We start from the raw sequence: 55,030 nt of genomic DNA, 5'->3' as shown, positions 1-55,030 counted from the left end.
GGTTACTCCGGCGGTGCGATCGCCACCGAGTGGGCCGCCGAATACGCCAAGACGTATGCGCCCGACGTCCACCAGCACCTGATCGGCGCGGCGATCGGCGGCGTGCTCGTCCACCCGGCGCACAACCTGCGCTACGTCGAGGGCAGTCAGATGTGGGCCGGTGTCATGGCGATGGCGCTCGTCGGCATCGCGCGCGCGTTCGGGATCGATTTCAGGCGGTATCTCAGCGACCGCGGCGTGCAGATCTACGACGACGTGCGGAACGCGTCGATCGTCGACGTCCTGGGCTTGCGCTACACGCGTCTGAAGTGGACGGACCTGGCCAAGCCCGAGTACCCGACGCCCGAGAGCATCCCGATCTATGCCGAGACGGTCAACCAGCTGATCATGGGCACCGGCGGCACGCCGAAGATCCCACTGTTCATCGGCCAGGGCGCCGGCGGCGAGCGCGAGGGCACGGCGGGTGACAAGCCGGGCATCGGGGCCGGCGACGGCGTGATGATCGCCGGCGACGTGCGCACGCTCGCCCGCGACTACTGCGCGGCGGGCGCGGCGGTGCACTACGAGGAGTACGACGCGCTCAGCCACATCTTGAGCCTCGCGCGCTGGCTGCCGAACTCGATCGCCTGGATCAAGCAGCGCTTCGCCAATGTGCAAGCGCCGCAGAACTGTTCGTCGATCCGGCCGGGCAACCCGATCTCGCCGCTTCCGGTTCCGTAGGAGGCCCGACCCGCCGAGTGCGGCGTCCGGCGAGCAGACACAAAATCGCACGCGGATGCCCTCTGGAATGCGATTTTGTGTCTGCTCGCGGATAGGGGGCAGCGGACCGGCCGTGGCAAATTGAGGGCTGTCGGCCTAGCTGCGGATGTGGAACGATTCCGCAAATGAAGGACGACGATCCCGAAAAGCGGATCCGCGAGCTGGAAAAAGAGCTGGCCGACGTCACGCGACCCCCGCAAACCACGCCGCCGTACACCGGCGGCGCGACGTATACGGAGAACCCGCCGCCGTACACGGGCGGGGCGAGCTACACCGGCGGCGCGACGTACACGGGCGGTCCGACCTACGGCTTCGGCACGCCGCCCCGGCGCAACAAGCCCTACCCGTGGTTCCTCGTCGTCATCCTGCTGGCGGTGGTGGTGCCGACCGTCATCAGCCTGGTGATGATGTTCGCGAGGTCGGGTTCGAGCACGTCGATCTCCCGGGGCAGCGGCGGCAAGACGACGTCCGCCGGTCCGACCTCGGTGCCGCAAGGCGGCGAGCTGCGGTTGAGCGGCACCGGCGAAACCAGGCAGGTCGCCTGCAACGACGGCAAGCTCATCCTGGCCGGCTACAACAGCAAGTACGTCGTCACCGGCCACTGCGCCAGCGTCACGGCCGGCGGCTACTACAACAACGTCACCGTCGACAGCGCCGACACCCTCGAGTCCACTGGCTACAGCAACACGATCGTCGACCACGCCTGCAACAACGGCCACCTGAAGCTGTCGAGCTACGGCATCGAATACAGCGTCACCGGCCACTGCGCCAGCCTGGCAATCTCCAGTTACAACAACAAGGTCACCGTCGACAGCGTCGACACCATCACCGTCTCCGGATACGGCAACAACATCACCTACCACTCCGGCGCCCCGAAGATCACGGACTCGGGATACGACAACAACATTCAGCAGGGCTGACAGTAACCTTGCACGATGGCCCGGAGTCCCCGTCTATCGGTCGAGGCGTGGCTGGAGGCCGGTTACGCCCTGCTCGCCGAGGACGGGGTGCGCGCGCTCAAGGTTGACCGCCTCTGCCAGCAGGCCGGCGTCACCCGCGGCAGCTTCTACTGGCACTTCGAGGACATGGACAGCTACCGGGCCCAGCTGGTCGAATCGTGGAACACGTTCCTGGACAAGGACCGCCAATCGCTGGCCGAACTCGGCGCGCTGCCGCCGCGGGAACGCCTGTCGGCCATGATGATCGCGTTGGTCAGCCCCCAGCACTGGATGCTCGAACGCGCGATGCGCGAATGGGCGCGCACCGACCCGGTCGCCGCCGCCAACATCCGCGCGGCCGACCGGCGCCTGCTGCGCACCGTCACCCAGGCGTACGCCGACTACGGTTTCAGCCCCGCCGACGCCAAGCTGCGCGCGGAGCTGACCTTCGCCGCCGGCATCGGGCTGCTGCACCTCGCCGGCTCGGCCGCCGAGGCGCAGCAGGCCGCGCAACACGAGCGATTCCTGGACCTGATGCTGGCCGACCCGACCTAGACCATCGCGATCGGGGAGATCTTCGCCCCAATCGCCAACGCGCCGGCCAACTCCCGGCCCATGTCGTAGTCGAACACGACGTGCCCCGCCGCGATGTCCACGTCGCGCTTGGCCCGCTGCAACGGGTTCGACAGGAACTGCGCGCTGGCCCCGGACGCCGCGAGCAGGTCGGCGATGATCGCCCGGCTTTCGTGCACGGTGTGCGCGGCGGCCAGCCGCGCGTCGGCCCGCACCGGCCGGCTCACCCGCTCGCCGGCGGCGACGATGCGCTCGATGCCGTCGGCGGTCTGGGCGATCAGCGCCCGCAGCGCGCGCAGCCGCACCCGCGCGTCCCCGAGCCGCATCTGCGCGGCGGGCTGATCCTTTTGCGCCACACCGCTATACGCCAGCACGCGCTCGCCCAGCCGCTCGGCGAACAGCTCGGTCACCCGTTCGGCGGCACCGAGCACCGGCATCGACGCCGTCAGCGCCAACGCGGGCACCAGCGGCCACCGATACGTCGGCGCGTCGTGAAACCGCGCCCCCGGCGCGGTCCCGCCGTAGATGTCGGCGACGGCGGCGATGCGGTGCTCAGGAACCAGGACGTCGGTCACGACGACGTCGTGGGAACCGGTCCCGCGCATGCCCGCGGTGTGCCAGGTGTCGACGACGTCGACCTGGTCGGCGGGCAGCACGAGCAGGGAAGGGTCGATGCGGTCCGGCCGCTCGACGAGCGCCCCGACGATCATCCAGTCGGCGTCCATCGCGCCGGTCGCCCACGACCACCGTCCGGTCAGGCGCACCCCGCCGTCGGTCGGCGTGCCGCGCCCGGTGGGGGCGAGGGGGGCGGGCGCCAGCACCGGCCCCGACGCGAACACCTCCTCCTGGGCCCGCGGGTCGAACAGCGACAGCAGCCAGTTGTGCAGCGCGTAGAACCCCAGGGTCCAGGCGCTGGAGGCGCAGCCGTGCGCCATCAGCCGAATCGGTTGCAGCAGTTCGGGGAACGGCGCCTGCAGGCCGCCGAAGCGGGTTGGGAGCAATAGCCGAAACAGGTCGGTTTGCCGGAACTCGCTGACCGTCGCCGCGGGCAGCCGGCGCAGCCGCTCGGCCCCATCGGCGCGCCCGGCCAGCCCCGCGACGAACTCATCGGTGACCCCGTGCACCCGGCGACCGTAGCATACTAAAAAGTATAGTTAGTAAGAGAGCGAATGCTCTGTTACTATGTCCGGGTGCCCCGCCCTCGCGTCTACGACCAGGACCAGATCCTGGATGCCGTGGAGCGGTTGGCGGTGCAATCCGGGCCCGCCGCCGTCACGATCCGCGCGATCGGTGACGCGGTCGGCGTGTCCAACGGCGCGCTCTATCACACGTTCGGCTCCCGCGCCGGCCTGGTCGGCCGGGCCTGGCTGCGCGCCGGGCACCGATTCCTCGGCGCGCAAAGCGAATTGATCGACGCCGCACCCGACGGCGACGCCGTCGCGGCGGTGGTGGCCGCGGCCGAGGCGCCGGCGGCGTTCGCCGAACAACATCCGCACTCATCGCAGCTGCTGCTGACGGTGCGCCGCGACGCGCTCCTGGGCTCCGAGACGCCGCCCGAGATCGCCGCCCAACTGCAAGACTTGGACCGGCTGCTGGTGGGGACCTTGATTCGGCTGGCCCGCGCGCTGTGGGACCGCAAGGACGCCGCGGCCGTCGACGTCATCACCACCTGCGTCGTCGATCTGCCGACCGCGATCCTGTTGCAGCGCAACCGAATCCACGATCAGAGTGCACGGGAACGCCTGAGAGCCGCCGTCCGCGCCGTGCTGGCAGTCGGCGCCCCTCCACCACGACGCAGAACCGCAGAAGGGAAGAAAACATGACACCGACACTGACCTGGGACGACAAGATCGCCGTCGTCAACCTCGGCGACGACGAAAACCGTTTCTCGCCAGAGTTTCTCGACGCCGTCAACGCGCACCTCGACGACGTCGAGAAATCCGGCGCGCAGGGCCTGGTCACCGTCGGCGGCGCCAAGTTCTACACCAACGGACTGGACCTGGACTGGCTGGGCGCCCACGCCGAGCAGGGGCAGGATTACGTCGCGCGGGTGCAGGCCCTGCTGGCGCGCGTCCTGACCTTCCCGGCGCCGACCGCCGCCGCGGTCACCGGGCACGCGTTCGGCGCCGGCGCCATGCTGGCCATGGCCCACGACGTGCGGGTGATGCGCGCCGACCGCGGCTACTTCTGCTTCCCCGAGGTCGACATCCGCATTCCCTTCAGCGACGGCATGGCCGCGCTGATCCAGGCCAAGCTCACCCCGCGCGCCGCGGTCGCGTCGATGACCACAGGGCGGCGGTTCGGCGGGGCGGACGCCGCCGAGTTCGGGATCGTCGACGCCACTGCGGGCGAGGGACAGGTGACCGCCGCGGCGACCGACCTCTTGCGCCCCTTGGCGGGCAAGGATCCCGGCACGCTCGGAGCGATCAAGCAGACCATGTTCCGCGCGGCGGCGCGGGCGTTGACGAACGTCTAGTCGGAGAAGCGCTCCCACGCCGACTGGCGTGTGATGCCCAGCGTCTGGCCGATCTTCGCCCAGGTGATCCCGCGGCGACGCAGCTCGCGCACCCACGAGCGCAGGTCGGCCTCGACCTGCTGGGCCACCACGGCCATGCGGGGGATGTGCTCGAGCATCTGCTCGTCGCTCCACGACTCCCAGATCGGCAATCGAAGTTCGATGGGCTTGTCGCGGTACTCGTCGATGGTGGCCTGGGACAGGTCGATGCACTCGTTGCAGATCTGCACGCCCGGGCCGGCGACCAGCTTGTCGACCTCGGTGTTGGACTTGCCGCAGAACGAACACCACACCTGCGCGGTCTTGACGGCGGGACTCATCCGAATCACGGTACGACGTCAGGGTAGCCCTGACAAGGGGTCCGGCGAGTCCTTGGCTTCGGCCGCGGCCAGGGGGTTGTCCCGATTCGTGGGAAAGATGACTCATTCAGGTAGCCCGCGTTGTTGGTTCGCGGCTCAAACTCGTTACATCGGCATCGACATGGCGGGCCGTGTGTTACACGCTGATGAATTTTGTCCGGCCTCAGGCGATTTCGCGCGGCGGGGTGAACCGAGTGCCGGCCGGGCCCGTGTGCGTGGTGTCGCAGTGCCCAATGACGTTTGGAGACTTGGTGATCAGAAGCGTTCGTCCCGTCGGCGCCATGGAACGGCTTTTCTACCGCTACAGCGAGCGCAATCCCGCTCACTTCCTGCTGGTGGCGGAGTTCGGCGAAGTGCTCACCGCCGACCGGTTGCGGCCGGCGCTCGCGGCGGCGCAGCGGCGACACCCGTTGTTGTCAGTGCACGTCGAGGACCGTCCCGGCAGCCGCCTTGGCTTCTATCGCGCGGCGACCGACGCACCCATCGAGTTGACGGTCCGCCGCGGCCAGGAGTGGGCGGCCGCCGCGGCCGAGGAGCTGAGCCGGCCGTTCGACCGTTCGCGCGCGCCGCTGATGCGGGCGTCGCTGCTGCAGGGTCCCGGAAGTAGCGCGCTGCTGCTGACGTTCGACCACACCATCGCCGATGGGATGTCTTCGGTGTTCGTACTCAACGACGTGCTCGCTGCGCTCAACGGCCGGGACTTGCCGAATCTGCTTGTGCCGCAAGCGCAGGAGCGCGTCGTCGATCGCACGCTCGGGACCGTCGAACCGTTCGACCCGTCCGAGCTGCCCGCCGATCCGCGGATGCGAACGCCGACCACCATCCGCCCCTTCGACGGCGCCCTGACCAACGTGCACGCACTGGCCATGACGGCCGCGGACACCGCCGGGTTGGTCGAGCGATGCCGCGCCGAACGCACCACGGTGCACGCGGCGATGGTGGTGGCGATGTGCCGGGTGCGCTCCACCGGGCGCGGCGAAGACTTCGTGCGGGTGCTCAACCCCATCAACTTCCGCGCGCTGGTCGGCGTCGAGGAGGACTGCGGGCTCTACATCCAGTCGACGTGGACGGGGTTGTCGCCGTGGGACGGCGCGCCGTTCTGGGAGCAGGCGCGGGCGACGACCGCGCACCTCGAGGCCGCCAGGTCGGGGCGCGGGATTCTCACCGCGTCGCTTGCCGTCCGGGAGGCGATGGCGGTCGACGCCGAAGTCGGCCACGCCGAGGAGCTGTTCAGCCGCACGTGCCCGTTCGACATGCTGATCAGCAACCTCGGCGTGCAGAACCTCGACGGCACGGGCCCGCTGCGTCCCACGGCGGTGTGGGGGCCGGTGGTGCAAAGCCAGACCGAGGGCGAATACGTCACGGGGATCGCCACCTACGAGGGCAGGCTGCGGATGGTGACCTGCGGCTACAGCGTGCCGGCGACGTTCCTGAAGAGCGTCGGCGCCGCGCTGGCGGCCGCGGTCGACGAGCCGTAAATGTCAGTGGGTCCTTTTACCGTGTGTGCATGAGCGGTTCGAGGGCGAACTCCGGTGGCGGGCTCGGCGCGTTGTTGGTGGTGGCGCTGATCATCTGGATCATCATCAAGCTGATCTGGTTGATCGCCGGGGCGGCGGCGGTGGTCGGCCTGTTCTTCCTGGTGCGGGCGATCGTGCGGGAGGGCCGCAGTCGCGCCGAGTTCCGGGCGGCCGATCGGGCCGCGGTGCGCTTCCGCGCCGATCAGCAGCACCGCTGGGTGCTGCGCGGCGACGACCGCGGCATCTACGGCGTCGAGGGCGCCCAGCTGATGCACTATCTCTATCCGGAGCGGGGTCGGGTGCGGCGATTGTTACCCTTGCGCGAGTGAGCGACCCCGGCCGGCTGCGATCCCTTTCACGGCGCGACGTGTTGAGATGCGCCGCCGTCGCGCCGGCCCTGCTCGGTGTCAGCGCGCTGGTCGACGCCCCAGCCGCGGGCGCCGGCATCGCGGGGATGGGGGTGTTCCTCGACCCGGGCCACAACGCGGTGAACGACGCCTCGACCAGCCGGCAGGTGCCCAACGGCCGCGGCGGCACCAAGCAGTGCAACACCTCGGGCACCGCGGCCGACGACGGCTACCCCGAGCACGCGTTCACTTGGGCGGTGGTCGGGCTGATCAGCGGTCAGCTCAACTCGATGGGCGTGCGCACCCAGCTGTCGAGGGACAACGACGGCTCCGCGGGCCCCTGCGTCGATGAACGCGCGGCGCTGGCCAACGCGATGCGCCCGGACGCGATTGTGAGCATCCACGCCGACGGCGGGCCGCCGTCCGGCTCGGGGTTCCACGTCAACTACTCCGCGCCGCCGCTGAACGACTCCCAGTCCGGCGCGTCGGTGCAGTTGGCGCGCACGATGCGGGATGCCTTGGTGCAGGCCGGTTTTCACCCAAGCACCTACATCGGCTCGGACGGCCTGTATGGGCGCGCCGACCTCGCGGGACTGAACCTCGCCGATTATCCGGCCGTCCTCGTCGAGTTGGGCAACATGAAGAACGCCGAGGAGGCCGCCCGGATGGAAAGCCCGGACGGGCGGGCCAGGTACGCCGCGGCCGTCACGCAGGGGATCGTCGCGTTCCTGAACGCCAAGGCCCCGGCGGGTTAGCGAGCGGCTCAGCTGCCGAACCCTCCGTGGGGTGCGTCGACGGTGGTCGCGCCGGTTCTGCCGTTGAGGCGGCCGGCCGCGAAGTCGGCTCCCTTGTCGACCATGCTGGCGTCGTCCGCGTAGGTGTTGTGCGCGGCGAAGTTCAGCCCGTCCGAGCAGACCGGGTCCTCGGTGGCGCACACCTTGATGGTCTTCGGCTGGTACAGCGGGCCGATGGCGACCGGCGGTTGACCGAGGAAGTTCATGGCCCGCACGTTCGGCAGGCCGAAGAGCACCACCGACGACACGTGGTCGGCCACCGATGGGTCCATCGGTTTCGGCACCGTGGCGGGATCGACGCCGTCGGGCACGGCGGCCGAGGTGACGAAGCCCATCACGGCCGCGCCCTGGGAGTAGCCGCCGAGCACCATCTTGGTGTTGGGGCAGGTCCTGGCCATGTCTTCGACATGGAAGCCGGCGTCTTTGATGCCGTCCACGCCGGTGTCCCACTGGTCGCTGGCGGGGTAGTTGACCGGATAGACGTCGAGCGACCGCCCGCCGACGCGCGAGCGCAGCGCGTCGACGAACGCCTGTCCGGTCGGGCCGACACCGGGTGGCTCACCGGTGCCGCGGGCGAACACCACCTGCACGGCCGGGCACCGCGCGGAGGCTTGGGGTAGGGCAGGCGCGAGGACGGAGGCGCTGAGGCCCGTCGCCGCGACTGCTGCGGCAACAAGGAAACGGGTGATGTGACGTGCAATCATGCGGCAAAAATCCCCACCCAAACGCGTCCCAAACCTGGGAAATTGCTGGCATTTGACGCATATTTCCTGGGGCGGGGGGCGCAGCGTTAGACCAGCTGGGCGACCGTCGTCACGACGATGAGCACCAGCACGGCCGTCCCGATGACGTGCACCGAGTGGCGAGGAGTGATCCGTGTGGGCATGGGCCACTGCTGCAGCGTGCGCTGGCGCTTCATCGCGATCGCGTAAGTGCCCAACGCCACGGCGGCGGCGAGCAACGCGGGGATGAACGCCGTCGGCCCGACGTGGCCATGCAGGTTTCTGATCATCAACAGCGCGCCGTTGGCCAGGAAGGCGAACGACGTTCGCGTCCACGCCAGCGTCGTCCTGTCCGCGGCCTGACCCGAAGGCGGCCGATCATCGCTCAACCGATGACCGCCTTGGCGATCACCAACCCGAGCGCCACCAGCCCGACCAGGCTGAGGCCCACCGCGAGGTAGGCCGGCGTGGGATGGCGGGGCAACGGATCGCCGCGCCGCATGGCGCGATCCGCCTGTTCCCAGCGCAACAGGCCCATCCCGCTGGTAAGCGTGGCCAGCACCGCGAGCCCGACGCCGAGCACGCGCCGCGCGCCGGGGACGGTCAGCTCCGGCACCAGCTGCACCAGGGCGACCGCCGCGGCGAGCAGCCCCAGCGCGGTGCGCTGCCAGGCCAGAAACGTGCGCTCGTTGGCGAGGGTGAATCGATAGTCGGGCTCGCGCTGTTCCGGTTCGGCCACGAAGTACCTCGCCTCGGCATGGAAGGTCAAGCGTTTCGACGCCGCAGATTTTAGCCTGCATGATGAGGCTTGTGGTCAAGGCGCTCTTGTTCGACGTGCAGGGCACGGCGACGGATTTTCATTCAACCGTGCGCGACGAGGCGGCGCGGATCAGCGCGGGGCGGCACCCGGACGCCGATTGGGGCGACCTCGTGCGGCGTTGGCGCGCAAGCTACTTCGCGGCATTGGGGGCCGCTCAGGGGAGCGGATGGGTTTCGGTGCACTCGGTGTATCGCCGCGCGCTCGACACCGTCCTGGACGACTGCGGCGTCGCGGGTTTCTCCGACGCCGACCGCGACGAGCTCACCCTGGCCTGGCAACGGCTGCGGCCGTGGCCCGACGCGGTGCCCGGGCTGACGCGGCTGAAGGGCATCTACACGCTGGCCACGCTGTCCAACGCCGACGTGTCCGCGGTGGTCAACCTCTCCAAGCGCGCGGGCCTGCCCTGGGACGCGGTGTTCGCCGCGGAGATGGCGGGGGTGTTCAAGCCAGATCCGGCGATCTATCGCCTGGCCGCGAGCTACCTCGGGCTGGATCCCGCCGAGATCATGATGGTGGCCAGCCACAAGTACGACATCCGCGCGGCGGGCCGGCTGGGCTTCGCGACCGCCTTCGTCGCGCGGCCGCTGGAATTCGGTGCCGACGGCGACGCCGACGTGGCCTACTCGGACGAGTTCGACATCAACGCGGCCGACTTCCTCGACCTCGCAACACAACTCGGGCGCTAGCGGCGCGCCGACCCGGTCAGTCGGACCCGCATCGCCGCGGTTTACGCGGAAGTCAGTGCGGGGTCGGGCTTTTCCGACGACATCGACAGGAAGCCGCGCGCGCAGCGGGCGGCCAGCAACCAGTTCGCCGGCTTCTTCATGTCCAGCCCGCCGAGCAGCTGCTTGATCATGGTCAGCGTGTCGAAGTAGATGCGTTCGCAGACAAGGGTTTCGGTGTCGTCGAACACGAAGTAGGCGGTCATCCGGACGCGGAACCGGCTGCCGGTCGGCGGGACTTTGCCGAGATACCCGCGGTGCGTGCCCATCAGCCAGAACTCGACGATCACCGCGTCGGCGCTGTGCCGCAGCGCGATGATCTCGTGGTCCTGGTCGGGGAACGCGGTCCGGGTGTAGACGTAGTAGCCGCGCACCGCCTCGTCGCCGTCGTGGACGACCATCTGCGGGATCAGCTCGTAGCGCGGATGCGGGAAGGTCGCCAGCACGTCGTCCCAGTCCTGGCGGACCTCGTCGTGGAAGTGGTCGAGCACGAGCTTCTCGCGGGCGGCGAGCACCTCGGGAGCGGGGAACGCGGGAATGGTCACGGGGTCAGCGTAGACCCGCGAGCTTGGGCACCTTCCCCGCGAGCAGACGCATAATCGCACAGGAGCAGGCGCAATCGTGCGATTTTGTGTCTGCTCGCGAGAAAAGGGGGCCTGTCGCGAAAAGGCGGGAGAACAGGTGAGCGGCTACCAGCGCTGGAGCGAGAAGGGGTAGGTGTTCACCCCGCCCGGCGACCCGCCGCAACCCGTCGCGAACGTCGACTCCACCTGACCGGCTAACGTCACCGCGTCCCACGAATACACGTCATGCGAGGGAAAGAACGCGACCACGCACCGCACGCCGTCGGGCACGTCGACGGCCAGCGTGTAGCGGCCGTCGGACAGATACGCATTGCCGTCGTACGGCGCGGCCTGCCCGTTGGGTTGCGGAACCGCCGACACGTGCACGCATCCCGGCGGGCCGTCGACGCACTGCCGCACCGACCACAGCCACTCGTGCCCAGGGTCGCGGTTGGTGTTCAGCTTGTAGTTGCCGAGCACCATGCCGGCGTGGGCGGTGGGCGCCAAAGTCACTGCGGCGACGGCCAACACGACGCCCACAACGAACCTTTTCAAAAGTCTCAGCTCCTGGGAGTCCACGCGACCGGCAGCCTCTTGATGCCGTGGATGAATTGCGACAGCAGCATCGAGGGCTCCTCGACCGCGACGATGTCGGGGATCTCGCGCCGCAGCTCGTCGAACACGACCCTGATCTCGCGGCGCGCCAGGTTGGCGCCCAGGCAGAAATGCGCGCCGCCACCACCGAAGCCCAGATGCGGATTGGGGTCGCGGGCCACGTCAAACATCCACGGGTTGGCGAACTTTGACTCGTCGCGGTTGGCCGAGTTGTACCACAGCGCGGCCTTGTCGCCGGCCGCCATCGTGACGCCGCTGAGCTCGACGTCCCGGGTCAGGGTGCGCCGCATGTAGACCACCGGGGAGGCCCACCGCACGATCTCCTCGACAGCGGTGGGGGCCAGTGCGTCGTAGTCGGCCCACCACTTCTCCCGCTCGTCGGGGTAGCGCGACAGCGCCAGCACCCCATGGCTGATCGCGTTGCGCGTCGTCTCGTTGCCCGCGACCACCAGCAGGATGAAGAACGACGCGATCTCCTGCGACGTCAGCCGCTCGCCGTCGACCTCGGCCTCGACCAGGCTCGACGTCAGGTCGTCGTGGTGGTTGACGCGGCGATCCTCGGCCAGCGCGGTGGCGTAGGCGCCGATGTCCATCGAAACCTGGGTGAACTCCGCGAAATCGGTTGACAGGTCCGGGTCGCCGAACCCGAGAATCACGTTGGTCCAATGGAATACGCGCTGATGGTCCTCCTCGGGGATCCCCATCATGTCGCAGATGATCTGCAACGGCAGCGGCCCGGCGAGCTCGCTGACCAAGTCGGCCTCGCCGTCGGGGTGGTTGGCGATCAGCGATGCCACCAGCCGGTGCGCCCGCTCGCGCACCGAGGCCTCGATGCGCGCCACCACCTTCGGGGTGAACGCCCGGCTGACGATCGAGCGCAGCCGCTGGTGTCGCGGATCGTCCATCACGATCATCGAACCGAAGTATTCGGCCAACTCCGGCATCTGGTCACCGATCGTGATGCCGCCTGCGGAACTGAAGACGTCCGGGTGACGGCTCGCGTAGTGCACGTCGTCCAGCTTGGTCAGCGCCCAATAGCCGTTGCCGGCCTCGAAGCCCTCGTACTCGACGGCGGGCCAGAACGACAGCGGCGCCTCGCGGCGCAACGTGGCGAACGCGCCGTCGCGGTAGTCGTCACCGCGGCCCCAGAACTCGAGCGACTCGAGATGGATGTCGGCGAGCGGCACCTCGGGCGGTGGCGCCCCGTTCACCCGGGTGGCGATCCCTGTCCTGAGCATCAGTGGGTGCACACGGTCCTGGCCGGCGCCCCCACCGTCGCCGTCGCATCGCTCACGACGTTGCCGTCCATCAGAATCTTGCAGTTGATCGGCCCCGGCCCTTGGGCGCTGACGACGAACACCTCGCCGCCGAAGGACGTGAACTGCGTCGACCAGGGCAGCTTCGCGTTCACCGCGCGCAGTTGTCCGCCGTTGGTTTGATACGAGATGTATTCCGCGACGCCGGGGCCGCTGACCTCGTAGCGGACTTGGGGGTTCTCGTTCGCGCCGGCCACGCCCGCGCCGCAGATGTTCGCGAACCCGATGCCGAAGGCGAACAACATCGCCGGCCCACTGAGATGACTCGTCATGGTTTCACATCGTGTCACCACCGACATTGCCTGGTCTATAGGGTGAAGCCGGGAACCGGGGGCTATCACGGAGGTGAATATGTCGGAAAGCGGCTCAAAGCGCGTGGTGGTCTGGGGTACCGGATTCGTCGGCAGGATGGTGATCGCGGAGATCGTCAAGCATCCACTGTTCGAGTTGGTCGGCGTCGGCGTCAGCAATCCCAACAAGGTCGGCCGCGACGTGGGCGACATCTGCGGGCTGCCCGAACCGGTGGGCATCGTCGCGACCGACGACGTCGACGCCCTGATCGCGCTCAAGCCCGACGCCCTCGTCCACTACGGCCCGACGGCGATGCACGCCAAGGACAACATCGCGCTGATCACCCGCTTCCTGCGGGCCGGCATCGACGTGTGCTCGACGGCCATGACGCCGTGGGTGTGGCCGACCATGCACCTCAACCCGCCCAACTGGATCCAGCCCATCACCGAGGCGTGCGAGCTCGGCGAATCGTCCTGCTTCACCACCGGCATCGACCCCGGCTTCGCCAACGACCTGTTCCCCATGACGCTGATGGGCCTGTGCTCGGAGGTGCGCCGGGTCCGCGCGTCGGAGCTGCTGGATTACACCAACTACGAGGGCGACTACGAGGTCGAGATGGGCATCGGCCGCGAGCCCGAATACAGCCCGCTGCTCGAGGACTCCAACATGCTGATCTTCGCGTGGGGCGCCACCGTCCCGATGATCGCCCACGCCGCCGGCATCATGCTCGACGAGATCACCACCACGTGGGACAAGTGGGTGACCCCGACCGAGCGCACGACGGCCAAGGGCGTCATCAAGGCCGGACATGTCGCCGCCGTCCGCTTCACCATCAACGGGGTCTACAAGGGGGAGACCCGCATTCAGCTCGAACACGTCAACCGCATCGGCCTCGACGCCGCGCCGGACTGGCCGTCGGGCCACGACAACGACGTCTACCGGGTCGACATCGAGGGGACGCCGAGCATCTTCCAGGAGACCGCGTTCCGGTTCACCGACGGCTCGGGGCGGGACGCGGCCACGGCGGGATGCCTGGCGACCGGGATGCGGGCCCTCAACGCGGTGCCGGCCGTCAACGACCTGCGGCCGGGCTGGGTCACCCCGCTCGACCTTCCGCTGATCGCCGGGGCGGGCGCCATCCGCTGACCCAACCCGACCCCCGGAGTCGCACAGCTCACGCATAGCTGACGCTACGAATGGCTATAGGAATCGGCGACACAATTGCGCAAAGGTGGAATATGCGCCGCTGACTACGGGGATGGGTAGATGGCCGACAGAGCGACACCGGCGCTGGGTTTGTCGATTGGTTCCACCAACCTGGCGGCGGTGACCGCCGATCTGGCGATCATCCGCAAGCCCGTCCTCACCCTGTATCGCCAACGCCCGCCCGAGGTCGGCGTGCCCTCGGAAAATCCCAAGCTCGACGAGCCGGGCCTGGTCGTCACCGGCTTCGTGGACCGGGTGGGAGACCCCGCGGGAATCGTGGCGGCCGACGGCTCGGTGCACCGCAGCGATGCGCTGCTCGCCGACGGGCTGCGCGCCCTGGCCTACGCCGCCAGCGGCGGGAGCCCGCTGCCCGACAACGTCGCGGTGACCTACCCGGCGCACTGGTCCGCCGAGTCGGTGGCCGCCCTGAGCGCCGCGCTGGCCGGGGTGTCGGAATGGTCGGACCATGCTCGGCAGCCGACGCTGATGCCGGACGCCAATGCGGCGCTGGCCGCGTTGCGGACCAGCCCGGGCATGCCTGGGCGCGGCACCGTCGCCGTCTGCGACTTCGGCGGCAGCGGCACCAGCATCACGCTGATGGACGCCGCCGCCGACGAGGCGCTCGCCCCGACGGTGCGGCATCACGACTTCAGCGGCGACATGATCGACCAGGCGTTGTTGAGCGCCGCGATGGCCAACCTGCCGAGCACGGGCGCGTTCGTGCCGGGCAGCGGGGCGGTCGGCTCGGTGAGCCGGCTGCGCGCCGGGTGCCGCGGCGCCAAGGAGCGGCTCTCCACCAACACGGTGGCCACCTTGTCCGACGTCCGGCTCACCCGCGACGAGCTGGACGACGCGATCCGCGGGCCGCTGAACAACCTGGTGGCCGTGCTCGATGAGGCCTTGCGGCGCAACGGCATTCGCGACCTCGTCGCGGTGGTCTCGGTGGGCGGCGGTGCGAACATCCCGGCGATCACCACGCGGCTTTCCGCACACCTGCGCGTCCCGGTCGTCACCACGCCGCGCCCGCAATTGGCGGCCGCCACCGGCGCCGCGCTGCGTGCGGCCCGGCGTCCCGACTTCAGCGGCGCGACTGCGCAGGCTCCGGCGGCGACGGCAACGGCGGCCGCCTTGGCGCCGGCGACGGCCGCCGGCTTGGCGCCGGCGGCGGTGTCCGGCGGGATGCCCGCCCGGGCCTGGGCGCAGGACGGCGCCGGCTCGGGCGCCATGCCCACCGCCGCACGCCCGTGGCCCAAAGCCGCGGGTTCGGGCCAGACGTCCGCCGGCCCGGCGCTGAAGGTCGAGCAACCGGAGCCCTCCGCGCCGGAAGCCAAGAAATCGGCCTTTCCCTGGCGCCGGCTGCCGATGATCCTCGTGTTAGGTGCCCTGGCGGTTCTGGTGCTGGCCGGCGTCGCCCTGGCGATCGGGTTGGGCTCAAATAACCAGCCGATGACCAATCCGGGCGGCGGCACGACTCCCGCCTCGCCGGCACCGCCGGCGAGCACTACGACACCGCCGCCACCGCCGTCGGCCCAGGAGCCACCGCCGCCGTCGAGCCCGGACACCAACCCGCCGCCCGCATCGGATACGCCGACCCCCGCCGCCCCGCCGGCGGTTCAGGACGCCCCGGCGGCTCCTCAGGAAGCCCCGGCGGCGCCGGCGCCACCGCGGGCCCTGCCGGCTATTCCGCGCATCCCCCGAATCCCCGAGCTCCCGCCGCTGCCCCCGATACCGGGGCTCAACGAGCCGATTCCCGGCTTCCCGGAGATCCCCCCGCTACTCAGCCAGATCGCCCTGCGCGCCCGCTGAATTGGGTTTCAGCTCAGCGCTTTTCGCCCTTGTTTTCCGCGGATGAGGCTTCCCGCAGTTCCTCGTTGAGGGCCTTGTCCTTCTCGATCTGCTCTTTGCGGGCCTCGTCGTCGCGGCCTTCGTCGGCCGTGGCCTGATCCTCGGAGCCGCGATCGTCGGGCTCCTGGTGTTGCGGGTTGCCGTCCTCGTCGAGCCAGTCGTTGACCGCCGTGCCGGACACCATGCCGCCCGAACCGGGTAGTACCACGGTGGCCTCGTCCTTGTAGGCCTTCATCATCTCGGCGGCCTGTTGCTTGTGTTCTTCGTTGATTTCAGGCTTTTCGGTTAACTTCTGGTCCTCTTCTTGGCCAGCCTCTTTGTCGTCCTGCACGCTCATGCACCTAACCCCCTTGGAGTCGCAGTTCCGACCACCCCGGGGGGTTACCCGCTGCTCCGCTGTGTCGAAACTCTCGTCAGTCCGCGCGGCGGTTCTTGACCAGCACGACCGAGGCGAGCGGAATCCGCATCGGCTCCGGTGCGCTTGACAAATGCCCCGCGACGGCGGCCTCCAACCGGTCGGCGAACTCGCCCGCCCGCGGGTCGGCGGCGGCACCGTCCAGGCCGCAGACCAGGGCGGGGAACAGCGCGGCCCGGGCGAATGCGGCCCACTGCGCACCGAAAGCGTTTGCGTCACCGTCAATTTGGTACCGGGCCCAGAATCGATCCTCGGCGTCGAACATCTCGAGGTGCTCGATCGTGAGCCCCTCGAACCGGCCGCTCGGGGAGAACGGTGCGCGAAAGTCCCGCTCGCTGCGGCCGGAGGTGGGAATGACCATGCGCCGCAGCTCCGCCTCGCTGAGCAGGCCGTCGCGCGCCTGTTCGGCCAGCGCCGCGACGATCGCGTCGAGCAGCGTCTTGAAGCCGGGCATGTCGTCCTCGTCGACACCGAGCGTCAGCACCACGAGCCGCCCCTCGGGGGCCAGCTCGCGCCCGCGGAACGCGACGAAATCGTGCCAATCGGTGGCGGCCTGCGCGGTGTAGGCGTCGCGGGCCGCGGCGTCGCTGCTGTAGGCGGCGTGCACGTGATCGTCGAGCTCGTGGGGGATCCGGCTCACCCACTGTGTCGCCCACGACGTCCAGCCGAGGTTGACGGTCTTCGACGGCACGATCTGGCCGTAGAAGGACCGGCCGACCGCGGATGCGAAACTCGTTGTGTCCGTTTGCAAGTAGCTGTCCGGGTCGTCGGCCAGGGTTTGGAACAGCGCGGTGAAGTCGTTGCCCGGAACGTCGGTGTGCGCCACCAGGATCGCGTGGTCGGACCGGGTGCGTCGGCGCAGCACCGCGATGGCCGCCGACAGCGGCTTCAGCGAGTTGTGCCCGTTGGCGGCGCCGTAGTCGGCGATGACGATCGGCTGCGGGGCCGCCGGGAGCGGCACCTGTTCCGCGGCCCGCTCGAACAACGCGATGGCCTGCGCCAGGCCGGCGGCCTGCAGCCGCGACGATTGGGTGTAGTTCGCGCTGTCGGTCGGCTCGGGCCGGACCACGATGCTCGATTCGGGCAGACGAGGTTCCGGCCGCATGCACCAACGATAGTCAGTCCGGCCGCGGGAAGCTCACTTTGGTGAGCTGCTCGGACAGCTCCCACAGCCGACGGCAGTCGTCCTCGTTGCGGGCGCGTGCGGGCACCCGGGCCGGCCGCACGCCGCCACCGGCGAGCTCCTGGAAACCGCGCGGCCCGTAGAACGCGCCGCCCTCGGCGTGCGGCGCGGCGGCCGCGTACAGCGCGGGCAGGATGCCCTCGTCGATCTCCTGCCACAAAAACGGGGTGAAACGCCACGACGCCTTGTAGAGCCGCTCCATCAGCGCGGGGTTTTCGCGGCCGTGCGAGGGCCCGGCGATCTGCAGGTTGGTCTTGGTCAGCCCCGGGTGCGCGGCGTTGGACGTGATGCCCCAACCGCCCGCGCGGCTGCGCCGGTCCAGTTCGAGGGCGAACATCAATACCGCCAGCTTGGACTGGCCGTAGGCCGACATGGCGGCGTAGGACTTCTCGAACTGCGGGTCGTCGAAGTGGATCTTGCCGCTCTGGCGGGCCGCGAGGCTGCTCAGCGAGACCACCCGCGCCTTGCCGGCGGCGCGCAGGAGCGGCAGCACGTGCCCGGTCAGCGCGAAATGCCCGAGATGGTTGCTGCCGAACTGCAATTCGAAACCGTCGGCGGTGGTGTCGCGTTCCGGCGGCGTCATGACGCCGGCATTGTTGATCAGGATGTCGATCGGGCGGCCCTCGGCGTTGAGTTGTTCGCCCAGCGCGGCGACCGACGCCAGCGACGACAGGTCAAGGGCCTTGATGGTCAGCTTCGCGTCGGGGACCGTCGCTCGGATGTCCTCGATCGCCTTTTCCCCTTTGGAGCGGTTGCGGATCGCCATGACGACGTCGGCTCCGGCGGCCGACAGGCGCCGGGCGAGCCCGAACCCCAGGCCGCTGTTGGCCCCGGTGACGATTGCCAGCTTCCCCGACAGGTCGGGCACCGTGGCGACCAGATCCTTGGCCATGCGTAGCACTCCCTTCGTATGCGCCCCGTCATAGTGTGCTCTTTGTGCCGTCCCGTCGACAGTGGCACCGCTTGACCCGCGGTGACACACTTCCTGGATGAACAGCAGACGGCTCGCCAAGGTTTCGCTGGCCGCCGCCGTCGTGTTGATGATCGTGTCGGTGGGCGGCTTCATCGTCGCGCTGGTGCTCAACGCGTTCTTTCTGGACAAGTACAACGCCTACGGCGAGGTGCCGATCCCGGGAACCGGGAGCGTCTACCTGCCCGCCGGCGAGGTCACCGTCAGCCTGCACACCGTCGTCGTCGGCAGCCCCAACGGCGGCCTGCCGGTGCCGCCGCTCGGCGTCACGATCGCGCCACCCGACGGCGCGGCGCAACCGGCGTTGAACGAAAGCATCGGCAGCACAACGACCGTCAACAACGACGCGCACGTGCGGGTGTGGGTGGCCCAGATTCCCGTGAGCGGCAACTACAACATCACCACCGACGGCCAGGTCAACGGATACATCAACCCGCGCCTGGCCTTCGGGCACAAGAGTTCGTTGGGCTTTGTGGTGTGGCTGTTCGTCGGGCTGTTCGTGGTGGGCCTGGTCGATTCGATCCTGTCCGGGCTGTGGTTGGGGCGCACCCGGCGCCGGGCGGTGGTGGCGGCCAACCCGTTCTACCCCCCGCCCGTCGCCTCCCCGGTGGTGACGCCGGCCGGGCCGGTGGAGCCGAGCGGCGAGGGGGTGCGCCTTGAGCGGCTCAAAACACTGGCGGCGCTGCGCGATTCGGGGGCGTTGACCGCCGAGGAATTCGAGGCCGAGAAGCGCCGCATGCTCGGGGGTTATTAGGGCCGCTTCGGCCCTAGGATGTCGGTCCCGACCGCGCTACGCTCTGGTTGGCAGTGGGGTTGGGAGCTGGCTCATGTCGCACGTGACAACAACGCCGCACCTGTTGGCGGCCGCGGCCGGGGATTTGGCCTCGGTCGGTTGGACCATCCACGCGGCCAATGCGAACGCAGCCGCCGGGACCGCAGGAGCGCACGCCCCGGGCGCCGACGCGGTCTCGGCGTTCGTCTCGGCGCTGTTCGCCGCGCACGCGCAGGCCTATCAGGCCGCCGGCGCCCAGGCGGACGCTTTCCACAACCAGTTTGTGCAGGCCCTGCGGGAGAGCGCGGGGACCTATGCCAACGCCGAAGCCGCCAATGCGTCGCCCCTGGACAAGGTGGCGGGCATCGTCGCTGCCTCCGGCAAGACCGCCGGGCACCTGACCGGGGACGGCGCGGGTACCGCTCAACATGGCGTGGTCGCACCAGTGCCCAGCGGCGGCGTCGGCGGGCCCGGCGGCGGCAACCCGGCGGGCGGCGGCCTCGGCCCAACCGGCGCGGACGCCCACCCGGCCGCGTCCGGTGGTCCGCAAGGCGCCAATGCCGGCGGCGGCGCCAACGGCGCGCCTCCCGGCGACGGCGGTGCGCCCGGGGGCGGAGTCGCTGACCCGGGCCGCGTAGGTGCCGCGGCCATCCCAGCCGCTTGGGCGCCGGTGGCGCCGGCTGCCCCGCCCGCCCCGGTGATACCGCACGTCGCCACGCCGCAGGCCGCGCCCCCCGTCATCGCGGGCGGCTATCCGGCCGCGGGCCTGGCCGCGCCCGTCGTGGGCGGCTTCGGCGCCGATTCCCCGGCCATCGGAGGCTTGGGCGAACCGGTAGCGCCGGTGGCCCCCGCCGTGGCCGCCGCGCCCGCCGCCCCGCCGCCGATACCGACGGCGCCCAAGAGCCAACCGCTGCACCAGAGCACCGACGGGACGCATCCGGCCGATGCCGACCACGACAAGGCGGCGGTGCCCCTGCCGCTGCTCAGGCTTCGCGTCCCGAACCTGCGGGGCTTCTTCCGAGGCGCCAGGTCGGGGCTTCGGGACAAAGAGGAATGGCGGGAGGAGCTTCGCGAGGCCGCCAAGAGCAAGCCGTGGGGAAGCGAGGAACTTCTGGGCGCCCTTGGCCTTCGACCGCCCGGGAACGCATAGCCGTTCGCCGGCAACGCCTTTCAGTGGCCGCGGGCCACCCATTCCTCGTAGTGGACGATCTCGTCGCCGATGGTGGTGCTGTCGCCGTGGCCGGTGTGCACGACGGTCTCGCCGGGCAGCGTGCCGAGCCGCTCGGAGATGGACTGCAGGATCGTCGGGAAGTCGGAGTAGGAGCGCCCCGTCGCGCCGGGGCCGCCGGCGAACAGGGTGTCGCCGCTGAACACGACGCCCAGGTCGTGCACGTACCAGCACACCGATCCGGGGGAGTGGCCCGGCGTGTGCAGCGCCGTCAGCTCGGTGCCACCGACGGTCAACCTCTCACCGTCGGACACGGTGCGAAAGTCCTTGTCCGGATGGGTCATTCGCCACAGCACCTCGTCCGCCGGATGCAACAGTACCGGCGCGTCCAGCGTCTCGCCCAGTTCGGGGGCCACCGTGACGTGGTCGTTGTGCCCGTGCGTGCACACCACCGCCACCACGTGGCGGCCGCCCACGGCCTCGACGATCGGCGCCGCGTCATGGGCGGCGTCGAACACCACGACGTTCGAATTGTCGCCGATCAGCCAGATGTTGTTGTCGACTTCCCAACTGCCGCCGTCTAATTCGAACGTGCCGTGCGTGACCACCCGATCGATCGTCACCATTACAGGATCACCACCGAACGCAACACCTTGCCGTCGTGCATCTTGTGGAACGCCTCCTCGACGTCGTCGAGCCCGATGCGCTCGGAGACGAACTTGTCCAGGGGCAGCCGGCCCTGCAGGTACAGGTCGACCAGGGTGGGGAAGTCGCGCTCGGGCAGGCAGTCGCCGTACCACGACGACTTCAGCGATCCGCCATGGCTGAAGAAGTCCAGCAACGGCATCTCCAGCTGCATGTCGGGAGTCGGAACCCCCACCAGCACAACGGTTCCGGCGAGGTCGCGGGCGTAGAACGCCTGCTTCCAGGTTTCGGGCCGGCCCACCGCGTCGATCACCACGTTCACCCCGAAGCCGTCGGTGAGGTCCTGGATCGTCTTGACGACGTCGAATTCGCGGGCGTTGACCGTGTGCGTGGCACCGAACTTGCGGGCCCAGTCCAGCTTGGTGTTGTCGGTGTCGACGGCGATGATCTGCCGGGCCCCGACCAACGCGGCCCCCGCGATCGCGGCGTCGCCCACACCGCCGCAGCCGATCACGGCGACGGTGTCGTCGCGGGTGACGGCCCCGGTGTTGATCGCGGCGCCCAGCCCGGCCATCACGCCGCAGCCCAGCAGGCCCGCGACCGCCGGGTCGGCCTGGCGGTCCACCTTGGTGCACTGCCCGGAGTGCACCAGCGTTTTGTCGGCGAACGCCCCGATGCCCAGCGCCGGGGTCAGCTCGGTGCCGTCGGTCAGGGTCATCTTCTGTTCGGCGTTGAGGCTGCTGAAGCAGTATTGCGGCCGGCCGCGCTTGCAGGCCCGGCATTCCCCGCACACCGCGCGCCAGTTCAGGATCACGAAGTCGCCCGGCTCGACGTTCGTCACGCCCGGGCCGACCGCCTCGACGGTGCCGGCCGCCTCGTGGCCCAGCAGGAACGGGTATTCGTCGTTGATGCCGCCCTCGCGGTAGGTCAGGTCGGTGTGGCACACGCCGCAGGCGATGATGTCGACCACCGCTTCGCCGGGCCCGGGGTCCGGGACGACGATGTCCACCAGCTCGACGGGTTCGCCCTTCTTGCGTGAAATCACTCCGCGCACTGTCTGACTCATGCGCTCCAACCTACGGTGTAGCCCGCCCGGTGCCGGCATCGAGTCTGCGCTCAGATCGCCCAACGCGGCGACAAGCACGCGCTGAGCGCAGTCTCGACGTGTGCCGCGTGGGTGTAGCGTCTGCAGAGCGTGACGGCACCTGAAACCACCTCGGAAACCACGGAAGATTTCGCCGGGCGAATGGTCGCGGCCATCGACGGCGCGAGCCTCACGATCCTGCTCAGCATCGGGCACCAGACCGGCCTGCTGGACACGATGGCCGGCCTGCCGCCCGCCACCAGCGCGCAGATCGCCGAGGCCGCCGGGCTCAACGAGCGCTATGTGCGGGAGTGGCTGGCCGGCATGACCACCGGGCACGTCGTCGACTATGACGCCGACGCCGGCACCTACTCCTTGCCCGCGCACCGGGCCGGCCTGCTGACTCGTGCCGCAGGTCCGGACAACCTGGCCCTCGTGGCCCTGTTTCTCCCGCACCTCGGGGAGGTCGAGCAGAAAATCGTCGGCTGCTTCCGGGATGGCGGCGGGCTGCCGTACAGCGAGTTCCCGCGCTTCCACGCGCTGATGGCCGAGCAGAGCGCCGCGGTGTTCGACGTCGCGCTCGTCGACGTCGTGCTGCCATTGGTCGACGGCCTGCCGGAGCGGCTGCGCGCCGGGGCCGACGTGGCCGACTTCGGGTGCGGCAGCGGCCACGCGATCAACGTGATGGCCCAGGCGTTCCCGGCGAGCCGGTTCACCGGCATCGACTTCTCCGACGAGGCCGTCGCGGCCGGTGTCGCCGAGGCGGCGCGCCTCGGCCTGACGAACGCCACCTTCGAGAGCCGCAACCTGACGCACCTCGACAAGCACGAGGCCTACGACGTCATCACCGTTTTCGACGCCATCCACGACCAGGCGCACCCGGCGCGGGTGCTGGAGAACATCTACCGCGCGCTGCGGCCGGGCGGGGTCTTCCTGATGGCCGACATCAAGGCATCGAGCCGGCTCGAGGAAAACGTCGGGATCCCGATGAGCACCTACCTCTACACCGTCTCGCTGATGCACTGCATGACGGTGTCGCTGGCGCTGGACGGCGTCGGGCTGGGCACCGCATGGGGCACGCAGCTGGCCACGTCGATGCTCCGCGACGCCGGGTTCGGCGACGTCCGGGTGACCGAGGTCGAGGGCGACCCGATCAACAACTACTACATCGCCCGGAAGTGATGCCGGCGCTCGACGCGATCGCCGACTGGCCGGTGCCGGCCGCCGCCGCGGCGGTCGTCGGGCCAGACGGGGTGTTGGGCACCCACGGCGACACCGGGCGGGTGTTCGAGCTGGCCTCGGTCACCAAGCCGCTGGTGGCCCGGGCCGCGCACGTCGCGATCGAGGAGGGCGTCGTCGAGCTGGACACCCCGGCCGGCCCACCCGGCTCCACGATCCGTCACCTGCTGGCGCACGCGTCGGGCTTGGCGATGCACAGCGATCGCGTGCTGGCCAAGCCCGGCACCCGGCGGATGTATTCGAACTATGGGTTCTGCGTGCTGGCCCGGGCCATCGAGGCGGAGTCGGGCATCGAATTCGGCCACTACCTCGCCGAGGCGGTGTGCGAGCCGCTGGGCCTGGCGGCCACCCGGCTGCACGGCGGAGCCGAGGCCGCCGGATTCGGCGCGACGTCGACCGTCGCGGATCTGGCCTTGTTCGCGGGCGACCTGCTGCGCCCGTCGACGGTGTCGGCGAAGCTGCACGCCGAGGCCATCGCCGTGCAGTTTCCCGGGCTCGACGGGGTGCTGCCCGGCTACGGCGTGCAGCGGCCCAACGACTGGGGCCTGGGTTTCGAGATCCGCGACGCCAAGTCGCCGCACTGGACGGGCGCGCGCAACTCGGCGCGCACGTACGGCCATTTCGGTCAGGCGGGCGGGTTCATCTGGGCGGATCCCGAGGCCGACCGGGCGCTCGTGGTCCTCACGAACCGCGACTTCGGGGAGTGGGCGTTAGAGCCGTGGCCTGCGCTTTCGGACCTGGTGCTGGCCGAGTGATATTTAGCCACTCCGCACACTAGCGCAACAGGGGTATCACAAGGCACAATAGACACGCAGGACACAAAAATTTACATGCATTCCGCTTCAAGCGGTCCACCAGGTCGTTGGGGAAGACGTCCCTCGTGGAACCGAAGGAGCAGGAGATGCGTGCGTCGAACCAATTTGCCGACGTGACGACGGGTGTGGTGTACGTCCACGCCTCGCCCGCGGCGGTATGCCCGCATGTCGAGTGGGCGTTGTCGTCGACCCTGCAGTCCAAGGCCAACCTGGTCTGGACACCGCAGCCGGCGATGCCCGGGCAGCTGCGCGCGGTCACCAACTGGGTCGGGCCGGTAGGCACCGGCGCTCGGTTGGCCAACGCCCTGCGCTCCTGGTCGGTGCTGCGCTTCGAGGTCACCGAGGACCCCAGCCCCGGGGTCGACGGCCAGCGGTTCAGCCACACCCCGCAGCTGGGGCTGTGGAGCGGGGCGATGAGCGCCAACGGCGACGTCATGGTGGGCGAGATGCGGCTGCGCTCGATGATGGCGCAGGGCGCCGACTATCTGGCCGCCGAGTTGGACTCGGTGCTGGGCACCGCGTGGGACGAGGCGCTCGAGGTTTATCGCGACGGCGGCGACGCCGGCGAGGTGACCTGGCTCAGCCGCGGCGTCGGGTAGCCGTCCGCCGGGCCAAACGTCGTGCTGGCATTTCGACACTGGCCTTGCGCGCCGTTCAGATGCCTATGGATAGCGCGCCGGTGAGGGTGCCGTGCGCGCTCGGCGCCGGAGTTGTCACAACGCGGCGATTCTCGTCGGGCGGCGCGAAGGATCTGCAATTGGCGTGGAGTCGGCGGTTTGTCGGCCTGAGAAACCGCACGGCTGGTGAGCGGAATCACTCGGATCGACCGTCCCGATGGGGCAGGTCAGGCGGTATGGTTTATCCATACGCATTTGTAAAAAATAAGTTAGGTGCGAGACGGCATGTCCGACAACGAACTCCGCGCCAGCGAGGCCCGAAGTGGTGGTGCTGGGAATGTGGATTCGTGCGGAGCCGCCGTCACTGCCGCGGCAACTGACGAAGACGAGCGCAAGCCGAGCGAAGACGTCCACAACGTCCACCGGGGCGCGGGGTACCGCACAGAGCTGCGCCTCGCCGAGAACATCGTCAACCGTGAGACATGGGCCGGCGGCATAGAGGACAAGCGGGCCATCGTGCCGCGGCTGCGGGTGGGGCGCGACAAGTGGTTGAACGTGCTGTGGCTGATCCCCATGGGGTTCGCCGTGCTCGCCGTGGCCGTAGCCGCGGCCAAAGGCCTGCACAACATCCCGGCGGTGCAGGCATTCATCCAGCGTTATCCCGGAACCCACGCACCTTCCGGCGTCAGCCCCGGCATCCCGGCGTGGGTCGGGTGGAGCCACTTCTTCAACCTGTTCTTGATGACGTTCATCATCCGGTCCGGGATTCAGATCCTGTGCGATCATCCGCGGCTGTACTTCAGCCGCAACGCCACACCGGGCAAGGACGAGTGGCTGCGAGTGGCCAAGCCGGTGCCGGATGATCCGCTGTGGACGGCCAAGGACGACTCGGTTGGTCTGCCCGGTCAGTTGGGATTGCCCGGGATCCGCCATTCCATCGGGCTGGCGCGGTGGTGGCACCTCGGAGTTGACGTTCTGTGGCTTCTCAACGGCGCGGTCTTCTATGTGCTGCTGTTCGCTACCGGTCAATGGCGACACATCGTGCCGACCAGCTGGGACGTCTTTCCCAACGCCGTATCGGTTGCGATCCAATACCTTTCGCTGGACTGGCCGACCGATAACACCTGGGTGGCTTACAACGCGCTGCAGTTGTTGGCGTACTTCACAACGGTCTTCATCGCGGCACCGCTCGCGGTCATCACCGCGCTCGGGATGTCGCCGGCACTTTCGATGCGTCTCACCGTGATCAGCAAACGGTTGAACATTCAGCACGCACGCTCACTGCATTTCCTGGTCCTGATGTACTTCGTCATGTTCATCGTCCTGCACGTGACGATGGTCTTCGCCACCGATGCCGTGCGCAACCTCAACCACATGTTCGCCGCCCGCGACGACAACGGGTGGTTAGGGTTCTGGGTCTTCGCCGCGGCCATGGCGGTCGTGACCGTCGGCTGGGTGGCCGCCACCCCGTTCACGTATCGCCACCCGCGAGTGGTGCAGCGCGTCGGCGACGCGCTCATCGGGCCGCTGCAGCGGCTCTTCGAGCGCACCAACCCGCGACCGGGCGCCTTCAGCGATAAGGACATCTCGCCATACTTCTGGCACAACGGCACCTATCCGGAAACTGTTGAGTACAAGGAGTTGGAGAAGAACAACTTCGTGGATTGGCGGCTGCGGATCTACGGCCTTGTCGAGAACCCGACCGAATTCTCGCTGGCCGACCTGCATGACTTGCCGTACCACGAACAGATCACCCAACACTTCTGCATCCAGGGCTGGTCGGGTGTGGCCAAGTGGGGTGGCGTGTCGATGCAGACGATCATGGACATCGTCAAACCACTGCCCGAGGCGAAATGGGTGGTGTTCTATTCGCTGGGCCCCGGGGCGGATGGGGGGATCTATTACGTCGCGCACCCGATCGCCCAGATGAGTCACCATCTGACGATGCTGGCCTACGACATGAACGGCGAACCCGTCAGCTACGGTCACGGCGCGCCACTGCGGCTGCGCAATGAATTGCAGCACGGCTTCCGGCATGTGAAGTGGCTCAAGGGCATTGAGTTCGTAGCCCACTACTCCGAGTTGGGTAGCGGTTTCGGCGGTTACAACGAAGACCACGAATTCTTCGGCCGCCACCAGACCATCTAATGGGACTGGCCTGCGGCTCACCCGTCGCGGAAAAGGCTTGGGTGGAACGACAATCGGAGGTGCGGGATGGCAACGGAAAGCAGTCAAACGCCCGGCATCGAAGCACTCGGCGATCACGATTACCTCGTGCGTGTCGAGCAGGGCGAGGAGCTTGTCACCGTCCGGCTGCGGGCCACGCCAGAGGTCGTCGCGCGCATCGGCGGGCCCGACGCCGACGAAACCCGTGTGGTCGCCGCTTCCATCGCGTATCTGATTGCACGGCAGCGCCCCGACGAGCTACCCGAGCAACTCGATCTCGACGACATCATCGCCGCTTACGACGGTTACCTCGATGACCTCCACAGCCAAATCGAGGGCCCGTGACGAACGGCACTGCCGAGTCGAGCCGGTAGGGCACAGGACGCGCGTGCATGAAGGTTATGAGGGCTCGTCGTCGGCGGGCTCGTCGTCTTGAGCCAGGTGGCGCAGCACTCGTTCGTTGAGGGCGGCGAGCATGTCGAGCTCGGCCGGACTGAGCAGGTCGATGAAGTTCCGCCGCACGTCGTCCACGTGCGCGGGCGCCGCCTTCTCGATGGCGGCGCGGCCGGCCGGCAGTAGGCAGACCATGGTGCTGCGGGCGTCGTCGGGGTTCGGCTCGCGGCAGATCAGCCCGTCCTGCTGCATGCGCCGCACCTGGTGGGAGACGCGGCTCTTCTCCCACCCCAGGGCGTTGCACAGGTCGCGCGCGGGCATGCGGTCTCCGTCGTGGCTGGAGAGCACCGCCAGAACCTCGTAGTCGGCCCCGGACAGGCCCGATTTCTGCAGGCCCCGGCTCAGGTGCACGTCCAGCCGATGGTGCGCGTGCTGGAAGGCCCGCCAAGCGCGGTCTTCACGGGGGTTCAGCCAATTCGGTTCCATCGGCCTCCATGCTACCCCATTGGTTGACGTGTCATCCAATATTGCTTAAGGTGGACACGTCAACCTTTTCGACCACTTTCAGGATGGGACACCTCATGAGCATCAGCATCATCGGCACCGGCAACATGGCCCGCGCCATCGGCGCGCTGGCGGTCGTGGGCGGCAACACCGTCGAGGTCATCGGCCGCGATCGGTCCAAGGCCGCCGACCTGGCCGAAGAGCTCGGCGGCGGCGCCACGGCGGGAGAGTTCGGCGCCGTGCCGGCGGGGGACATCGTCATCGTGTCCGTGCTGTACGCCGACGTCGTTCCGGTCGTCGCCCGGTACGGAGACGCCCTCGCGGACAAGGTCATCGTCGACATCAGCAACCCCTTCAATGCCGCGGCCGACGGGTTGGCGATCCCCGATGACACGTCGGTCGCCCAGGAAGTTGCGAAGGCGGCCCCGGCCAGCGCCAGCGTGGTGAAGGCGTTCAACACCATCTTCGGTGTTGTCCTGGCCCAGGGCCGGCCGCTCGACGTCTTCTTTGCCGGCGACGACGCGCGCGCCAAGGCGGCCTTTTCGGAGTTCGTCGAGAGCCTCGGGCTGCGCCCGCTGGACGTCGGCGGCTTGCACATGGCGCACTGGCTGGAAGGAACGGGCCTGGTCATGATGGGTCTCGCCCGCCACGGGGTGGGGAACTTCGATTTCGCCCTCGGCGCCACCGTTCCCGCCTGAGCCGCGCCGTGAACGACCCGGGGCGCCTGCGCCCCGGCAATGGTTGATGGATCACCGAAAGGAATCCCTGATGAAGCTTGGTTTTGCACTTCCCATCGTCGGGCCCGCTATCACCGGCGCCGGCGGCCTGAGCGCGTTCTGCCGCGGACTCGAGGACCTCGGTTACGACACACTATGGGTCGGCGACCGCCTGGTCACGCCGGTTGATATGCACAGCACTTACCCGGGCAAGGAGCAGCCGTACCCGCCGCAGATGACCCGCTACCTCGATCCGGTGCTGCTGTGGACGGTCGCCGCCACGGCGACCAGCCGGATCCGGCTGAACTCCAGCACGCTCAGCACCTTCTACTACGAGCCGGTGCACCTGGCCCGGCTGCTGACCACGCTCGACGTGCTGAGCGGCGGCCGCCTCGACGTCGGCGTGGGAGTCGGATGGATGAAGGACGAACACGACATCGCCCGCGGCGCGGACTGGAGCCGGCGCGGGAAGATGCTCGATGACCTACTGGCGTTCCTGCACGAGTGGTGGACGACCACCCCGGTGTCCTGGGAGAGCGAGTTCTTCTCGCTGCCGCCGGTCCATGCCGACCTGCGTCCGGTCCAGGCCGGCGGTCCGCCCATCTGGATCGGCGGCGCCAGTGAGGCCGCGATGCGCCGGGTCGGCCGCAGCGGCACCGGCTGGCTCGGGGTCGAGGGGCTGCAGGACGAGGTCACCGACCACTTGTGGTCGGTCGCGCGCCGTGCGGCGCAGGACGCCGGCCGCGATCCCGACGCGCTGAAGACGGCCATGCGGATCAACCTCGAACCGGGCACGTCGGTTGACTCGGTTGCCGACAGGCTCGCGCGCCTCGCCGGGTCAGGTGTTGATGAGGCGATCGTGGATGCCTTCGCGATGTTCCCCAGCCTTGACCAGTTGCTCGAGTTCGCCGGCCAGGTAATCGCCCGATGGAATGGTCATGGGCAAGCTTGACGGCAAGGTGGCGGTGATCACGGGTGGATCGAGCGGTATGGCGCTGGCCGGTGCGAAGTTGTTCGTCGAACAAGGAGCTCACGTCTTCATCTCGGGTCGGCGGCAGGAAGCGCTGGATGAGGCCGTCAGGCTGATCGGTCCGAATGTGACCGCCGTGCAAGCCGATTCGGCCAACCTGCACGATCTGGACCGTTTGTTCGACGCGGTCAGGCGGGAAAAGGGCGCCATCGACGTGTTGTGGACAAGTGCCGGCACCGGCGAGGAGCGCAAGCTCGGGGAGATCACGGAGCAGCACTTCGATGCCGCATTCGGGCTGAACGCGCGCGGCACGCTCTTCACGGTGCAGAAGGCGTTGCCGCTGTTGCGCGACGGCGCCTCGATCCTCATGACCGGGTCGATCGCGTCGGTGAAGGGCTATCCGTTCTGGAGCGTGTACGCGGCGAGCAAGGCCGCGCTGCACGCCTACGCCCGCGTGTGGGTGGCCGAGTTGAAGGACAGGAGGATCCGGGTCAACCTGCTGACTCCGGGCCAGGTCGACACACCGTTGCTGGAACAGTTGGACCAAAAGACGAAGGCACAGTTCGAGGCATTGATCCCGCGAGGAAAGAACGGCCGCCCCGAGGAGATCGCGACGGTCGCGTTGTTCCTCGCCTCGGACGACTCGAGCTATGTCAACGGTATGGCGTTGATCGTCGACGGCGGCACCACGGCAGTCTGACTGGCGTGCCCGAATTTACGGCCGGACCGGACGCAGGATCTTCAGCGCCGCGGGCACCGCGGAGATCTCGGCGGGCAGCGGGCAGGCGAAGTCGCCGTCGGCGTAGACGTTGATGCCCGGGCATTCGACGTGGATCGTTTTGGCGCGCGCCGTGGTCACCTCGTCGAGGTTGACGTGCGTGCCCTTCATCACGGTGGGGAACAGGCGGACCAGCCTCGTCCGGGACGCCGAGTGGGCCATGGTGATGTCGAGCAGGCCGTCGGTGGGGTCGGCGTGGGGACAGATCAGCAGCCCGCCGCCGTAGCTGCGGGTGTTGCCGAAGGCCGCGAGCGTGATGTCGGCGTCGATCTCCTGGCTGCCGTCCAGCACCAGCCGGAAAGGCAGCAGGCGCAGCTGCGACAGCTCGGCGAGCATCGCGATGTAATAGCGCAACCGCCCGTGCGGCCAGCTCATCCGGTTGGCGCGGTCGGTCACCAGGGAGTCGAAGCCGGTGGCCGCGACGGTGCCGAACCACTTCTCGTTGTCGCCCCACCTGATCCGGCCCAGGTCAATGGTTTCCGTGCGGCCGTCGGCGACGACGTCGGCGGCGGCCGCGGGATCCTTTGTGGGGATGTGGAATTCGCGAGCGTGGTCGTTGCCGGTGCCGGCCGGGACGATGCCGAGCGGGACGTCGGTGCCGGCGAGCACCTGCAGCGCGTTGGAGACGACGCCGTCGCCGCCGGTGACCATGACCGCATCGGTTCCCCGGTCGAGTTCGGCGGCGACGAGGTGGCGCGCGTCTCGCGCGTCGTCGCCGATGATCTCGGTGACCTGCACACCCCGCTCGTGCAGGCGGGCGATCGCGACCTGGGCCGCGCGGATGGCGGCGCCGTGTCCGGAGGCGGGATTGGTCAGCGCGGTGACTTTGCCGACCTCGCGGCGGGTCACGGAATCAGCTTGCCGGGGTTGAGGATTCCGGCCGGGTCGAGCGTCGCCTTGACCGCGCGCAACACCTGGACGCCCAGCTCGCCGACCTCGTCACGCATCCAGGGCCGGTGGTCGGCGCCGACGGCGTGGTGGTGGGTGATGGTCCCGCCGTTGGCGACGATCGCGTCCGACGCGGCCTTCTTGGCGGCCCACCACTGTTCGATCGGGTTGCCCCGCTGCCCGGCGACGATGGTGAAGTAGAGCGAGGCGCCGGTGGGGTAGACGTGCGAGATGTGGCACATCACCAGTGCCGGGGTGCCCGACTCGGCCAGCGCACTCGTAAGCGCCTCGGTGACAGCGGCTTTCAGCGTGGACACATTCGACCAGTCGGTGGCCGTCTCGAGCGTCTCGCAGAGCGCGCCCGCCGACAACAGCGAGTCGCGCAGGTACGGCGCGCCGAACCGGCCGCGCTCCCAGGCCCGCGCCGGCCCCTCGCCCAGCGACGTACCGCCCCGCGCCGCGAGCAGCGCGCCGGTTTCGGCGCGCCGGTGATCGACGTGTTCCTTGGTGCCCTCGAACACGGTGAGCCCCAGGCACCCGCCGGTGATCTGGCTTTCGCCGATCGCCTCGGTGGTGGCCAGGTTGACCCCGGTCTCGACCTCGTCGGAGAGCCGGATGACGGTGGGGCCGGTGCCGTTTTGGGTGACGGCGCGCAGCGCCGCGGCGCCGGTCTCGAAATCGGGGAACGACCACGCCTCGTACGCGACGGCCTCCGGGGTGCGGTGCACACGCAGCCGCACCTCGGTGATGACGCCGAAGGTTCCCTCCGAGCCCAGCAGCAGCTGGCGCAGGTCGGGGCCGGCGGCCGACGCCGGCGCGCGGCCGAGCTCCAGCGTGCCGACCGGGGTGACCATCCGCAGGCCGCGCACCATGTCGTCGAACCGGCCGTAGCCCGCCGAGTCCTGGCCCGACGAGCGCGTCGCGGCGAACCCGCCGATGGTGGCGTATTCGAAGCTTTGCGGGAAATGCCCGAGCGAAAAACCGCGCGCGCCGAGCAGGCGTTCGGCGTCCGGCCCGGTGACGCCGGCGCCGAGGGTGGCCTGGCCGGACACCTCGTCGAGCTCGATGAGCTGGTCGAAGCGGCGTAGGTCGAGCGACACCACGGCGTCGAACTCGCCGCGGGTGGGATCGAGGCCGCCGACCACGTTGGTGCCCCCGCCGAACGGGACCACGGCGATGCGGTGCTCGGAACAGTACCGCAGGACCGCGGCGACGGCGTCGTCGTCCCCGGGCAGCAGCACGGCGTCGGGCGCGTCCTGGACGCCGGCGTCCCGGCGTCGCAGCAGGTCGAGGGTGGATTTGCCGCCGGCGCGCAGCAGCCGGTCGCGGTCGTCGGTGCGGCAGTACCCGGCGCCTACGATGCCGGCCAGGGCGTCTTTGTCGGCCGCCGACAGCGCCGAGGGGCGCAGCCTCACCTCGTCGGCGTCGATCTCGGGTGTGTCCGAATCCTGCAGGCCCACAGCCTGTTTCAGCAAGTTGCGGATGCCCTCCGAGAGGGGCTTCGCCGCGGCGGGATCCCCCCACGCGTTCCATTTCATCGGCGGGAGGAGTTCCTCGGCGTGCGTCATGCGTTACAGTATTACACATGCTGTCAATCAGTAACGCTCCGGCGGATACCGGCGACCGGATCCTGGCGGCGGCGGCCAGCTGTGTGGTCGATTTCGGGGTGGACCGGGTGACCCTGGCGGAGATCGCGCGTCGCGCGGGCGTCAGCCGGCCGACGGTGTACCGCCGCTGGCCGGACACCAAGTCGATCGTGGCGGCGCTGCTCACCCGGCACATCACCGGCGTGATGCGCGACGCCCCGCTGCTCGGCGACGACCGCGAATCGCTGGTGCGACAGATCGTCACGGTGGCCGACCTGCTGCGCCGCGACGACCTGGTGATGTCGGTACTGCATTCGGAGCTGGCGCCGATCTACATCACCGAACGCCTCGGGGCCAGCCAGCAGATGCTGATCGACGCCCTGGCCGAGCGGCTCCGCGCGGCCCAGCGCCACGGCAGCGTCCGCGCCGGGGATCCGCTGCAGATGGCCACCATGGTGTTGCTGATCGCCCAGTCGACCATCCAGTCCGAGCGGATCGTCCGGCCGATCCTGGACGCCGACGCGCTGGCCGCCGAACTCGCCTACTCGCTGAACGGATACCTCTCGTGAACCTTTCCGCCCTGAACGCCGCGCGCCGCACCGCCGACCTGACCGCCCTGGCCGACGGCGCGCCGCTGGACGTCGTGGTGATCGGCGGCGGCATCACCGGCGCCGGGATCGCGCTGGACGCCGCCGCGCGCGGCCTGCGGGTGGCGCTGGTGGAGAAGCACGACCTGGCGTTCGGCACCAGCCGATGGAGTTCCAAGCTGGTGCACGGCGGCCTGCGCTACCTGGCGAGCGGGAACGTCGGCATCGCCCGGCGCAGCGCCGTCGAGCGCGGAATCCTGATGACGCGCAACGCCCCTCATCTCGTGCACGCGATGCCGCAGTTGGTCCCGCTGCTGGGATCGATGAGCCGCGGCAAGCGCGCGCTGGTGCGCGCCGGGTTCCTGGCCGGCGACGGGTTGCGGGCGCTGGCGGGTACGCCGTCGTCGGTGCTGCCGCGGTCGCGGCGGGTGTCGGCGCAACGCGTCGTTCAGATGGCGCCCACGGTGCGACGCGACGGGCTCGACGGCGGCTTCCTGGCGTACGACGGTCAACTGATCGACGACGCCCGGCTGGTGACCGCGGTCGCGCGCACCGCGGCGCAGCACGGCGCCCGAATCCTGACCTACGTCGCGGCGTCCGAGGCGACGGGCACCTCGGTGCGATTGACTGATCAGCGCACCCGGCAGTCGTTCGACGTGTCGGCCCGCGCGGTGATCAACGCGGCGGGCGTGTGGGCGGCCGAGATCGACGATTCATTGCGGCTGCGGCCCAGCCGCGGGACGCACCTCGTCTTCGACGCCCAAGCGTTCGGGAATCCCACTGCGGCCCTTACGGTTCCGATCCCCGGCGAGCTCAACCGCTTCGTGTTCGCGATGCCCGAGCAGCTGGGCCGGGTCTATTTGGGCCTGACCGACGAGGACGCGCCCGGCCCGATCCCCGACGTGCCGCAACCGTCCGGCGACGAGATCGCGTTCCTGCTCGACACGGTGAACACCGCGTTGGGGACTGCGCTCGGCACGGCCGACGTGCTCGGCGCCTACGCCGGCCTGCGCCCGCTGATCGACACGGGCGAAGGCCGCACCGCGGACGTGTCGCGCGAGCACGCCGTCATCGAGGCGCCGTCCGGCGTCATCAGCATCATCGGCGGCAAGCTGACCGAATACCGGTACATGGCCGAGGACGTCGTGGACTTCGCCGTGGGGCGGCGGGGATTGCGCGCGGCGGACTGCCGCACCCGCGACCTGCCGTTGATCGGGGCGCCGGCGAACCCGGGGCCTTCGGGTGGCGCGACGGCGGGACTGCCCGCGTCGCTGGTGGCACGGTACGGCGTCGAGGCGTTCGGCGTCGTCGCGAACGCGACGTGCGACCGCCCGGCCGAGCCGGTCGCCGAGGGCATCGACGTGACCCGGGCGGAATTCGAGTACGCGGTGACGCACGAGGGCGCGCTGGACGTCGACGACATCGTGGACCGGCGGACGCGCATCGGCCTGGTGGCGGGGGACCGCGAGCGCGTGGTCGGCGTGGCGGAGGAGTTTGTGGGTCGCTTTGTGAAGTGACAGTCGCTATCATTTTGGTGTGACTTCCATATTGAGGGTGCCGGTACTGGTGGTGGGCGCGGGCGCGGGCGGGCTGGCGACGTCGGTGTTGCTCGCCCAGCACGGGATTCGCTCGCTGCTGGTCGAAAAGCGGCGCGAGGTGTTCATCTACCCGAAGGCCCGCAACCTGAGCTTCCGGAGTTTGGAGATCCTGCGCGGCCTCGGCCTCAGCGACCAGGTGCACGCCGTCGCCGATCACGTGTCGGCGATGACGGTCAAGCCGGCCCTGAACAGCCCGGACGAACGGCAGGCCATCGACATCGACGCGATCTTCGCGGGCATGGACAAGCTCAGCCCCGAGCCCGCCGCGCAGTACTGCCCGCAAAGTCACCTGGAGCCGATGCTGCTCGCCGAAACCCGTCGGCGCGGCAGCGAAGTGCGCTACGGGACGGAGCTATCCTCGCTCGACGTCGACGACGACGGCGTCACCGCGGTGCTGGACGGGTCTGAAACCGTCCGCGCCGACTATCTCGTCGCCGCCGATGGCGTGCACAGCCCGATCCGGAACCGGCTGGGCATCAACACCTCTGGATACGGCGCGCTGCCGATCTATGTCGTGTTCGTCTACTTCCGTGCGCCGTGGCGACGGCTGGTCCCGCAGCTGGACGATGGCGATGCCGTGCAGGTGAAAAACGCCGATGTGGACGGCATTTTCCTGGTGGCCAAGGGCGATCTCGGCATGTTCATCACGACGGCGCAGCAGTTCGCGCCCGACCGCTGTCTCGATTTACTCACCAAGGCGTTCGGCGAGCCGCTGGACACCGAGATCATCGAGGTCGCTGCGTGGCAGCCGTACGAACAGGTGGCCGACCAATTCCGTTGTGGTCGAGTCTTTCTCGTTGGCGATTCGGCGCACACCATGCCGCCGTTCAAGGCCGGGGGAGCCAACACCGCCATCCAGAGCGCGCACAACCTGGCCTGGAAGCTGGCCGCGGTGTTGGACGGGAGCGCCGGGCCGGGGCTATTGGATACCTACCATGACGAGCGTCATCCGGTGGGGCGCTTCGTGGCCCGGCAGTCGCTGACCGGCCCGAGCCTGGCCGTGTTTCCCGCGAACGACTACCGGCCGCAACTGCCGGCCGACGAAGAATGCCCGATGTTCAACCTGCTCATCGGCTACCGATACCGTTCGGCGGCGGTGTTGTCCGACGAGCCGGGCGGGCTGCTGGTGGACGAGTTGCGCGGGCAGCCCGGCACCCGGGTCCCGCACGTGTGGGTGCGCGACGGCGTCTCGACGCTCGACCTGCTGGGGCCGGGGTTCACTCTGCTGACCGGCGACGAGCGCTGGCGTACCGCCGCGGCTGCGCTATCGGTTGCCGCGCAGTGCATCCGGAGCGAGGAGTGGGCCTCGATTACCGGGCTCGCCCCCGAAGGGGCGCTCTTGGTTCGCCCGGACGATTTCGTCGGCTGGCGCTGCGAGGGCCTGCCGGGTGACCCGGAGGGTCAGTTACGCCAAGCGCTCTCGGCGATTCTCGGTCAACCGCGAGCGTAACCCCACCGCGATTTCTGGCGCGATTTTTCGCAGTGAGGTTACGCTCGCAGGCTCACGAAATTACAGCGGGATGTTCTTGTGGCGGCCGCGGCGTGTCGGCGCCTGGGCCAGCGCCTCGGTGAGCTTGCTGCGCGTGTGCGCGGGGTCGATCTTCTCGTCGACCACGCCGATCTCGATGGCGCTGTCGACGCCGCCGGCGATCCGCTCGTGCTCGGCGGCCAGCTCGTCGTGCAGCGCCTCGCGCTCGTGCTCGGGCGCGGCGGCCAGCTTCTTCTTGTGCAGAATCCCCACCGCGGCCTTGGCGCCCATCACCGCGACCTCTGCGTCCGGCCAGGCGAACACCTTGGTCGCATTGAGCGAACGGGAGTTCATCGCAATGTAGGCCCCGCCGTAGGTCTTCCGGGTGACCAGCGTGACGCGCGGCACGGTGCACTCACCGAACGCGTGCAGCAGCTTGGCGCCGCGGCGCACCACGCCGCCCCATTCCTGGTCGACGCCCGGCAGGTAACCCGGCACGTCGACGACCACGATCAGCGGGATCCCGAATGCGTCGCACAGCCGCACGAAACGCGCTGCCTTCTCGGCGCTTTCGGAGTTCAGGCAGCCGCCGAGGCGCAGCGGGTTGTTGGCCAGCACGCCGACCGTGCGGCCGGACAGCCGGCCCAGCCCGACCACCATCGACGGCGCCCAGTTGGCCTGGAACTCGTCGAACGGCGTGTCGGAGTCGAGGATCGCGGTCACGATCGGGTGCACGTCGTAGGCCCGCCGCGCCGACTCGGGCAGCAGCGCGTGGATGTCGGTGTCGCCGGCCTCGGCCTTGCTGCGGTCGAAATGGCCCTGCTGGCAGAACAATCCGACCAGCCGGCGGCCGCGCTCGTAGGCGTCGAGTTCGTCGTCGGCGACGATGTGGCACACCCCGGACTTCTTGTGGTGGGTCTCCGGGCCGCCGAGCGAGGCCATGTCGACGTCCTCGCCGGTCACGCTGCGCACCACGTCGGGGCCGGTGACGAACACCCGGCTCTCCGGCGCCATCACGATGACGTCGGTCAGCGCGGGCCCGTAAGCGGCGCCGCCGGCGGCGAAACCGACCACCACCGAGACCTGCGGGATGTAGCCCGACGCCCGAATCATCGCCTCGAACACGGTGCCGACCGCGTGCAGCGCCTTGACGCCCTCGGCCAACCGCGCCCCGCCGGAGTGCCAGATACCCACGATCGGGCTCTGCTCCTCGATGGCGGTGTCGTAGGCGTCGACGATGTGCTGGCAGCCCTCGGTGCCCATCGCACCGCCCATCACGGTCCCGTCCGTGCAGAACGCGATGGTGCGCACCCCGTTCACGGACCCCGCGGCGGACAGCACGCCGGAGCGGTCGCGCTCGTGCAGGAGCTCCACGGTGCCGTCGTCGAAGAAGTTGCTCAGACGCAGCAACGGGTCCCGGGGGTCGAGCGACTCACCAACCGACGCGGGGGCCATGATCGTCATCGCAGGTCTCCTGTTCCGAGTGTGCTCGCCAATGAAGGCGGGGTCAGTACCGCCCGAAGGCGAGTGCGACGTTGTGGCCGCCGAATCCGAACGAGTTGTTGATCGCGTACTTGTAGTCGCCCGCGCGCGGCTTGCCCGCCACCACGTCCAAATCGATCTCCGGATCGAGGTTTTCCAGGTTCAGTGTCGGGGGAACCACCTGGTCGCGCAACGCGAGCACGGTCAGGATCGACTCCACCGCACCGACCGCACCCACCGAGTGACCCAGCGCTGCCTTGGGGGCATACACGGCCGGCTGGTGGCCGCCGAGTGCCTTGTTGATGGCGCGGCTTTCGGCGACGTCGCCCACCGAGGTGCCGGTGGCGTGGGCGTTGATGTGGTCGATGTCCTTGGGAGACAGGCCCGCCAGCTGAATCGCCCGGGCCATCGCGTGCCCGGCGCGTTCGCCGTTGGGGTCCGGGGCGACCATGTGGTAGCCGTCGGAGGTGATGCTGGCCCCCATCAAGCGCGCCAGGATGTTGGCGCCGCGGGCCTTGGCGTGCTCCTCGGTCTCGATGACCATGAGCGCGCCGGCCTCACCAAAGACGAAGCCGGTCCGGTCCCGGTCGAAGGGGCGGCAGGCGCCCACCGGGTCGTCGTTCTTGGTCGACATCACGATCCGCATCTGGGCGAACGCGGCGATCGGCACGGCCTCGATCTTGGTCTCCACGCCGCCGCAGATGGCGATGTCGGCCTCGCCGAACACGATGTTGCGCCATGCCTGGGCGATGCCCTCCGAACCCGACGCACACGCCGAAACCGGTGTGATCACACCGGCTTTGGCGTGCCGTTCCAGACCCACCGCCGCGGCGGCGCCGTTGGGCATGTACTTCTGCACGCCCAGCGGCGAGACGGCCCTGAGGCCACGGGCGCGCATGTCGTCGTAGCTGAAGACCATTTCCTCCGACGAACCCATCCCCGTGCCGATGGACACCATCAGCCGGTTGAGGTCGACCTCGGGCGAGCCGGCGTTCTCCCACACCCGTCGGCCCAGGATGGTCGACATCCGTTGCAGGTAGCCCGTCCGGCGCAGCTCGATGCGCGTCAGCTGACTGTCGAACTCTTCCAACAGGTGTCCGCCGATGCGCACCGGGAGGTCGAACTCCTCGACGAACGGGTCCTCGAGGACGCGGATGCCGCTCTGGCCGTCCTGCAACAGCTTCCAGGTGTTCTCGGCGTCGGTCGCCAGAGCGGTCGTCATGGCAATGCCGGTGACGACGACATTCGGGAGCGTTTTCCCGGTAACCAGCTCTGTCATGGGTCTTGCGAAAGTTCCTTCCGTGCTGTCCGGCTCTAGTAACGCCCGAACGCGAGCGCCACGTTGTGGCCGCCGAACCCAAACGAGTTGTTGATCGCGTAACGGAATTCGCCGTAGCGCGGTTCGCCCGCGACCACGTCGAGGTCGATCTCAGGGTCCGGTGTCTCGTAGTTGAGGGTGGGCGGTATCACGCCGTCCCGAAGGCTCAATACCGTCAAAACAGATTCCAGCGCACCGACGGCGCCGATGGAGTGGCCCAGCGCCGACTTCGGCGCGTAGACCGCGGCCTGCTCGCAGCCGGCCACCCGGATGGCGTTGGCCTCGGCGCTGTCACCGATCGGTGTGGCCGTCCCGTGCGCGTTGATGTGGTCAATGTCCTTGGCGGACAAGCCCGCCAGCTCCAGCGACCTCGTCATCGCGCGGCCGGCGCGCACGCCGTCCGCCGCGGGCGCCACCATGTGGAAGGCGTCCGACGTGATGCCGGCGCCCATCAGCCGGGCCAGCGGCTTGGCGCCGCGGGCCTTGGCGTGCTCCTCGGTCTCGATGATCATCAGCGCCCCGGCCTCGCCGAACACGAAGCCGTCGCGGTCCTTGTCGAACGGGCGTGAGGCACGCTCGGGCTCGTCGTTGCGGGTCGACATGGCGCGCATCATCGAGAACGCCGCGATGGGCAGCGCCTCGATGGGGCCCTCCACGCCGCCGCAGACGGCGACATCGGCGTCGCCCATCACGATCTGACGCCACGCATGCGCGATCGCTTCCGAGCCCGACGAACAGGCCGACACCGGGGTCATCACGCCGGCGCGGGCGCCGAGCTGCAGACCCACCACGGCAGCGGCGCCGTTGGGCATGATCATCTGAACGGCGAGCGGCGACACCTTGCGGGGCCCGCCCTCGTTCATCAGGTCATAGCTCTCGATCACCCGCTCCGCGCCACCCAGGCCGGTGCCGACCACGACAGTGAAGCGGTCCGGATCGACCTCGGGATTGCCAGCGCTCTCCCAGAGCTGGCCGGACAGCAACTTGCTCATCCGCTGGACATAGGACATGCGGCGCAGGTCGAGCCTGCCCATGTGGTTGTCGACGGGCTCCTTGAGGTGTCCACCGATCTTGACGGGTAGGTCCCACTTGGTGACGAACTCGTCCTCGAGTACGCGGATCCCGCTCTCGCCGGCCAACAAGCCCTTCCACGTGCTCTCGATGTCCGGCGCGAGCGATGTCGTCGCCGTGACGGCGGTTACCACAACGCTGGGGTAACCGCCATTGGCAGTGGAAGGCTTGGTCACTTGCTGTCCGCTTCCAGCCTCGCCTTGACGTTGGCGACGGCTTCGGGGTTCTCGGTCTCCAGCTTGGCGCGCAGCGCCTCGGCGGCCTCGGGGTTCTCTTCCTCGAGCTTCTGGATGTAGGCGACCACGTCACCGACGGTGCGCAGACCGGCGAGGTCCTCGTCGGGGATCTTGACGCCGTACTTGTCCTCGGTCTGCACCGCGATCTCGACCATCGACAGCGAGTCGATGTCCAGGTCGTCGACGAACGACTTCTCCGGGGTGACCTCGGACGGCTCGATACCGGTCACCTCTTCGATGATCTCGGCAATACCGGCAATGATTTCTTCCTGACTGACGGCCACGGCCTATTCCCTTCGTAATGTGTTGTGTGCAAATCGGATTGACGTTTGCAGTTGTTATTTGCTCTGGCAGCGGGCGGTTTAGAGGCTCGCCAACTCGTCCAGATCTGCGGGTGACTTGACGGCACGCGCCGTAACCCCCCGAAGTTCGCGTTTGGCGATGCCGGTGAGCGTCCCCGCCGGGGGAAACTCCACGATCGCCGTGACGTTGCGTTCACGCAGCGTTGCGGTGCACAGGTCCCAGCGCACCGGCTGGGTCAGCTGGGCGACCAGGGTGTCCATCGCGGCCGCCGCCGAGGCGACGGGCTTGCCGTCGCGGTTGGACAGCAGCGTGGCGGTGGGCTCGGCGGTCACGACGGCGGCCGCCGCCGCGGCGTAGCCGTCCAGGGCCGGGGCCATGTACTTGGTGTGGAACGCCCCGGCCACGCCGAGCGCGCGCACCCGCGCCTTGGCCGGCGGGTCCTCGGCGAGCTTCTCCAGCGACGACAGCGGGCCCGCGGCCACGATCTGGCCGGGCGCATTGCGGTTGGCGGGGAACAGCTCGAGCTCCTCGAGGCGGCTCAGCACCTCGGCCTCGTCGCCGCCGAGCACCGCGGACATGCCGGTCGGCTCCAGGGCGCAGGCCTTGGCCATTTCCGCGCCGCGGGTGGCGGCCAGCGCGACGGCGTCGTCGGCGGCCACCACCCCGGCGATCGCGTAGGCCGCGATCTCCCCGACGGAGTGGCCCGCGACGACCAGGTCCTTATCGGACAGCAGGCCGCGACGGGTCAGCTCCTGGTGCGCGAGCAGCGTGTTGGCGACGACCAGCGGCTGCGTCACCGCGGTGTCGGTGATTTCCTCGGTCGACGCGGCGGTGCCCAGCCGCACCAGGTCCAGGCCACTGGCCTTCGACCACAGCGCGAGCTGGTCGGCGGCGCCTGGCAGCTCGAGCCACGGCGACAGCATCCCCTCCGTCTGCGACCCTTGTCCGGGCGCAAGCAATGCGATCACGTGTTTAAGAGAACACTGTGGAAACGGTTTTGGCGGGTGTAACAGATTATGAACCTCGTCTTAGGTTTTTGTGGACACCTTACAAAACCGCTCGGTAAGCGATGTTTTTGATACCGGGGCGCGACCTGTTGGCTAAATCACTGCCACCCGGTCAGCCCGCGGCACCGCTCCTGACCGGCAGGGGAACGGGCGCGACCGTGTTGGCGGCGACGCTGGCCGACGCCGTCGGGTAGTTGAGTTGACCCACCGTCGAGGCCACACGCAGCACGTATGCGTCGCGCGGCTGGGTGGGATCGCGCCCGGTGAAGTCGGTGATGCGCTTGAGCCGGTAGCGCACCGTGTTTGGATGAACGAACAACTTTCTGGCACAAGCCTCAATCGCGCCGCCACAATCTAAGTAAGCGTCAAGAGTTTCGATCAGCGTCGGCCCGGCGTCGGACAGCGGCCCCATCACATCGGTGTGCAGCGCCACGATCGCCGAGGCGTCGCCCATCAGGGCCCGTTCGGGCAGCAGCTCCCGGGCCAGCACGGGCCGTGGCGCGCCGCGCCAGCCGGCGACTGCGTTCATCCCGGATATCGCCTCGCTGGCGCTGTGGTAGGCCGCGGTCAGCATGGGCGCCGTGGGCCCGATGACCACCGGGCCGTCGGCAAACGCGTTCAACAGGTCGTCCAGGAATTTATCGGTCAGTGACAACTGGCCCGACACGATCGCGACCAGCCAGGTGCCGTGCACGTCGGTGAGCGCCGCCCGGCCGTGGCGCGCGGCGATGTCGCGGACGTCCTGGCTGGCCCGCTGGCTGCCGACCTCGCCGTCCGGCTCGTCCCGACCGGCAGCGGGGATCCCGACCACCACCGTCGCCGGCGCGGTGGTGTCCCAGTTGAGGGCGGCCGCCCGGGACAACAGCTCCGGGCCGGTGTCGCCGCGCACCACCGCGTCGACGACGCTGGCCTCCATCCGGCTGTCCCAGGTGCCGCGCGCCTCGGCGGCATCGGCGTAGGACGAGGCGGCGGTGAACGCCAGGTCGCGGCTGTACTTCAGGACGCCGACCGTCAGGGCGGTCAATTGCTCCTCCGAGCGCGCCACCAGGGGCAGCACCTCCTCGAAGAACTCCATCGTCACGCGGACCATGTCCACGCTGTGCCGCAGCGCGATCCGGCGGGCCAGGTCCTGGGGCACCAGCTCGAAGGCCTGCGCGGTGTAGCTGACGTTGCTGTGCGGGTCCTGCATCCACTCGACGAAGTTGTTGATCGCCGTCTGCACCACCAGCGCCACGCTGGCCCGCTGGGAGGCCTCCAGGTCGGCGAAGAACGGCAGCCGGTCCTGCATGACCGAGACGGCCTCGGTGGCCAGCCGCCCGGAGTACTGCTTGAGCCGGCGCAGCACCGATTCCGGCACGTGGTCCAGCAGTTCCAGCGGCGACCTGGGCCGTGACGCCGCGAACGGACCGGCGAAGGCGTTGTCGTTCACGCCTAAAACCTACGCCAGAATTTGGAACTTTTCGCCAAGGCGACGGGGGTGTTGCCGGCGTGGCCCGCGCGAGCGTCACGCCAGCGTGGCGTTCGCCGCCCAGCGCCACGCTGGCGTGACGTTCGGCGGGCGGGGCGGGGCGGCCGTGAGCGTGAAGTTAGCTTTACGCTCGGCGCCCAGCGTGAAGCTAACTTCACGTTCGGCGCAAGGGTGCGAAGTCAGGCCACGCCGGGGTCGGAGGTCTGCTCGGGCGCGGCCAGCACGTCGTCGATGCGGTACTGGCGCGCCGCCGCGCGCGGCACCGACGGGTCGATCTCGCCGTCGCGCGCCAGCGCCTCGAGCACCGCGACCACCTGCGACTCGGCGTCGGTGTTGAAGTAGCGCCGCGCGGCGGGCCGGGTGTCGGAGAAGCCGAACCCGTCGGTGCCGAGCGTGACGAAGGTGTTCGGCATCCACGGCCGGATCTGCTCGGGCACGCCCCGCATCCAGTCGGACACGGCGATCACCGGGCCGGCGGCGCCCTCGAGGGCCCGGGTGACGTATGGGGTGGCGGCCGGCTGGTCCGGGTGGCGCAGCCTGGCCCGCTCGACGCCCACGCCGTCGCGGTTCAGTTCCCCCCAGCTGGTCACCGACCACACGTCGGCGGCCACGTCCCACTCGGCGGCCAGCATGTCGGCGGCCTGCAGCGCCGACGGCATGGCCACCCCCGACGCCAGGATCTGCGCCTTGTTGGTGCGCTGCTCGGTGGCGGCGCGGTAGCGGTAGATGCCGCGCAGCACGCCCTCGGGATCGAAGTTGTCCGGCTCCGGCGGCTGCGGGTAGGGCTCGTTGTAGATGGTGATGTAGAAGAACACGTTCTCCGGGTTCTCCCCGAACATGCGGGCCAGCCCGCTCTCCACGATGTAGGCGATCTCGAAGGCGAACGCCGGGTCGTAGGACACCACCGCCGGGTTGGTGGCGGCCAGCAGCAGCGAGTGGCCGTCGGCGTGCTGCAGGCCCTCGCCGGTCAGCGTGGTGCGCCCCGCCGTCGCCCCGAGCAAAAAGCCGCGCGCCATCTGGTCGGCCGCGGCCCACAGGCCGTCGCCGGTGCGCTGGAACCCGAACATCGAATAGAAGATGTAGATCGGGATCATCGGCTCGTTGTGCGTCGCGTACGACGTGCCGGCCGCGACGAAGGACCCCACCGACCCCGCCTCGTTGATGCCCTCGTGCAGGATCTGGCCGACTTCGCTTTCCTTGTAGGCCAGCATCAGATCGGCGTCGACGGCGGTGTAGAGCTGGCCCAGGCGGTTGTAGATCTTCAGCGACGGGAACCACGAGTCCATGCCGAAGGTGCGCGCCTCGTCGGGAATGATCGGCACGATGCGCGGGCCAACTTCCTTGTCCCGCAACACCTCCTTGAACGTCCGCACGGTCGCCATGGTGGTCGCGACCTCCTGGGTCCCCGACCCCTTCTTCAGGGCTGCGTAGATGTCGCGGCCGGGAAGCTTGAGCGCCTTGGCCTTGGTGCGCCGTTCGGGCAGGAAGCCGCCGAGGGTCCGGCGACGGTCGAGCATGTACCGGATCTCCGGGGCGTCGGAGCCGGGATGGTAGTAGGGCGGCAGGTAGGGATTCTCGTCCAGCTGGGCGTCGCTGATCGGGATCCGCATGGAATCGCGGAAGTGCTTGAGGTCTTCCAGCGCAAGCTTTTTCATCTGGTGCGTGGCGTTGCGGCCCTGGAAGTGCGCGCCCAGGGAGTAGCCCTTGATGGTCTTGGCCAGGATGACGGTCGGCTGGCCCTTGTGGTCGATGGCGGCGCGGTAGGCCGCGTAGACCTTGCGGTAGTCGTGCCCGCCGCGCTTGAGGTTCCAGATTTCGGAGTCCGTCATGTGCTCGACGAGCGCCTTGGTGCGGGGGTCGCGGCCGAAGAAGTGGTCGCGCACGTACGCGCCGTCGTTGGCCTTGTAGGTCTGGTAGTCGCCGTCGGGCGTGGTGTTCATCAGGTTGACCAGCGCGCCGTCCTTGTCGGCGTGCAGCAGCGCGTCCCACTCGCGGCCCCAGACCACCTTGATGACGTTCCAGCCGGCGCCGCGGAAGAACGACTCCAGCTCCTGGATGATCTTGCCGTTGCCGCGCACCGGCCCGTCGAGGCGCTGCAGGTTGCAGTTGATCACGAAGGTCAGGTTGTCCAGGCCCTCGAGCGCCCCCACGTGGGCCAGCCCGCGACTCTCCGGCTCGTCCATCTCGCCGTCGCCCAAAAAGCACCACACGTGCTGGTCGGAGGTGTCCTTGATGCCTCGGTCGTGCAGGTAGTGGTTGAACCGGGCCTGATAGATCGCGTTGAGCGGGCCCAGGCCCATCGACACGGTGGGGAATTCCCAGAAGTCGGGCATCAGCCGCGGGTGCGGGTAGGAGGGCAGCCCGCCGCCGGCGTGGCTGTGTTCCTGGCGGAAGCCGTCGAGCCGGTCCTCGCTGAGCCGGCCCTCGAGGAAGGCGCGCGCGTAGATGCCGGGGGAGGCGTGGCCCTGGATGAACACCTGGTCCCCGCCGCCGGGATGCGACTTGCCGCGGAAGAAGTGGTTGAAGCCGACCTCGTAGAGCGCCGCGGACGAGGCGTAGGTCGAAATGTGGCCGCCCACGCCGATTCCCGGCCGCTGGGCGCGGTGCACCATGATCGCGGCGTTCCAGCGGATCCACGCCCGGAAACGGCGCTCGACGTCCTCGTCGCCGGGGAACCACGGCTCCAGTTCGGTCGGGATGGTGTTGACGTAGTCGGTCGACGTCAGCGCCGGGATGGTGACCCGCTTCTCGCGGGACCGCTCCAGCAGCCGCAGCATCAGGTAGCGGGCCCGCGCGGGCCCGGAGCGCTCCAGCATCTCGTCGAAGGACTCGAGCCACTCCGACGTCTCGTCGGAGTCGATGTCGGGCAGGTAGGAAGCGACGCCCTCGCGGATCACCCGAACGCGGTCGGGTTCGCTTGCGCTGCTGGGGGATTTGGCCAGATCGTGGCGCGCGAACTCCGTGGTCAACTTCCGCTCCTGTAATCGGCTGCGTCTTGTCCTCCTATCGTGCCGCACCGAGGTTTCGGGCGGGTAGCCGCGCCCGCAATCGGCACCCGGTAACGTCAGCAACCGTGCTCATCGGATGGCGTGCCGTCCCTCGCGCGCACGTGGGGGATTTCCCGCGGCGGGGCGCGCTGGCGCTCGGCTGTGTCGCGGTGCTGGCTATGGGGATCGTCGGGTGTACCAGCGTCACCAACGGCAAGGCCACGCCCGACACCAACGTCGCCCCGGCGTACCGGCAGTCGGTGTCCGCGTCGGTGTCGGCCTCCTCGGCCACGTCGCGCGTCAAGGAGTCGCAGCGCCAGCAATCGCTGACGACCCGGGCCGTGCGCACCTCGTGTGACACGTTGGCCAACTCGGCCAAGGACGCGATCGACAAGGTGAACGCCTACGTCGCGGCGTTCAACTCCGGCCGCAGCACCGGCCCGGCCGAGGGCCCGGCGATCGGCGCGCTCAACGACAGCGCCAGCACGGTGTCCAACAGCTTCAACGATGCGCTGTCCCAGCAGCTGAAGGACGCGTTCAACGCCTACGTCGACGCGGCGCGCGCGGTGGCCAACGCCATCGGGACGCACGCGTCGATCGCGGAGTTCAACAGCCGGGTCGACCAGCTCAACGACACCAAGACGAAGGCGCTGAAACTCTGCCTGGCATCCTTCTGAGGCACCTGATGAGGTACGGGTATGGACCGCGTTGCAGCTGTGCGACGATAATCCCCATCGCACGGTGCGCGGACGGAATAAGGAGGGTCCACGGTGGTCGCGGCGGATGACGCCTCGAGCTTCGCTCGCAAACTGGGCATCCAACGGGACCAAGTCGTGCAGGAGTGGGGCTGGGACGAGGACTCCAACGACGACATCCGGGCCGCGGTCGAGGAAGCGTGCGGCAGTGAGTTGCTCGACGAAGACAGCGACGAGGTCATCGACGTCGTGCTGTTGTGGTGGCGCGACGGCGACGGCGACCTGGTGGACACCCTGATGGACGCGATCAGCCCGCTGGCCGAGGACGGCGTGATCTGGGTCCTGACGCCCAAGACCGGCAAGCCCGGCCACGTGCTGCCCGCCGAGATCGCCGAGGCGGCCCCGACCGCCGGCCTGATGCCGACCTCGTCGGTGAACCTCGGCGACTGGGCCGCCAGCCGGCTGGTGCAGCCCAAGTCGCGGACCGGGAAGCGTTGATGCTGCCCGTCGGCGCAGACGCCCCCGACTTCACCTTGCGCGACCAGAACCAGCAGCCCGTCACCCTGAGCTCGTTTCGCGGCGCCAAGAACGTCCTGCTGGTGTTCTTCCCGCTGGCCTTCACCGGGATCTGCCAGGGCGAGCTGGACCTGCTGCGCGACCACCTGCCGGAGTTCGAGAACGACGACAGCGTGGCGATGGCGATCTCGGTGGGCCCGCCGCCCACGCACAAGATCTGGTCGCTCGAGAGCGGGTTCATGTTCCCGGTGCTCTCCGATTTCTGGCCGCACGGCGAGGTCAGCCAGGCCTACGGCGTGTTCAACGCCGACGCCGGCTACCCCAATCGCGGCACCTTCGTCGTCGACCGATCCGGGATAATTCGCTTCGCCGAGATGAAGCAGCCCGGCGAGTCCCGCGACCAGCGGCTCTGGCTCGACGCGCTGGCGGCTTTGCGGGCCTGAATTTTGGGTGCGCTGCCCGTCGGCGTGTAGCCTGCTGCGGGCATAGGGGCGCGTAGCTCAGTGGTAGAGCTCTGGTTTTACACACCAGCGGTCGGCGGTTCGATACCGTCCGCGCCCACTGGCCAGCAGGCCTAGGTTCGCGCCTTTGCCACTGCGATCCAGGCCATGATCACCCCCACGACCAAGAGACCGATTGCGGCCCCGGACACAAACACGCCAATTCCGGGCGATACGGACAGCGATTTCAAGCCGAGAACGACGGCGCACCAGCCGAATGCCTCAATGGAGGTCAGGACGGTCAGCGTGATCAGGGACCATAGCCGGGGGCGCGGAGTTGCGAATGTTGCCCAGACCAAACCCATGCAGACGGCGGTCATCGACACATTCCCGAATTGATGGCCGGCGGTGACGTGCGCCGCGCCGGCGGCCCTCGCGGGCAGGAAGGCCGCAATCAGGAAGACGGCGAATCCCCCGAAGAGCAACCACGCGGCGACCGGGAATTTCGCGGCGCCGACGGTGGATGCCGGCGTCACCGACGTCTGACCGGCCGGTGGTGCGTAGCCAGGTTGCATATCCGGTGGATACCAGTCCCCATCCGAAGCCTGCCACCATCCCGGTCCCTGCGCATTCCTTGTCATCTTGACAATGCTGCAGCGGTGGCCTTGGCGAATTCTTGAAGGTTCGCGCTGAGTCGTCGCGGCCGTGCGGCGGCTATTTGTCGCGCGACGTCGGTGTGGCAACCTCGGGGGCGTGGACGACCAACCCGTGCTGCCGTTTCGCATCGACGTCTCCGACGACGCCCTGGAAGACCTGCGCTCGCGCCTGCAGCGCACGCGATGGCCGGAAGCCGAATGCGTCGACGACTGGAGCCAGGGCATCCCGTTGGCTTACACCCGCCAGCTGGCCGACTACTGGGCCGGCGCATACGACTGGCGCTCCCGCGAGGCCGCCCTCAACCGCTTCGACCAGTTCACCACCGACATCGACGGCCTCGACATTCACTTCATCCACCAGCGCTCGCCGCACGACGGCGCCTTCCCGCTGCTGATCACGCACGGCTGGCCGGGCTCAATCGTGGAGTTCCACAAGGTGATTGAGCCGCTGACCAACCCGGCGTCCGGGCGCGCCGAGGACGCCTTTCACGTCGTGTGCCCGTCGCTTCCGGGGTACGGGTTCTCCGGCAAGCCCACCCGCACCGGCTGGGGCGTGGAGAAGATCGCCGACGCCTGGGAGACGCTCATGCTGCGTCTGGGCTACGACCGCTACGGCGCGCAGGGCGGCGACTGGGGCGCCGCGGTCACTACCCAGATCGGCCGAAACCGCGGCCACTGCGCGGCCATTCACCTGAACATGCCGATAGGTCGGCCCACCCAGGAGTCGCTGGCCAACCCGACTCCGGAGGAGCAACGCGCGCTGGCCTCGATGGCCGAGCACCGCAAGTGGGGCACCGGCTATTCCAAGCAGCAGTCCACCCGGCCGCAAACGCTGGGCTATGGGCTGGTCGATTCGCCGGTGGGGCAGCTGGCGTGGATCGTCGAGAAGTTCTGGGCGTGGGCCGATTGCGACGGGCACCCCGAGAACGTGTTCAGCCGCGACGAGCTGCTGGACAACGTGATGGTGTACTGGGTGACCGCCACCGGCGCGTCGTCGGCCCGGCTGTACTGGGAAAGCTTCCGGGTCTTCGGTCAGGCGGACCGGGTCGAATTGCCCACCGGCGTCAGCGCTTTCCCGGGCGAGCTGCTGAAGGCGCCGCGCAGCTGGTGCGAGCCGGTGTACAACATCACCCACTGGACGGACATGCCGCGCGGCGGCCATTTCGCCGCGTTCGAGCAGCCGGAGCTGTTCGTCGACGACGTGCGGGCGTTCTTCGCGACGGTGCGCTAGACGATGCGCCAGCCCCGGCGTGCGCGAAAGCGCATGTCCCACAGGTAAACCTGATACCCCAAGAGCCACGCCCGGTGCGGGATCAGCCGGTCGGCCAGCCGCAGCGCGGCCAGCAGCCACTCGAACCGGCGCTGCTGGGCCTGCGACCACTCCAGCCGCATCATCGCTCGGAACTCGGGGGCCAGGAATCCCGTCGTCGCGAACAGGTTGAACGGCCCCGCCAGGACCCGCAGCGGCCACGGCAGGAACGCCATCGACGCCACCCCGCGCAGGTGCTCCCGTACGGGCGGGTCGATGCGCAGCTCGTCGAGGGAGCGCTTCCAGTACTCGTCGAACGCGGCGCGGTCCGGCGGCCACATGCGCTCGGGCACCTGCAGTGTGGTGCCCAACCGCTTGGCGTCGCGGTAGACGGCGTCGGCGGTGGCGTCATCCAGCGGCCCGTGCAAAAACTCGTGCTGCTCAACGAAATAGCGGTACAGGCAGGACGCCACCCACAGCTGCAGCTTGGGGTCGAAGGCGTTGTAGGACACCGGACTTGACGGCGTCGAGCGAACCTGCCGGTGCGCGACGTCCACGGCGCCGCGGATCAGGGCCCGATCGGATTCGGTCCCGATGGCCGCCACCGCCAGGTAGGTCCCGGTGGTGCGGGCGCGCTTGAACGGATGTTTGTAGACGTTGCCGCTGTCCACCGGGCTTTCCAGGACGCCATAGCCCACACCGGGCAGGGACAGCTGCATGATCACGTTCGCCGCGGGCAACAACATCGCCGCCGGGTTCAGCAGATCGGCGATCCGGGTGGCGGGCCGCTTCATCGCGGATTACCCCTCATGGACTCGAGTACACCACGGCGGGAGGTTATTTTTCGCCCGAAAGTGGGCAGACGTGGGCGATGAGTGCTCATCCGGGCAACCCGCGGCCGCTGGCCCGCCCGCCCAACCTGTCGCCGACCGCCGACCCCGACGCCCTGCTGTGGTGGGTGGTCGGCCTGCTGATCGTCGTCGTGATCGTGGCCGCCGTATTGGCCATCTAGCCCGGTCCCTGCGGGAGCGGGTATGAGACGCTGCCCGGGTGTGTGCGAGGCGGACCCGGGTGGTCGGCGTGCTGGCCGGGTTCGCGGCCGACCTCGCCCTGAGCGACCCGAAACGGGGGCACCCCGTCGCGCTGTTCGGCCGGGCGGCCGCGGCGCTGGAGCGCCTCACCTACCGCGATTCGAAGGCCGCCGGGGCGCTGCACGTGGGCGCGCTCGTCGGTGCTGTGACGCTGGTGAGCGTCGGCGCCGCGCGCCGGCCCGTTGCGGCCACCGCCGCCGCCACGTGGGTATGCCTGGGCGGAACGTCGTTGGCGCGCACCGGCCTGGAGATGTCGCAACTGCTGGAGCGCGACGACGTCGGCGCCGCCCGGCGGCTGCTGCCGTCACTGTGCGGGCGCGACCCGGCACCCCTCGACGCCGCCGGTCTGACGCGCGCGGCGCTGGAATCGGTCGCGGAGAACACATCCGACGCCCAGGTAGCGCCGCTGCTGTGGGCGGCCGCCGCCGGCGCGCCCGCGGTGCTGGCCTACCGCGCCATCAACACGCTGGATTCGATGATCGGCCACCGCTCGCCGCGCTACCGGCGATTCGGTTGGGCCGCAGCACGATTGGACGACCTGGCCAACTATGCCGCCGCGCGGGCGACCGCCACGCTGGTGGTGCTGTGCGCGCCCGTCGTCGGCGGATCCCCGGCGGGCGCGCTGCGCGCCTGGCGCCGCGACGCGGCCCGGCACCCCAGCCCCAACGCCGGCGTGGTCGAGGCGGCCTTCGCCGGGGCGCTGGGCGTTCGGCTCGGCGGGCCCACCCAGTACCGCCACGAGCTGCAGATCCGGCCCACCCTCGGCGACGGGCGGCCGCCCGCGGTGGCCGACCTGCGGCGCGCGGTGGCCCTGTCGCGGGCCGTGCAGGCCGCCGCCGCGCTGTCCGTCGGGCTGCTGGCCGGCATCGAGTGTGCAAGTAGGGCGTCGAGCGTGCCGGTAGGGCGGGATGAGCGCGATTTTCGGGCCCTCAGCGCACACTGAAAGCCCTCACCGCACACGATAGGTCGGGCTACCGGCGCCGGCCGTAGCGGTCGGCGAGCTTCTCCTCGACGGTCGTCGGGGCCTCCGGCGCCGCCTGCCTCTCCCGGCGCCGGACGCGGATCTCGGAATAAACGAAGTAGCCCAACAGGATCGGCGCGACGATGCCGAACGAAATCCACTGGATGCCGTACGACAGGAACGGCCCGGCGTCCAGGTGCGGGATGCCGATCACGCCCAGGCCGCCGGGCTGGTCCTCGACCAACTGCAGATACGACCCGGCCAGCGGGATCCTGGTCAGCGCCGCGACCTGCCGGGTGTTGATCGAATACACCTGTTGCACGCCGTCGACGACGAAGGGGTCCTTGCCCGCCGCGGTGGGCTCGGAGTCGCGGAGCCGGGCCGTCAGCGTCACCGGTTCGGCCGGCGGGCGGGGGATCGGGGGGACGTGTGAGCCCTGCTCGGGCCGGACGTAGCCGCGGTCCACCAGCACGGTGGGCCCGTCGTCGACGACGAAGGGGGCCAGCACCTCGAACGCCGGGTCGCCCTCCACGACCCGCAGGCGGGCCAGCACCTGGACGTCGGGCAGGTAATGGCCGGTCGCCGTGACCCGGCGCCACTGCGCGCCCGGAGCCGACGAATCCTGCTGCGGCAGCAACGTTTTCACCGGCACCGGCGGGGTGTTCAGGGAGACCTCGATCTGGTGGTTCTCCCGGGAGGTCCGGGTGTTCTTCCCCAGTTGCCAGGGCGCGAGCACCACGAAGCACAGGTAGGTGAAGGCGACGACCACCAGGGCCAGCGCTATCCAGCCCGGCCGCAGCAAAAATGCCAGCCGGCGCATCAGCCGTACCCGTTCTCCGCGAGCCGCTCGTCGACCCAGTCGTGCAGGCCGGGCAGGGCGGCCTCGATGACGGCCAACACGTCCTCGAAGTCCTCGGGGTCACCGTAGTACGGATCCTCGACGTCGAGGACGTGGGCGCCCGAGCGCGGGTCGAACGAGCGCAGCATCCGGATCCGGTCCTCGTCGACGCCGAGCTGGCGCAACATCCGGACGTGGTTGCGGCCCAGGGCCACCACCAGGTCGGCCGCCAGGTGGTCGTCGTTCAGCTGCGCGGCGCAGTGGGCGGTGGAATAGCCGTGGGCGCGCAGCACGCGGGCGGCCCGGTCGTCGGCGCAACTGCCGACATGCCAGTTGCCGGTGCCGGCGCTGGTCACCCGCACCGCGTCGCCCAGGCCGCGCCGCTGCAGCTGGTCGGAGAAGACCTTCTCGGCCATCGGCGAGCGGCAGATGTTGCCGGTGCAGACGAAGGTGACGTGCAGCGGTTCAGACACCGAGCTCCCTCCGCAGTTCGTCGATGGTCGCGGCGTGGGTCATGCCGGTCACGCTGTATCCCTCGTGAAAGTCGTCGCGCCCGTAGCCCCAGCCGACCACCACGGTGTCGATGCCGTGCGCGGCCGCGCCGTGCACGTCGTGGCTGCGATCGCCGACCATTAGCACCCGCTCGGGCAGCGGCTGGAGCTGCGCCAGCGCGTGGGCCAGCACCTCCTCCTTGCTCTTGCGGGAGCCGTCGGGGGCCGCGCCGGCGATGACCTCGAAGTGCCGGTCCAGCCCGAAATGGGCGAGGATGCGTCGCGCCGTCGGCTCCAGCTTCGAGGTGGCCACGGCCAGCCGGACCCCGGCGGCGCGCAGGTCGGCCAGCAGCGGCTCGATGCCGTCGAACAGCGTGTTCATCGCCCACCCGCGGGCGCCGTACTCGGCCCGAAACGCGGTGATCGCCTCCTCGGCGGACTCGCCGAACATGGTGCGGAAGGTGTCGTCCATCGGCGGGCCGACGATATGCGCGGCCAAATCGCCCTCCGGTACGGCCGCCCCGACGTGCTCGAGCGCGTGCAGGAAGCTGGCCACGATGCCCTCCGCCGAGTCGGTCAGCGTGCCGTCGAGATCGAAGATCACCAGCTGCGGAGTCCCCGCGATCGTGCCTGTCACCTCACCATTGTCCTCGATGCCCGCGTCCTGCTGCGACGGTGTTCCCGCCACGCGTCCGCGGCGGCCCACTAATGTTTCACGGATGGCGACTCTGAACCCGAGCCCGCCTGCGGCGGCCCGCTATCACGGCGATCAGGCCGCGGCGCCCGGGATGCTCGATTTCGCCGTCAACGTCCGGCACGCCCAACCGCCGGAGTGGCTGACGCGGCGGCTGGCCGAGCGGCTGCCGGACCTGGCGGGCTACCCGGGCCTGCCGGACGTGCACCGGGCCCAGGACGCGGCCGCCGCACGGCACGGCCGCACCCGCGACGAGGTGCTGCCGCTGGCCGGCGCGGCGGAGGGGTTCGCCTTGCTGCCCCACCTGCGCCCGGCGCGGGCGGCGATCGTGGCGCCGGCGTTCACCGAGCCGGCCGTGGCGCTGGGCGCGGCCGGGGTGCCCGTCGAGCACGTCGTGCTCGAGCCGCCGTTCCGCCTCGACGGCGCGCGCGTGCCCGACGACGCCGACCTGGTGGTGGTGGGCAACCCGACCAACCCCACCTCGGTGCTGCACTCGCGCGAACAACTGCTCGCGCTGCGCCGGCCCGGCCGCATTCTGGTGGTCGACGAGGCGTTCGCCGACGCGGTTCCCGGCGAGCCGGAGTCACTGGCCGGCGATCCGCTGCCCGACGTGCTGGTGCTGCGCAGCCTGACCAAGACGTGGGCGCTGGCCGGGCTGCGGGTGGGCTACGCGCTGGGCGCCCCGGAGCTGCTGGCGCGGCTCACGGCGCGGCGCGCGCACTGGCCGGTGGGGACGCTGCAGCTGACGGCCATCGCGGCCTGTTGTGACCCGCGGGCGGTCGCGGAAGCGGCGGCCGGCGCGGTGCGGCTGACCCGGTTGCGCGCCGAGATGGTGGCCGGCCTGGATTCGGTGGGGGCCGACGTGGTCGACGGCCGGGCCCCGTTCGTCCTGTTCCGGCGCGCGGACGCGGCCTCGCTGCGAAACCGTCTGGAGCGCAAGGGGATTGCCGTGCGACGCTGCGATACGTTCGTCGGCCTGGACGAGCGGTACCTGCGGGCCGCGGTGCGCGACGAGTGGCCGCAGCTGGTCGACGCGATCGCCGGGGTGCCGCGGTGACGGTGC

The 55,030-nt window shown here is 69.4% G+C and carries 61 protein-coding genes and 1 tRNA gene (2 of these 62 only partly in view); 33 read left to right on the top strand and 29 right to left on the bottom strand.

Going from position 1 to position 55,030, the window contains the following annotated elements; translation table 11 throughout:
• From A5673_RS00550 to A5673_RS00540, 3 genes are all read left to right on the top strand, one after another.
• A protein-coding gene (locus A5673_RS00550; protein WP_068226542.1) for a lipase family protein crosses the window boundary here: on the top strand, positions 1–720 show its 3' portion. It extends 540 nt beyond the left edge of the window; the window shows 720 of its 1,260 coding nt (coding positions 541–1,260); its start codon lies beyond the left edge, outside the window; the stop codon is at positions 718–720.
• Between the two features lie 164 nt (positions 721–884).
• Positions 885–1,679: a DUF3060 domain-containing protein gene (locus A5673_RS00545; RefSeq protein WP_068226541.1), complete on the top strand. Its 795-nt coding sequence runs from the start codon at positions 885–887 to the stop codon at positions 1,677–1,679.
• A 15-nt stretch (positions 1,680–1,694) separates the two neighbouring features.
• Entirely contained in the window at positions 1,695–2,252 is a 558-nt protein-coding gene (locus A5673_RS00540; RefSeq protein WP_068226540.1) for a TetR/AcrR family transcriptional regulator, read from the top strand.
• On the opposite strand, the gene A5673_RS00535 is transcribed toward A5673_RS00540, so the two are convergent.
• Positions 2,249–3,394, bottom strand: coding sequence for an acyl-CoA dehydrogenase (locus A5673_RS00535; protein WP_068226539.1), 1,146 nt, complete (start codon positions 3,392–3,394; stop codon positions 2,249–2,251). The two genes, A5673_RS00540 and A5673_RS00535, sit on opposite strands and share 4 nt — an antisense overlap.
• A gap of 66 nt (positions 3,395–3,460) precedes the next feature.
• Here A5673_RS00535 and A5673_RS00530 point away from each other — a divergent pair, with 66 nt between their 5' ends.
• Together A5673_RS00530 and A5673_RS00525 are read left to right on the top strand one after the other, a co-directional pair.
• Positions 3,461–4,093, top strand: coding sequence for a TetR/AcrR family transcriptional regulator (locus tag A5673_RS00530; protein ID WP_068226652.1), 633 nt, complete (start codon positions 3,461–3,463; stop codon positions 4,091–4,093).
• Positions 4,090–4,746: an enoyl-CoA hydratase-related protein gene (locus tag A5673_RS00525; protein ID WP_068226538.1), complete on the top strand. Its 657-nt coding sequence runs from the start codon at positions 4,090–4,092 to the stop codon at positions 4,744–4,746. The genes A5673_RS00530 and A5673_RS00525 overlap by 4 nt, the downstream gene beginning before the upstream one ends.
• On the opposite strand, the gene A5673_RS30305 is transcribed toward A5673_RS00525, so the two are convergent.
• A complete protein-coding gene (locus A5673_RS30305; protein ID WP_068226537.1) occupies positions 4,743–5,105 on the bottom strand; it encodes a ClpX C4-type zinc finger protein in 363 nt (120 codons plus the stop codon). The genes A5673_RS00525 and A5673_RS30305 overlap by 4 nt on opposite strands.
• Before the next feature lie 290 nt (positions 5,106–5,395).
• On the opposite strand from A5673_RS30305, the gene A5673_RS00515 reads away from it, so the two are divergent.
• From A5673_RS00515 to A5673_RS00505, 3 genes are read left to right on the top strand one after another with little or no spacing between them, the layout of a single operon-like run.
• Positions 5,396–6,622, top strand: coding sequence for a condensation domain-containing protein (locus tag A5673_RS00515; protein WP_231970769.1), 1,227 nt, complete (start codon positions 5,396–5,398; stop codon positions 6,620–6,622).
• Between the two features lie 29 nt (positions 6,623–6,651).
• Positions 6,652–6,990, top strand: coding sequence for a hypothetical protein (locus A5673_RS00510; RefSeq protein ID WP_082958472.1), 339 nt, complete (start codon positions 6,652–6,654; stop codon positions 6,988–6,990).
• Positions 6,987–7,763 carry an Rv3717 family N-acetylmuramoyl-L-alanine amidase gene (locus tag A5673_RS00505; protein ID WP_068226536.1) on the top strand — a complete coding sequence of 259 codons (777 nt, stop codon included), beginning with the start codon at positions 6,987–6,989 and terminating at the stop codon, positions 7,761–7,763. The genes A5673_RS00510 and A5673_RS00505 overlap by 4 nt, the downstream gene beginning before the upstream one ends.
• Positions 7,764–7,771: 8 nt before the next feature.
• Here A5673_RS00505 and A5673_RS00500 read toward each other — a convergent pair whose 3' ends face one another.
• The 3 genes from A5673_RS00500 to A5673_RS00490 form a co-directional block, all read right to left on the bottom strand.
• Positions 7,772–8,506: a cutinase family protein gene (locus A5673_RS00500; RefSeq protein WP_068226535.1), complete on the bottom strand. Its 735-nt coding sequence runs from the start codon at positions 8,504–8,506 to the stop codon at positions 7,772–7,774.
• An 86-nt stretch (positions 8,507–8,592) separates the two neighbouring features.
• Positions 8,593–8,913 (bottom strand): DUF202 domain-containing protein, encoded by a 321-nt coding sequence (locus A5673_RS00495; protein WP_068226534.1) that lies wholly within the window; start codon positions 8,911–8,913, stop codon positions 8,593–8,595.
• Positions 8,910–9,263: a YidH family protein gene (locus A5673_RS00490; RefSeq protein ID WP_068226649.1), complete on the bottom strand. Its 354-nt coding sequence runs from the start codon at positions 9,261–9,263 to the stop codon at positions 8,910–8,912. Before A5673_RS00490 ends, A5673_RS00495 begins: the two co-directional genes overlap by 4 nt.
• Before the next feature lie 59 nt (positions 9,264–9,322).
• Between A5673_RS00490 and A5673_RS00485 the strand changes: the two genes are divergently transcribed.
• The gene (locus A5673_RS00485) at positions 9,323–10,030 is read left to right on the top strand and encodes a haloacid dehalogenase type II (protein WP_082958471.1); all 708 of its coding nucleotides are present in this window, start codon (positions 9,323–9,325) and stop codon (positions 10,028–10,030) included.
• A gap of 41 nt (positions 10,031–10,071) precedes the next feature.
• Here the strand turns inward: A5673_RS00485 and A5673_RS00480 are convergent, their stop codons facing one another.
• From A5673_RS00480 to A5673_RS00465, 4 genes are all read right to left on the bottom strand, one after another.
• Positions 10,072–10,611 (bottom strand): ester cyclase, encoded by a 540-nt coding sequence (locus A5673_RS00480; RefSeq protein WP_068226533.1) that lies wholly within the window; start codon positions 10,609–10,611, stop codon positions 10,072–10,074.
• Positions 10,612–10,755: 144 nt separating this feature from the next.
• On the bottom strand, positions 10,756–11,169 hold the full coding sequence (locus A5673_RS00475) for a hypothetical protein (protein ID WP_197518250.1): 414 nt from the start codon (positions 11,167–11,169) through the stop codon (positions 10,756–10,758).
• 20 nt (positions 11,170–11,189) lie between these two features.
• Entirely contained in the window at positions 11,190–12,485 is a 1,296-nt protein-coding gene (locus tag A5673_RS00470) for a cytochrome P450 (RefSeq protein ID WP_068226646.1), read from the bottom strand.
• Complete coding sequence (locus A5673_RS00465) at positions 12,482–12,832, bottom strand: MmpS family transport accessory protein (RefSeq protein ID WP_068226532.1); 351 nt, start codon at positions 12,830–12,832, stop codon at positions 12,482–12,484. Before A5673_RS00465 ends, A5673_RS00470 begins: the two co-directional genes overlap by 4 nt.
• Positions 12,833–12,911: 79 nt before the next feature.
• Between A5673_RS00465 and A5673_RS00460 the strand changes: the two genes are divergently transcribed.
• Both A5673_RS00460 and A5673_RS00455 read left to right on the top strand, forming a co-directional pair.
• Complete coding sequence (locus A5673_RS00460; RefSeq protein ID WP_068226531.1) at positions 12,912–13,997, top strand: dihydrodipicolinate reductase; 1,086 nt, start codon at positions 12,912–12,914, stop codon at positions 13,995–13,997.
• A gap of 120 nt (positions 13,998–14,117) precedes the next feature.
• Positions 14,118–15,863: an Hsp70 family protein gene (locus A5673_RS00455; RefSeq protein ID WP_068226530.1), complete on the top strand. Its 1,746-nt coding sequence runs from the start codon at positions 14,118–14,120 to the stop codon at positions 15,861–15,863.
• Between the two features lie 13 nt (positions 15,864–15,876).
• On the opposite strand, the gene A5673_RS00450 is transcribed toward A5673_RS00455, so the two are convergent.
• The 3 genes from A5673_RS00450 to A5673_RS00440 all read right to left on the bottom strand — a co-directional run bounded on the left by A5673_RS00450 (position 15,877) and on the right by A5673_RS00440 (position 18,392).
• A complete protein-coding gene (locus tag A5673_RS00450; RefSeq protein ID WP_068226529.1) occupies positions 15,877–16,239 on the bottom strand; it encodes a hypothetical protein in 363 nt (120 codons plus the stop codon).
• A 76-nt stretch (positions 16,240–16,315) separates the two neighbouring features.
• Entirely contained in the window at positions 16,316–17,422 is a 1,107-nt protein-coding gene (locus A5673_RS00445; protein WP_068226528.1) for an SAM-dependent methyltransferase, read from the bottom strand.
• A gap of 13 nt (positions 17,423–17,435) precedes the next feature.
• On the bottom strand, positions 17,436–18,392 hold the full coding sequence (locus A5673_RS00440) for an SDR family oxidoreductase (protein WP_068226527.1): 957 nt from the start codon (positions 18,390–18,392) through the stop codon (positions 17,436–17,438).
• Between the two features lie 97 nt (positions 18,393–18,489).
• Between A5673_RS00440 and A5673_RS00435 the strand changes: the two genes are divergently transcribed.
• Complete coding sequence (locus A5673_RS00435) at positions 18,490–19,224, top strand: SHOCT domain-containing protein (protein WP_068226526.1); 735 nt, start codon at positions 18,490–18,492, stop codon at positions 19,222–19,224.
• 73 nt (positions 19,225–19,297) lie between these two features.
• A complete protein-coding gene (locus tag A5673_RS30380) occupies positions 19,298–20,392 on the top strand; it encodes a PE family protein (protein ID WP_068226525.1) in 1,095 nt (364 codons plus the stop codon).
• Between the two features lie 20 nt (positions 20,393–20,412).
• On the opposite strand, the gene A5673_RS00425 is transcribed toward A5673_RS30380, so the two are convergent.
• Together A5673_RS00425 and A5673_RS00420 are read right to left on the bottom strand one after the other, a co-directional pair.
• Positions 20,413–21,036 carry an MBL fold metallo-hydrolase gene (locus tag A5673_RS00425; RefSeq protein ID WP_068226524.1) on the bottom strand — a complete coding sequence of 208 codons (624 nt, stop codon included), beginning with the start codon at positions 21,034–21,036 and terminating at the stop codon, positions 20,413–20,415.
• The gene (locus A5673_RS00420; protein ID WP_068226645.1) at positions 21,036–22,121 is read right to left on the bottom strand and encodes an S-(hydroxymethyl)mycothiol dehydrogenase; all 1,086 of its coding nucleotides are present in this window, start codon (positions 22,119–22,121) and stop codon (positions 21,036–21,038) included. Before A5673_RS00420 ends, A5673_RS00425 begins: the two co-directional genes overlap by 1 nt.
• Before the next feature lie 180 nt (positions 22,122–22,301).
• Between A5673_RS00420 and A5673_RS00415 the strand changes: the two genes are divergently transcribed.
• From A5673_RS00415 to A5673_RS00395, 5 genes are all read left to right on the top strand, one after another.
• Positions 22,302–23,321 (top strand): class I SAM-dependent methyltransferase, encoded by a 1,020-nt coding sequence (locus tag A5673_RS00415; RefSeq protein WP_068226523.1) that lies wholly within the window; start codon positions 22,302–22,304, stop codon positions 23,319–23,321.
• The gene (locus A5673_RS00410; protein ID WP_068226522.1) at positions 23,321–24,133 is read left to right on the top strand and encodes a serine hydrolase; all 813 of its coding nucleotides are present in this window, start codon (positions 23,321–23,323) and stop codon (positions 24,131–24,133) included. The genes A5673_RS00415 and A5673_RS00410 overlap by 1 nt, the downstream gene beginning before the upstream one ends.
• A 146-nt stretch (positions 24,134–24,279) precedes the next feature.
• Complete coding sequence (locus tag A5673_RS00405) at positions 24,280–24,792, top strand: DUF3145 domain-containing protein (protein ID WP_066932833.1); 513 nt, start codon at positions 24,280–24,282, stop codon at positions 24,790–24,792.
• A 303-nt stretch (positions 24,793–25,095) separates the two neighbouring features.
• Positions 25,096–26,958, top strand: a complete 1,863-nt coding sequence (locus A5673_RS00400; protein ID WP_082958470.1) for a molybdopterin-dependent oxidoreductase — start codon at positions 25,096–25,098, stop codon at positions 26,956–26,958.
• 66 nt (positions 26,959–27,024) lie between these two features.
• On the top strand, positions 27,025–27,321 hold the full coding sequence (locus A5673_RS00395) for a hypothetical protein (RefSeq protein WP_068226521.1): 297 nt from the start codon (positions 27,025–27,027) through the stop codon (positions 27,319–27,321).
• Positions 27,322–27,375: 54 nt separating this feature from the next.
• Here A5673_RS00395 and A5673_RS00390 read toward each other — a convergent pair whose 3' ends face one another.
• Complete coding sequence (locus tag A5673_RS00390; RefSeq protein WP_068226520.1) at positions 27,376–27,855, bottom strand: MarR family winged helix-turn-helix transcriptional regulator; 480 nt, start codon at positions 27,853–27,855, stop codon at positions 27,376–27,378.
• Positions 27,856–27,950: 95 nt separating this feature from the next.
• Here A5673_RS00390 and A5673_RS00385 point away from each other — a divergent pair, with 95 nt between their 5' ends.
• From A5673_RS00385 to A5673_RS00375, 3 genes are all read left to right on the top strand, one after another.
• Complete coding sequence (locus tag A5673_RS00385; protein WP_231970767.1) at positions 27,951–28,571, top strand: NADPH-dependent F420 reductase; 621 nt, start codon at positions 27,951–27,953, stop codon at positions 28,569–28,571.
• 70 nt (positions 28,572–28,641) lie between these two features.
• Positions 28,642–29,541, top strand: coding sequence for a TIGR03619 family F420-dependent LLM class oxidoreductase (locus A5673_RS00380; protein WP_068226643.1), 900 nt, complete (start codon positions 28,642–28,644; stop codon positions 29,539–29,541).
• Entirely contained in the window at positions 29,528–30,259 is a 732-nt protein-coding gene (locus A5673_RS00375; RefSeq protein ID WP_068226518.1) for an SDR family NAD(P)-dependent oxidoreductase, read from the top strand. Before A5673_RS00380 ends, A5673_RS00375 begins: the two co-directional genes overlap by 14 nt.
• A 15-nt stretch (positions 30,260–30,274) precedes the next feature.
• Here A5673_RS00375 and A5673_RS00370 read toward each other — a convergent pair whose 3' ends face one another.
• Both A5673_RS00370 and A5673_RS00365 read right to left on the bottom strand, forming a co-directional pair.
• The gene (locus tag A5673_RS00370; RefSeq protein ID WP_068226517.1) at positions 30,275–31,186 is read right to left on the bottom strand and encodes a diacylglycerol kinase; all 912 of its coding nucleotides are present in this window, start codon (positions 31,184–31,186) and stop codon (positions 30,275–30,277) included.
• Positions 31,183–32,763, bottom strand: a complete 1,581-nt coding sequence (locus A5673_RS00365; protein WP_156747744.1) for an FAD-binding oxidoreductase — start codon at positions 32,761–32,763, stop codon at positions 31,183–31,185. The genes A5673_RS00370 and A5673_RS00365 overlap by 4 nt, the downstream gene beginning before the upstream one ends.
• 47 nt (positions 32,764–32,810) lie before the next feature.
• On the opposite strand from A5673_RS00365, the gene A5673_RS00360 reads away from it, so the two are divergent.
• The 3 genes from A5673_RS00360 to A5673_RS00350 are packed head-to-tail and all read left to right on the top strand — an operon-like array spanning position 32,811 to position 36,446.
• Positions 32,811–33,380: a TetR/AcrR family transcriptional regulator gene (locus A5673_RS00360; RefSeq protein ID WP_068226515.1), complete on the top strand. Its 570-nt coding sequence runs from the start codon at positions 32,811–32,813 to the stop codon at positions 33,378–33,380.
• On the top strand, positions 33,377–34,915 hold the full coding sequence (locus A5673_RS00355) for a glycerol-3-phosphate dehydrogenase/oxidase (protein WP_369806445.1): 1,539 nt from the start codon (positions 33,377–33,379) through the stop codon (positions 34,913–34,915). Before A5673_RS00360 ends, A5673_RS00355 begins: the two co-directional genes overlap by 4 nt.
• A 19-nt stretch (positions 34,916–34,934) precedes the next feature.
• The gene (locus tag A5673_RS00350) at positions 34,935–36,446 is read left to right on the top strand and encodes an FAD-dependent monooxygenase (protein ID WP_068226513.1); all 1,512 of its coding nucleotides are present in this window, start codon (positions 34,935–34,937) and stop codon (positions 36,444–36,446) included.
• Between the two features lie 60 nt (positions 36,447–36,506).
• On the opposite strand, the gene A5673_RS00345 is transcribed toward A5673_RS00350, so the two are convergent.
• The 7 genes from A5673_RS00345 to aceE all read right to left on the bottom strand — a co-directional run bounded on the left by A5673_RS00345 (position 36,507) and on the right by aceE (position 46,318).
• On the bottom strand, positions 36,507–37,928 hold the full coding sequence (locus tag A5673_RS00345) for an acyl-CoA carboxylase subunit beta (RefSeq protein ID WP_068226512.1): 1,422 nt from the start codon (positions 37,926–37,928) through the stop codon (positions 36,507–36,509).
• A 43-nt stretch (positions 37,929–37,971) separates the two neighbouring features.
• On the bottom strand, positions 37,972–39,225 hold the full coding sequence (gene kasB, locus A5673_RS00340; protein WP_068226511.1) for a 3-oxoacyl-ACP synthase KasB: 1,254 nt from the start codon (positions 39,223–39,225) through the stop codon (positions 37,972–37,974).
• A gap of 35 nt (positions 39,226–39,260) precedes the next feature.
• The gene (gene kasA / locus A5673_RS00335) at positions 39,261–40,511 is read right to left on the bottom strand and encodes a 3-oxoacyl-ACP synthase KasA (RefSeq protein WP_068226510.1); all 1,251 of its coding nucleotides are present in this window, start codon (positions 40,509–40,511) and stop codon (positions 39,261–39,263) included.
• A complete protein-coding gene (gene acpM, locus A5673_RS00330) occupies positions 40,508–40,855 on the bottom strand; it encodes a meromycolate extension acyl carrier protein AcpM (protein ID WP_003872368.1) in 348 nt (115 codons plus the stop codon). Before acpM ends, kasA begins: the two co-directional genes overlap by 4 nt.
• 78 nt (positions 40,856–40,933) lie before the next feature.
• Positions 40,934–41,842, bottom strand: coding sequence for an ACP S-malonyltransferase (locus A5673_RS00325; protein WP_068226509.1), 909 nt, complete (start codon positions 41,840–41,842; stop codon positions 40,934–40,936).
• A gap of 151 nt (positions 41,843–41,993) precedes the next feature.
• Complete coding sequence (locus A5673_RS00320) at positions 41,994–43,310, bottom strand: CdaR family transcriptional regulator (protein ID WP_068226508.1); 1,317 nt, start codon at positions 43,308–43,310, stop codon at positions 41,994–41,996.
• Between the two features lie 218 nt (positions 43,311–43,528).
• Positions 43,529–46,318, bottom strand: a complete 2,790-nt coding sequence (aceE, locus tag A5673_RS00315; protein WP_068226507.1) for a pyruvate dehydrogenase (acetyl-transferring), homodimeric type — start codon at positions 46,316–46,318, stop codon at positions 43,529–43,531.
• A 104-nt stretch (positions 46,319–46,422) separates the two neighbouring features.
• Between aceE and A5673_RS00310 the strand changes: the two genes are divergently transcribed.
• The 4 genes from A5673_RS00310 to A5673_RS00295 all read left to right on the top strand — a co-directional run bounded on the left by A5673_RS00310 (position 46,423) and on the right by A5673_RS00295 (position 48,108).
• The gene (locus A5673_RS00310; RefSeq protein ID WP_068226506.1) at positions 46,423–47,013 is read left to right on the top strand and encodes a hypothetical protein; all 591 of its coding nucleotides are present in this window, start codon (positions 46,423–46,425) and stop codon (positions 47,011–47,013) included.
• 93 nt (positions 47,014–47,106) lie between these two features.
• Positions 47,107–47,529, top strand: a complete 423-nt coding sequence (locus A5673_RS00305) for a DUF3052 domain-containing protein (RefSeq protein ID WP_068226505.1) — start codon at positions 47,107–47,109, stop codon at positions 47,527–47,529.
• The gene (locus tag A5673_RS00300) at positions 47,529–47,990 is read left to right on the top strand and encodes a peroxiredoxin (RefSeq protein ID WP_068226504.1); all 462 of its coding nucleotides are present in this window, start codon (positions 47,529–47,531) and stop codon (positions 47,988–47,990) included. The genes A5673_RS00305 and A5673_RS00300 overlap by 1 nt, the downstream gene beginning before the upstream one ends.
• A 46-nt stretch (positions 47,991–48,036) precedes the next feature.
• Positions 48,037–48,108, top strand: a tRNA-Val gene (locus A5673_RS00295).
• A 13-nt stretch (positions 48,109–48,121) separates the two neighbouring features.
• On the opposite strand, the gene A5673_RS00290 is transcribed toward A5673_RS00295, so the two are convergent.
• Positions 48,122–48,562, bottom strand: a complete 441-nt coding sequence (locus A5673_RS00290; protein WP_068226503.1) for a hypothetical protein — start codon at positions 48,560–48,562, stop codon at positions 48,122–48,124.
• Between the two features lie 193 nt (positions 48,563–48,755).
• On the opposite strand from A5673_RS00290, the gene A5673_RS00285 reads away from it, so the two are divergent.
• Complete coding sequence (locus A5673_RS00285) at positions 48,756–49,874, top strand: epoxide hydrolase family protein (protein WP_068226642.1); 1,119 nt, start codon at positions 48,756–48,758, stop codon at positions 49,872–49,874.
• Here A5673_RS00285 and A5673_RS00280 read toward each other — a convergent pair.
• A complete protein-coding gene (locus A5673_RS00280) occupies positions 49,871–50,686 on the bottom strand; it encodes an oxygenase MpaB family protein (protein ID WP_068226502.1) in 816 nt (271 codons plus the stop codon). The two genes, A5673_RS00285 and A5673_RS00280, sit on opposite strands and share 4 nt — an antisense overlap.
• Before the next feature lie 77 nt (positions 50,687–50,763).
• On the opposite strand from A5673_RS00280, the gene A5673_RS28855 reads away from it, so the two are divergent.
• Together A5673_RS28855 and A5673_RS00275 are read left to right on the top strand one after the other, a co-directional pair.
• Complete coding sequence (locus tag A5673_RS28855; RefSeq protein ID WP_156747737.1) at positions 50,764–50,904, top strand: hypothetical protein; 141 nt, start codon at positions 50,764–50,766, stop codon at positions 50,902–50,904.
• 38 nt (positions 50,905–50,942) lie between these two features.
• Positions 50,943–51,926 carry a cobalamin biosynthesis protein gene (locus tag A5673_RS00275; RefSeq protein ID WP_082958469.1) on the top strand — a complete coding sequence of 328 codons (984 nt, stop codon included), beginning with the start codon at positions 50,943–50,945 and terminating at the stop codon, positions 51,924–51,926.
• A 28-nt stretch (positions 51,927–51,954) separates the two neighbouring features.
• Here A5673_RS00275 and A5673_RS00270 read toward each other — a convergent pair whose 3' ends face one another.
• The 3 genes from A5673_RS00270 to A5673_RS00260 are packed head-to-tail and all read right to left on the bottom strand — an operon-like array spanning position 51,955 to position 53,910.
• Positions 51,955–52,764 (bottom strand): SURF1 family protein, encoded by an 810-nt coding sequence (locus A5673_RS00270; RefSeq protein ID WP_068226501.1) that lies wholly within the window; start codon positions 52,762–52,764, stop codon positions 51,955–51,957.
• Entirely contained in the window at positions 52,764–53,255 is a 492-nt protein-coding gene (locus A5673_RS00265) for a low molecular weight protein-tyrosine-phosphatase (RefSeq protein WP_068226500.1), read from the bottom strand. The genes A5673_RS00270 and A5673_RS00265 overlap by 1 nt, the downstream gene beginning before the upstream one ends.
• A complete protein-coding gene (locus tag A5673_RS00260; RefSeq protein WP_231970763.1) occupies positions 53,248–53,910 on the bottom strand; it encodes an HAD-IA family hydrolase in 663 nt (220 codons plus the stop codon). Before A5673_RS00260 ends, A5673_RS00265 begins: the two co-directional genes overlap by 8 nt.
• An 82-nt stretch (positions 53,911–53,992) precedes the next feature.
• Between A5673_RS00260 and cobC the strand changes: the two genes are divergently transcribed.
• Positions 53,993–55,024, top strand: a complete 1,032-nt coding sequence (cobC, locus tag A5673_RS00255; RefSeq protein WP_068226499.1) for an Rv2231c family pyridoxal phosphate-dependent protein CobC — start codon at positions 53,993–53,995, stop codon at positions 55,022–55,024.
• Positions 55,021–55,030 carry the 5' end (the start) of a Nif3-like dinuclear metal center hexameric protein gene (locus A5673_RS00250; RefSeq protein ID WP_068226498.1) on the top strand. The gene runs 1,130 nt beyond the window's last position, so only the first 10 of its 1,140 coding nucleotides appear in the window; the start codon lies at positions 55,021–55,023; its stop codon lies beyond the right edge, outside the window. Before cobC ends, A5673_RS00250 begins: the two co-directional genes overlap by 4 nt.

Origin of the sequence: Mycobacterium sp. E3198 (assembly GCF_001667015.1) — a bacterium.
GTDB lineage: Bacteria > Actinomycetota > Actinomycetes > Mycobacteriales > Mycobacteriaceae > Mycobacterium.
The sequence above is the reverse complement of the archived record's forward strand: the minus strand, read 5'-3'. Positions and strand labels throughout refer to the sequence as shown.

Excerpts from the sequence above, each read along its gene's own strand:
- A5673_RS00545 (WP_068226541.1), top strand. The coding sequence starts at position 885 with ATGAAGGACGACGATCCCGAAAAGCGGATCCGCGAGCTGGAAAAAGAG.
- A5673_RS00540 (WP_068226540.1), top strand. The coding sequence starts at position 1,695 with ATGGCCCGGAGTCCCCGTCTATCGGTCGAGGCGTGGCTGGAGGCCGGT.
- A5673_RS00525 (WP_068226538.1), top strand. The coding sequence starts at position 4,090 with ATGACACCGACACTGACCTGGGACGACAAGATCGCCGTCGTCAACCTC.
- A5673_RS30305 (WP_068226537.1), bottom strand. The coding sequence starts at position 5,105 with ATGAGTCCCGCCGTCAAGACCGCGCAGGTGTGGTGTTCGTTCTGCGGC.
- A5673_RS00510 (WP_082958472.1), top strand. The coding sequence starts at position 6,652 with ATGAGCGGTTCGAGGGCGAACTCCGGTGGCGGGCTCGGCGCGTTGTTG.
- A5673_RS00500 (WP_068226535.1), bottom strand. The coding sequence starts at position 8,506 with ATGATTGCACGTCACATCACCCGTTTCCTTGTTGCCGCAGCAGTCGCG.
- A5673_RS00485 (WP_082958471.1), top strand. The coding sequence starts at position 9,323 with ATGATGAGGCTTGTGGTCAAGGCGCTCTTGTTCGACGTGCAGGGCACG.
- A5673_RS00465 (WP_068226532.1), bottom strand. The coding sequence starts at position 12,832 with ATGACGAGTCATCTCAGTGGGCCGGCGATGTTGTTCGCCTTCGGCATC.
- A5673_RS00460 (WP_068226531.1), top strand. The coding sequence starts at position 12,912 with ATGTCGGAAAGCGGCTCAAAGCGCGTGGTGGTCTGGGGTACCGGATTC.
- A5673_RS00455 (WP_068226530.1), top strand. The coding sequence starts at position 14,118 with ATGGCCGACAGAGCGACACCGGCGCTGGGTTTGTCGATTGGTTCCACC.
- A5673_RS00450 (WP_068226529.1), bottom strand. The coding sequence starts at position 16,239 with ATGAGCGTGCAGGACGACAAAGAGGCTGGCCAAGAAGAGGACCAGAAG.
- A5673_RS00445 (WP_068226528.1), bottom strand. The coding sequence starts at position 17,422 with ATGCGGCCGGAACCTCGTCTGCCCGAATCGAGCATCGTGGTCCGGCCC.
- A5673_RS00440 (WP_068226527.1), bottom strand. The coding sequence starts at position 18,392 with ATGGCCAAGGATCTGGTCGCCACGGTGCCCGACCTGTCGGGGAAGCTG.
- A5673_RS00435 (WP_068226526.1), top strand. The coding sequence starts at position 18,490 with ATGAACAGCAGACGGCTCGCCAAGGTTTCGCTGGCCGCCGCCGTCGTG.
- A5673_RS30380 (WP_068226525.1), top strand. The coding sequence starts at position 19,298 with ATGTCGCACGTGACAACAACGCCGCACCTGTTGGCGGCCGCGGCCGGG.
- A5673_RS00425 (WP_068226524.1), bottom strand. The coding sequence starts at position 21,036 with ATGGTGACGATCGATCGGGTGGTCACGCACGGCACGTTCGAATTAGAC.
- A5673_RS00420 (WP_068226645.1), bottom strand. The coding sequence starts at position 22,121 with ATGAGTCAGACAGTGCGCGGAGTGATTTCACGCAAGAAGGGCGAACCC.
- A5673_RS00415 (WP_068226523.1), top strand. The coding sequence starts at position 22,302 with ATGGTCGCGGCCATCGACGGCGCGAGCCTCACGATCCTGCTCAGCATC.
- A5673_RS00410 (WP_068226522.1), top strand. The coding sequence starts at position 23,321 with ATGCCGGCGCTCGACGCGATCGCCGACTGGCCGGTGCCGGCCGCCGCC.
- A5673_RS00405 (WP_066932833.1), top strand. The coding sequence starts at position 24,280 with ATGCGTGCGTCGAACCAATTTGCCGACGTGACGACGGGTGTGGTGTAC.
- A5673_RS00400 (WP_082958470.1), top strand. The coding sequence starts at position 25,096 with ATGTCCGACAACGAACTCCGCGCCAGCGAGGCCCGAAGTGGTGGTGCT.
- A5673_RS00395 (WP_068226521.1), top strand. The coding sequence starts at position 27,025 with ATGGCAACGGAAAGCAGTCAAACGCCCGGCATCGAAGCACTCGGCGAT.
- A5673_RS00390 (WP_068226520.1), bottom strand. The coding sequence starts at position 27,855 with ATGGAACCGAATTGGCTGAACCCCCGTGAAGACCGCGCTTGGCGGGCC.
- A5673_RS00385 (WP_231970767.1), top strand. The coding sequence starts at position 27,951 with ATGAGCATCAGCATCATCGGCACCGGCAACATGGCCCGCGCCATCGGC.
- A5673_RS00380 (WP_068226643.1), top strand. The coding sequence starts at position 28,642 with ATGAAGCTTGGTTTTGCACTTCCCATCGTCGGGCCCGCTATCACCGGC.
- A5673_RS00375 (WP_068226518.1), top strand. The coding sequence starts at position 29,528 with ATGGGCAAGCTTGACGGCAAGGTGGCGGTGATCACGGGTGGATCGAGC.
- A5673_RS00365 (WP_156747744.1), bottom strand. The coding sequence starts at position 32,763 with ATGAAATGGAACGCGTGGGGGGATCCCGCCGCGGCGAAGCCCCTCTCG.
- A5673_RS00360 (WP_068226515.1), top strand. The coding sequence starts at position 32,811 with ATGCTGTCAATCAGTAACGCTCCGGCGGATACCGGCGACCGGATCCTG.
- A5673_RS00345 (WP_068226512.1), bottom strand. The coding sequence starts at position 37,928 with ATGACGATCATGGCCCCCGCGTCGGTTGGTGAGTCGCTCGACCCCCGG.
- kasB (WP_068226511.1), bottom strand. The coding sequence starts at position 39,225 with ATGACAGAGCTGGTTACCGGGAAAACGCTCCCGAATGTCGTCGTCACC.
- A5673_RS00300 (WP_068226504.1), top strand. The coding sequence starts at position 47,529 with ATGCTGCCCGTCGGCGCAGACGCCCCCGACTTCACCTTGCGCGACCAG.
- A5673_RS00290 (WP_068226503.1), bottom strand. The coding sequence starts at position 48,562 with ATGCAACCTGGCTACGCACCACCGGCCGGTCAGACGTCGGTGACGCCG.
- A5673_RS00280 (WP_068226502.1), bottom strand. The coding sequence starts at position 50,686 with ATGAAGCGGCCCGCCACCCGGATCGCCGATCTGCTGAACCCGGCGGCG.
- A5673_RS28855 (WP_156747737.1), top strand. The coding sequence starts at position 50,764 with ATGAGTGCTCATCCGGGCAACCCGCGGCCGCTGGCCCGCCCGCCCAAC.
- A5673_RS00270 (WP_068226501.1), bottom strand. The coding sequence starts at position 52,764 with ATGCGCCGGCTGGCATTTTTGCTGCGGCCGGGCTGGATAGCGCTGGCC.
- cobC (WP_068226499.1), top strand. The coding sequence starts at position 53,993 with ATGGCGACTCTGAACCCGAGCCCGCCTGCGGCGGCCCGCTATCACGGC.